Source organism: Desulfuromusa kysingii (assembly GCF_900107645.1).
GTDB classification, from domain to species: domain Bacteria; phylum Desulfobacterota; class Desulfuromonadia; order Desulfuromonadales; family Geopsychrobacteraceae; genus Desulfuromusa; species Desulfuromusa kysingii.
The window spans coordinates 346,029-403,699 of sequence record NZ_FNQN01000002.1; the positions used below are offsets into that span (position 1 = coordinate 346,029).

Below are 57,671 nucleotides of genomic sequence, written 5' to 3' on the forward strand. Positions count from 1 at the left end.
CTATCCTACCGGGGCCACGGTTTCTGAACAGACCATCATTGCTCAAGGGAGTCGTACTGCAACGCTACAATTGCCGCATGTTGCCATCCCGGAATCTTTACAACTTGCGCTACCTCAGACAACCGGACCAAGGATCACCGGGATAGAGTTCACCTCGATTCTCCCCGACGCCTCTGACTTCAAAGAGCTTGAAACGCTGATTTCCCGCCTTGAGGGAGAAATTGCCAACCTGGATGACCAGATCCAATCACGCACCTTGGCACTCGATTATTGGAAAAATCAGCAGGAGCTTCCACTTAAAACCCTTGCGGATACGCGGGAGATGGGCAAAATCATTCGCGCTGAAAGCCTCACCCTGCTGCAAGAGGCAAGCAAATTTCGGCAGCAGAAAAGCGAACGTCAGGCACAGCTTGACGAGGCGCGCAAGCAATTACAACAAAAAACCGGTGACAATCAACGCAACTGGCAGGTTCAGATCAGCTTTTCCCAACCACCAACAACGGATCTGGGACTTAGCTATTCCTACCGCATTCGCCGTGCAGGTTGGCAGTCCAGTTACAGCTTAAATGCCCTGCCCGAGCAGAAAAAAATTCAGTGGGTGTGGACCGCAACCATCAGCCAACAGACAGGGATCGACTGGACCGACGTGAAACTGACAATCGCCACCGCCGAACCGGTTTTCACCCTGACACCTCCGGGAAATGCCCCTTGGAATATCCGGGAGCAACAGATAGTAAGAGCACGCAACAGCATGAAAACCATGGCCATGGCAGTGCCACAAGAAGCACTCATGGACGCTGGAACAGAAATGGAGACCCAACCGCTGCCGGAAAGAGTCACCGGCCAACTGTTCGACAGCTACGATCTGGGACAGATCAACATTGCTTCAGGCCAGGAGTCCCGAATGCAAATCAGAGAAGGGATCTGGAACGCCGCCTTTACCTATCTGGCGCGGCCTCTATTATCCGAACAGGTTTTCCTGCAAGCCAATCTTGGGTTAAACGAGGACTTCCTCCCCCTGCCAACCGGTGTCGCTTCCATCCAGGTCGATGGTGTGCATATCGGTCAGCGAAATTTTTCCTTGTATGAAAAAAACAATGTCAACATCAGTTTTGGCAGCGACCCAGGTATTGCCGTCGATGTGCAAACCAACCATGTTGCCGGGGAAAAAGGGTTGTTAGCGCGAAAAAATACCTACAATTGGAACTGGAACATCAGCCTGACGAATCATAAAAATTTCACGATTGATCTCAGAGTGGAAGATTCATATCCCCATTCCGGACATGAGAAAATTGAACTGCAAGAGTTGTTCTCTCCACCGCTACCGCTTCGGGAAGAAGATCAGTTGGTCTGGAATCTATCCATCCCACCACAGCAAGAGCAGCAGATCAATTACGGCTACCAAGTGACCTACCCTGAAGACATGCCGGTCTCGTTAGGACGATAAAACCGAAACGCAAAAAGGGCAGCCGACGGGCTGCCCTTTTTATTAAACGGAGGATTATCTGTGCTTTAGTTCTTAGCAGAAACAGTTTTCCGGCCACTTTTCTTGACGGCTTCTTTGGTCATACCGAACAGGGTCAATACCGCGGGAACCAGTTGGGCGACGATGAGCAAGGCACAAAATCCGACAAACAGTAGAACCAGGATGCCACTGTTATAGGTCTGGGTGGTGTCCACAGCGAAGGCAGGGACGGCGAACAGGATCAGGCTCAGGGTGGCGATAATAGCTTTCATGATGGTCTCCTTTAAATTGTTGGGTAAATTATGTTTCTATATTTGTTGCGTTTATTGTTTTAGTGATTTGTCACTTGTTTGCGATCACGGCCAAACAATCCTTTGAGGGTCCCGACCAACATGATCGTCGCAGGGACCAGTTGGCAGATAATGATCAGAGCAAAGAAGCCGACAAACAAAGAGATGAGTAATCCAGCACTACCGCCAGTGGTGTTTCCTGCCGCAAAAGCCGAAGAAGAAAAAGTGATCAGGGCGATTAAGGTATTGCGTAATGTGTTTTTCATGGCGTCCTCCATCTCTTATGTTTGGTTGCTTTTTGTTTTGCTAATGACCAGATATAAAGCAGTGAACGTGCCAAGTTTAAAAAAATAAACACTAAAGATAGGTAAAATACTGAAAATAAAGGGAGTTTTATTTATGAAACTGGCAAGAAACCGTGGAGGTTGCTGATTCAGCTGTATATAGAAGACATACAACTAAACGGATTGAACGATTGAAAAACATCCCGCTAAAAACTGTAACTAGCTAAAATTATTAATTTCTAAGCAAGTATATAATTTGTATATTTTTTTATTTTTTAAAAATATTTTATTTATGCAGAGCAAAAAACGCATCAAAGAACAGTCGTTGAGAGGATGTCAACGGCGACAACGTTGATCTCCGCTGACAAAATCAGTAATATCGCAACCTCACTCCTGTTGCCATGAGATGATAAAAATGGATAAAACCAAACCAATCAACCCGATTGCATATCAGCCCGGTTTAAAAAAAATCCGCAAACGCCGTTGGTTTCTGTGGGCGGTTATCTGTGCCTACCTGCCAGCGATGATGATCGCCCTTGATTCTCCCGATTACAGGAATCGCGCGACCGTTGTTTTTTGCGTCTGGATTGCTTTGCTTATTATCGCGGTTGTCTTCGCCTGTATTGTCCGCTGCCCCCGTTGTGGTGAGTGCTTCCATACCCACGGGCCAACCTTTCTCCCCTTGCGCCGCTGTCTTCATTGTGCTCTCCATATCAACGCTGATAAAAGGGGGGCAGAAGCGATCTCGCCCCAAGCAAAACCGCCGAAGAAAAAATAGTTCATTGCCCTTGGCACACAAACCAAGTAATCTTGGCACATTATTGTCGCTAGCTTGCTGCTGTCTGGGAGGTCACAATGGATGAAACAGAAGAGGTCAGCCCTGAAGAATTACAGTCCGGTCTCAAGAAAATCCGTCGCCGCCGTTGGTTTTTCTGGATCCTCATTATGGCTTACTTACCAGCGATGTTGCTTGCGCTGCGGAGTGCACAGCCAAACCAAGCCGTGGGCATCGTCTTTCTCGTCTGGATTATCCTGTTGATTATTTCTGTCACCCTCCTCGCTCTGGTAAGGTGTCCACAATGTGGAAACTGTTTTCATATGAACGGCTTCCTGTTCCGTCCGGTCAGACGATGCTTTCATTGCAAGTTACATGTCACCGCTGATAAGCAGAAATCGAAGCAATAACACATTATTGACAACAAAAAAGGCCGTCCCTGCTGGAACGGCCTTGCATATATTATGGTAATGATTCTTTATTCTGCCTTGGGAATCATCCCTTCCAAGGTTCCTTCTATCATCTCTGCAAATTGCTTCAGATTTGCCGCAGCAGAGTCTTCCAGGTCATTCCACGCCACCCGGATACTATCATCTTCAGCCTCTCCTCTTTTTAAATAGAAATGGGAATCGAGTTCAATTTCTACGGTAACGTTATCGGTCTGAATCCTAAGCATCGTCAATCTCCATCGTTAAAATATCAAATCTTGCGCTGACGTTAACAGGGCAAATGATCACCCTTACTTGTTGCGGCTCGCTTTTTCATCAATCCCCGAGACCCCAAAACGGCGACGCAGCTCGGCGTAAACTTTCTCTGGTGGCAAATCGTAATATCCCAGCAATATCAGCACGTGAAAAAACAGATCGGCGGCTTCATAAACAATCTCGTCCGGGTTGCCCCCTTTACCTGCGACGGCGGTTTCAGTCGCCTCTTCACCAATTTTGCTGAGAATTTTATCCAAACCTTTATCAAATAAAGATTTGACGTAAGATTTTTCCCCGTCAGCCATCTGCTTGCGTTGGAGAACAATCTGGTAGACCGCTTCGAGAATATCCTGCTCTTGGTTGTTTTCTTCAGACATGATGATCTTCCCTATTATCGATTAAATTCTGGCCGGAACACCGCGCTGCTGCAGATATTCCTTACATTCAGCGATGGTGTATTCCTTAAAGTGAAAGATAGAGGCTGCAAGTGCGGCACTGGCGCCCCCTTCAACCAACCCTTCGCGAATATGCTCCAGATTGCCAACCCCACCTGAGGCGATCACCGGAATCTCAACGGCGTCACTCACAGCTCGGGTGAGGGCGATATCATAGCCATCTTTGGTGCCATCACAATCCATCGAGGTCAGGAGAATTTCACCACAACCCAAACGTTCCATCTGTTGCGCCCAGGCAATAGCATCGATACCGGTCTCTTTACGTCCGCCATGGGTGTAGACCTCCCAAGCTTGCGGCTGGGAGCAGGGCACTCGACGGGCGTCAATAGCGACAACAATGCACTGACTGCCAAAACGCTCTGCTGCTTTGCGTACAAATTCAGGATTTTGCACCGCTGCAGTGTTAATGGAAACCTTGTCAGCCCCGGCATTGAGGAGGTTACGGATATCGGCGATTTCCCGCACACCACCGCCGACAGTCAGCGGCATGAACACCCGCTCTGCAGTTTTAGCCACAACATCGAGAATAATGCCACGATTATCACTACTGGCAGTGATATCCAGAAAAGTCAGTTCGTCAGCACCTTGATCACTATAGGCTTCTGCCGCTTCAACCGGATCTCCGGCGTCGCGTAAACCGACAAAATTGACCCCTTTGACGACGCGACCGTCTTTGACATCAAGACAGGGTATAATCCGTTTCGTCAACATCAGCATCCCCCTTTTGTCAGCGCAACCGCTTCGCGCAAATCAATGGCGCCAGAGTAGATCGCTTTGCCGGTAATCACCCCAGTGACCCCGGAGGATTCAATCTGCAAGAGTTTACGGATATCGTCCAAAGTTGACAGTCCGCCGGAAGCTATGACCGGGATAATGATCGCTTCAGCTAATGCTCGGGTCGCCTCAATGTTTGGCCCCTGCATCATGCCATCACGGGAGATGTCGGTATAGATGATGGCCTCAACCCCAAAACCTTCCATCTCTTTGGCCATCTCCGTGGCTTTTTTCTCGGTCACATCGGCCCAACCACGGACAGCCACCAAACCATCTTTGGCGTCAATTCCAACGACAATCTGTCCGGGAAACTTGCGACAGGCTTCCTTGACCAGAGCAGGATTTTCTTTGGCGACGGTGCCGAGAATCACCCGGGTTATCCCCAGATCCAGATAAGCCTCGATGGTTTCCAGATCACGGATGCCACCACCCAATTCAGAGGGAATATTTATGGCGTTGACAATCGACTGTATTGCAGATTTATTTTTTGGCACCCCGGCAAAAGCGCCATCAAGGTCAACAATGTGGAGAAATTCTCCCCCCTGCTGCTGCCAGAGGAGGGCCTGAGCGGCAGGATCATCATTGTAGACCGTATCTTTATCCATCAGACCCTGCTCCAAACGGACGCAGTGTCCCCCTTTAAGATCTATTGCAGGTAGAATAATCACCTTATAATTCTCCAAAATTTTTAAATATGTTCAGTCCAACGGCTTGACTTTTTTCAGGATGAAACTGGGTTGCCATTATATTATCGCGCCACAGGGATGCACAAAAATCGATATCACCATAACGGCAACTGGCTGCAATATCACTGTGATTTTCTGCGTCACAATAATAGGAGTGGACAAAATAAACGAAACTTTGATCCTCCGTTCCAACAAAAAGGGGGGACTGTTGTTGAATGTTGATATTATTCCACCCCATGTGCGGCACCTTGAGACGTTCATTGTTCTCCACCATCCCCGAAGGAAAGCGGACAACTTTCCCAGGAATCAGTCCTAACCCCTGATGGCGACCGAACTCTTCACTCTCGTCAAACAGCATCTGCATGCCGACACAGATCCCCAGCAAGGGTTTTCCCGCATCAATATGTGCCAGCAACGGCTCAACGAAACCGCCATCGCGAAAATGATGAATACAGTCCCGGAACGCTCCTACGCCAGGCAAAACAACCTTATCTGCGGTCTCGATATCTTTAGGATCAGCGCTCACACGCACCTCGAATCCAAGGCGTTCAAAAGCCTTTTCAACGCTGCGCAGATTGCCCATTTCATAGTCAATAACATTAATCATCGTGCTATTTACTCCAGCAGGTGGGAAAATTTCCAACAAAGAGGCGCAGAGAAAGGAGATACAATCGTCACAAATAAACTCTGCGTCTCTCCCTCTCAGTGTCTGTGCGTTAAAGATTGTCCCGCTTCATTATTCCAGTTTCCCTTTTGTCGACAACACTCCATGAATCCGAGGATCGAGCCCGGTCGCTTCATCCAGTGCGCGGCCAAAAGCCTTGAAAATCCCTTCAATGATATGGTGCAGATTATCGCCATAAGCCAGATTGACATGGATATTGGCCCCTGAATGGTTACAGAAGGCGACAAAAAATTCCGCGACCAGTTCGGTATCAAAATCGCCAACCTTCGCTTTGGGCAGATCGACATTAAACACCAGAAAAGGTCGGCCGGAAAAATCGATAACCACCGAAGATAGAGCCTCATGCATGGGCATCGTCGAACGTCCAAAGCGGCGGACTCCAGACTTGTCTCCCAAGGCTTTCTTGAACGTCTCCCCGAGGACAATGCCAAGATCTTCAACCGTATGGTGGGCATCAATTTCCGTGTCGCCGGTCGCCTGAACGGTCAAATCAAAAAATCCGTGCCGCGCGACGGCGGAGAGCATGTGGTTAAAAAATGGGACCGGACTCTCAATATGGTGCTGCCCTGAGCCATCCAGATTCAGTTCAATACTGATGTTGGTCTCTTTGGTTTCACGACTGATTTTTGCTGTACGGATCATATATTTTCTCCTGTACGGACAACCCCGTGTCTGTCCGGCGGCTATTTCTTCAAGCGGATAGAAACCGACTTGGCGTGTGCTTCCAGCCCTTCCAGTTCAGCAATCTGAATAATCTCTTGACTGAGCCGTTGCAATCCACCTTCAGTAAATGAGAGGATGCTCGATTTTTTAACAAAATCATCCAGAGACAGCGGTGAAAAGAATCGGGCCGTTCCGCCAGTTGGCAAGGTGTGATTGGGTCCGGCGAGGTAATCCCCGGCAGCTTCCGGAGTGTGATGCCCCATAAAAATAGCACCAGCGTGGCGGATCGCGGAGAGAATCGCAAATGGGTTATCAACTGCCAGTTCAAGATGCTCGGGGGCGATCCTATTTGAAAATTCAATCGCTTCAGACAAATCTTCAGCGAGGATAATGGCCCCGAAATCATCAATCGATTGGCGGGCAATGGTTTCCCGACTCAGCTGTTGCAGTTGTTTTTCAACTTCGTCCTGAACCGCGATCGCCATCGTCTCGGAACTGGTCACCAGAATTGCCGAAGCTAACTCATCGTGTTCAGCCTGAGATAACAAGTCCGCAGCAATATGAGCGGCATTCCCGCTCCCATCGTTAATCACCAGAATCTCACTGGGTCCGGCGATCATATCGATATCAACCTGCCCGAAGACCAGTTTTTTGGCGATCGCGACATAGATATTCCCCGGTCCAGTAATCTTGTCGACCCGGGGTACGGATGCTGTTCCGTAAGCCAGCGCGGCAACAGCTTGAGCACCACCCAGCTTGAAGATTCGATCGACACCGGCAATCTTGGCCGCAGCCAGAACATGGGGATTCACTTCCCCCCCCGGCATCGGAACCACCATAATCACTTCGGCAACTCCGGCTACTTTGGCAGGGACAGCATTCATCAACACCGAAGAAGGGTAAGCCGCTTTCCCACCGGGGACATAGATACCAACCCGATCCAATGGCCGCACCATCTGCCCGAGGAGGACATCATCTTCATCAGTGGACAGCCAGGTTTCCTGCTTCTGTTTCGCGTGATAGGCTGCAATCCTGTCAGCAGCCAGTTGTAACCCTGCCATTGATTCGTCACTAACGGCAGCCAATGCTGTGTCAATTTCAGCAGCACTGACCTCAATCGTTTCAACCGTCAGATCAATCCGGTCAAATTTGGCGCTCAGTTCAAACAACGCGACATCGCCGCGCTTTCTGACATCGGCAATAATGGTCTTGACCGTTTCCTCAATGACGTCGGGAACCTCATCCGCCCGCTGTTCAATCCGTTGCAACTGTGCAGAGAAATCGGGATCACTAAATTTTAAAATTCGCATCATACGGAACTCCACAACCTATAAAGATATTTTAACCTCATCGCCAATAACCTTTTCCAGACCATCAATGATTTTGCTGATGCGCTCATGTTTGGTTTTTAGACTGGCGCGATTGACAATCAATCGACTGGTGACCTCAGCGATGGTTTCCACTTCAACCATATTATTGGCCTTAAGCGTGCCGCCAGTTGATACCAGGTCAACGATTCGTTCCGACAACCCCACCAATGGCGCGAGTTCAATAGAACCATATAGTTTAATCAACTCGACCTGCACCCCTTTGGCAGCGAAATACTTCTCGGTGATATTCGGATACTTGGTCGCAACCCGGATATTTGACCAGTTGAGGGGATTGTCTGATTGCTGCATCGACTTGGGTTCAGCAACCACCAAGCGGCAATAGCCAAACTTCAGATCCAGGGGTTCGTAGAGATTCTTCCCTTGTTCCAGCAGTGTATCCTTACCGACAACCCCGATATCGGCACAACCGTACTCGACATAGGTGGGGACATCCGTTGCCCGAACCGCCATAAAACGCAATTTAAGGTCCGCGTTTTCAAAAACCAACTTCCGGCTTTTTTCGCTCATCTCCGGGCAGGTAATGCCGATTTGAGCAAATAGCTCCATCGAATCCTGCATAATTCGCCCTTTTGGCAAGGCGAAGGTAATCCAATCATTCATTATTCATACCTTTTTCTCTCTCAAATAACTGCAAAGAGGGTTAAGCAAATATTTCTTCTGGAAGATATGACTTCTATCCAGGGTAAAGCGCAGACACCATCCTGAGTGTCAAAAATCACAATAATACCGCAGCACAGATTTTTTTACGATACCTTCGCTATTCCTGCTCTCGACTGACCTTAGCACCCAATGCGGCCAGTTTTGTTTCAATCTTCTCGTAGCCGCGATCAAGGTGGTAAATCCGCGAAACCTCCGTGGTGTTATCAGCAGCGAGACCGGCCAGAATCAACGAAGCACTGGCACGGAGATCGGTTGCCATCACCGGAGCACCCGTGATCTGATCAACCCCTCGGATAATCGCACTGTGCCCTTCAATCTGAATATCAGCACCCATCCGTTGCAGCTCGCAGACGTGCATAAAACGGTTTTCAAAGACCGTCTCCGAAATCCTGCTTGAGCCTGCAGCCTTGATCATCAAGGCCATGAACTGAGCTTGCATATCGGTTGGAAATCCTGGAAAGACGCTGGTACGGATATCAACAGAGGTCAGTTTTTGCGGGCCGATGACTCTTAAGCCATCGGCTTCTGGAATGATTTGCACCCCAGCTTCAATCAACTTGCTGATCAAGGCCTCTTGATCCGCTCGCACCGCACCATGCACCAGGACATTCCCTGCCGTGATCGCCGCAGCGATCATAAACGTCCCCGCCTCAATCCGATCAGGAATCACCTGACAGTTGAGCGGTTGCAGTTGACTCACTCCCTGAACTCGGATAATGGCCGTTCCGGCCCCTTCGATTTTTGCGCCCATACTCTTCAGAGCATCGGCTAACTGAACAATTTCTGGCTCACGCGCCGCATTTTCAAGGACAGTTTCACCTTCGGCCAGAGCGGCTGCCATCAACAGATTCTCGGTTCCACCCACCGTCGGCATATCGAATGATATTTTTGCCCCACGCAGCTTATCTGCGCGTGCTTCGACATAACCGTGATCCAGCTCTATCTTGGCTCCAAGGGCTTCAAGCCCTTTGAGATGCAGATTGATCGGTCGCGCACCAATCGCACAACCTCCGGGAAGACTGACGCGAGCCTGCCCGAAGCGGGCCAACAAAGGACCAAGAACCAGCACCGAAGCGCGCATGGTTTTGACCAGATCATAGGGGGCTTCAATACTCTGCACCAACTTGGTATTAACCCGGCAGCAATGATTCTCCATGGAGACTTCAGCTCCAAGTTCACGCAGTAATTTACTTGCCGTATTGATATCCCGCAGATTGGGAACATTGCCGATTTCACTGTTACCATCGGCCAATAGGGTCGCAAACAGCAAGGGGAGAGCTGAGTTTTTAGCGCCACTCACCTGAACTTCACCATTCAGAGGATGACCGCCTTTGATCACTATTTTTTCCAAAAATATCCTGCTTTCTTAGTATAAACAACCACCAACAACACGTGGTTGACCGGAATAGTCTTTTCGGACAAAGACATCTTTAAACCCCGCAGCTAAAAACAGGCTTTTGACTGCTTCTGCTTGCTGGTAACCAATCTCAACCAACAACCAACCATGGGCGTTTAATCGGGTCTGCGCCTGAGTCACAAGTTGCTGATAACACTCCAAACCGTCATTATCTGCCAATAAAGCCAACTGCGGTTCGAAACAACGCACTTCTGGCATCAGCTCATCCCACTCCTGCCTGGAAATATAAGGGGGATTGGAGACAATTAAATCATATTGTCGCTGTGGCAACTCGGCAAGATCTCCTTGCAGCAGTTCGATTCTCTTCTCGAGTTGATGTCTTGCAACATTTTTCTGCGCGACTGCCAACGCCGGTGAAGAGATATCCAAACCGGTCATCTGCCAAGTGGGTCGTTCGCTTGCCAGACTGATAACGATGGCTCCACTGCCAGTTCCAACATCTAACAATTGCCCCTCTGGGCCAGTGTGATTCAAGGCTTCTTCTACGAGGATTTCGGTATCGGCCCGCGGGATCAAAACCGCTGGGGTGACGACAAATTCAAGAGACCAGAACTCAGTCGTTCCAAGCAGATATTGCAGTGGTTCGCGCTGACCGCGTCGCTTGACAAGTGGTCGAATTTTATCCAGTTCAGCAGCAAGCAAAGGGCGATCATAGTTCAGATAGAGGCCGACCCGGTCAAGTTGCAGTGTATGCGCTAGCAACAACTCAGCGTCCAGACGCGGACTGTCGATCCCTTTTTCGGTAAAGTAGGTGGTGACCCAACGTAACAGCCGGAGCAAAGTCCAGAGATCATTGTTCTCCTGCTCTACCGGCACTGTCAAAGAATTTTGCGTCATAACGGTTGGTGCCAACAAACAGGAATACAGACACCAACAACGCGATCCGCAGTCGACAAAGTATGAGAGACAGCCCAGCAGGGTAAAGTTGACAGATCAGCAGATGGCACGATGACTAGCTCCCTTGTTGGCTCATCTGTGATGCTTGTTGGTCCGTAATCAAAGCATCAAGGATTTCATCGACATCCCCCTGCATGATGGCGTCAAGTTTATAGAGAGTCAATCCAATCCGGTGGTCGGTACAGCGCCCTTGGGGATAATTATAGGTGCGGATGCGCTCACTGCGATCACCACTCCCGACTTGAGTTTTCCGATCAGCGGCCATTTCAGCTTGCTGTTCCGCTTGCATCTGATCAAAAATCCGTGATTTGAGGACTTTCATAGCTTGCGCTTTATTCTTATGTTGTGATTTTCCATCCTGACAGGAGACGACAACGCCCGTCGGGATATGGGTCAGACGCACGGCCGATTCGGTTTTGTTGACATGCTGACCACCGGCACCGGAAGAACGGTAGAGATCAATCCGCAGATCGGCAGGATTAATCTGGATATCGACATCCTCAACTTCAGGAAGCACCGCCACAGTACAGGCAGAAGTATGGATGCGCCCTTGTGTTTCGGTATCAGGAACCCGCTGCACACGATGCGTGCCACTCTCAAACTTCAGTCGCGAATAAACCCGTTCGCCACTGATCAAGGCAACCACCTCTTTGAAACCACCCCCATCAGTTTCCGAAGTATTCATCATCTCAACCTTCCAACGGTTGCGATCAGCATAACGGGTATACATACGGAACAGATCAGCCGCAAACAGGGCAGCTTCGTCACCACCAGTCCCTGCACGAATTTCCAGAATAATATTTTTTTCGTCGTTCGGATCTTTAGGGATGAGCAACAGCCGTAATTGTTCTTCCAATTCAGCCTGCTGCCGCTCCAATTCAGGAAGTTCTGCCTTGGCAAGTTCTTTCATTTCGGGGTCATTGTCCTGCAACAACTCCCGGTTTCCTTCTATATCATTGCAAACGTGCCGATACTGGCCATAAACACTGACCACTTCGGTGAGATCAGCGTGTTCTTTTGCCAACTCGCGGTAGCGCTTCTGATCCGAAATGATAGCAGGGTCCGAGAGGAGCCCTTCAACTTCACGGAAACGATCAACAACATCTTCCAAATTTGCAAACATAGGGATCTTTCATATCGTAAGCAAAAAAAAAGCGGCCCCATCGGGCCGCTTTTTTAAATTCTACCCGATTATTTCTGGGCGTACTTTTTGCGGAAGCGCTCAATCCGACCAGCGGTATCAATCAGCTTCTGCTTGCCCGTATAAAACGGATGGCATGCAGAACAAATTTCAGTATGGATCTCTTTGTTAAGCGTTGATCTGGTTTCAAAAGTGTTCCCGCAGTCACAGCGAACGGAACAGACATTATAGTCAGGATGGATGCCGTCTTTCATCTTCTTTGTCTCCTTAGCGGCCTGGCTTTTGTACAGACCTTATGTATTTTTATTTCAAACAAACCATTTAAATATCACTTTTGTCTATCTGGAGCAAGAGAAATTATCCAACCAGCTTGCCCCGCAGATGTTACAACGACAAAGAGACAGACAAAACTAACATTGACGAAAACGAGGCCACCGTTAGAAGGGGCAAACTTCGCATCCCATTATTGATTCATCGAATCCAAAAATTCTTGATTTGTCTTAGTTTCAGACATCTTCTCCAGTAAAAATTCCATACTATCGACGGTATTCATCGATGAGAGAACCCGGCGCAGTAACCAGATGCGCTGCAACTGAGCGGCGGTGAGCAGCAAATCTTCTTTCCGGGTGCCAGAACGATTAATATCCATGGCAGGATATGTTCGCTTATCCGCCAAACGTCGATCAAGATGAAGTTCCATGTTCCCTGTCCCTTTGAATTCCTCAAAGATAACCTCATCCATCTTGCTACCCGTGTCGATCAACGCCGTAGCAATAATAGTCAAACTCCCCCCCTCTTCAATATTCCGAGCCGCACCAAAGAAGCGCTTAGGCTTATGTAAAGCATGAGCATCGACACCACCTGAGAGGATCTTGCCACTGGAAGGGACAATGGTATTGTAGGCACGAGCAAGACGGGTCAGCGAATCAAGGAGAATCACAACATCGCGTTTATGTTCTACCAGCCGCCGAGCTTTTTCAATAACCATTTCAGCGACCTGGACATGACGATTGGCCGGTTCATCGAACGTTGACGAGATAACCTCGCCATTGACGTTACGCAGCATGTCGGTCACTTCTTCAGGACGCTCATCAATCAACAAGACTATCAGGTAAACCTCTGGATGGTTCACAGAGATGGCATTAGCGATATTCTGTAGCAGAACAGTTTTACCTGTCCGTGGTGGCGCGACAATAATCCCACGCTGACCTTTACCGATCGGAGCGGCCAGATCAATCACTCGCGTTGCCTGATTGTCAGGGGTGGTTTCAAGGATCAGTCGTTCGTCAGGAAATAAGGGGGTCAAATTGTCAAAGAAGGTTTTGTCACGCATTTTCGCCGGGTCTTCAAAGTTGACTTCTGCAACCTTGAGTAAGGCAAAATAACGCTCACCTTCTTTTGGCGGTCTGATCTGCCCTGCGACGGTGTCGCCGGTACGCAGAGCAAAACGTCGAATCTGGGAGGGAGAAATATAAATATCATCGGGGCCCGGCAGATAGTTGGCATCCGGGGCGCGCAGAAAACCAAACCCATCGGGCAGTATTTCCAATACACCTTCGCCAAAAATAGCTTTTTTCTGAGCAGCAGTCGCCTTCAGGATTGAATAAATCAGATCCTGTCTGCGCATACCACCAATTTCTTCCAATTTCAGCTCTTTACCCAGGGCAATAAGCTCAGCTATTTTTGTCTTTTTTAAATCTTTCAGGTTCATAAAAGGTTCTCCAGCCCTTTACTAAAGGGCATATGCAGAAAGTTGTTTTGGTCTCTGCAGATAAAAAGAAAGTTGAAACAATTAAAAGTAACAATGATCAAATGACTGCATTCCTACGTGCGAATAAGTATCGTATCAAGCAGAGACCGATTTAATTTGGGGCAGGTATAATATTTTCGTTATCGTAGAACTCTTTTTCCGGTAACAATTTTATTTTATATATAAGAATGGCTTTATCAGAATTTATTTTGTTTTGAGGAATTATATCTTCAAACCTGTCATCAGCAGGAAATAGAGCGGGTAGGCGCTTTAAGTATTTTCGTTAGCTCCGCTTTTACCCGCTTTATCTCCCGATGTCAACCGTGAACGACCGTGAAGCATAAATTATTTTTCACATTCAAACCCGATTATCGCAAAGAATCGAATAAATTCGGGCTGATTCCAGAAGCGATATCTGAAAATAGATTCTGATACATGCGTGGTAACGTCGCCACCCCATTTTTGTCCGGGGTCTCAGCAAGAAATCTTTCGACTCCAGACAGATCAACATTTTTCACTCGCACGAGGTTGGTTTTATTGTAATACGCCTCATCAAAATCTGCATACTGAAGCACCAGCGCCTGAAAACTATCTGGCCCCGCCAGCTCCCATAGGACTTGACCTTGACGATCAACCACTGCTGCGGTTGCCCTGATATCGCTGAACTGAGTGGTTAATGTTTCTAACTTGGTTCGGGAACGTCTTGTTTCTTCAATCTGCTCACCTGAGAAGACGACGACAAGGACAGCATCAAGAACATTTGTTCGGGCTATTTCCGCAACCGTTGTCGCATCAAAAGCATACCCTAGCGGGTGTCCTGATTCGTCATGTGGACTTCCGGCACTCAACAGTGAAAGGGCGGTTAGCTCTGGACTGACCGACAGAGAGCGCACATCAAAGTAACCCTTTTTCTCTTTCAAAGCTTCGACCAGATACTCATGTTTTCCCTCTGCCGAACGGGTCAAAATGGCAAACAGGTTATCTCTTTGTGGATATTTCAAATTACTATTCGTGTCAACCAACAAGGGAAGAACCCCTAAAACCTGGACACGCGACTGGTATTCCTGTTTAGGCACCTGAAACGTGCCACTTCCACATCCCGCAAGAAAAATAATCAACAGACCAGCGTACAACATTCTTTTCATCTTAAACCTCCTGAATCCTTTTCAATTGGAAGGGGGAAACTGTTTCAAAAAGAGGTTAACAGAAGAACTCATCGGATGAAAGCTCAGCTCGCAGAAAATCTTATTTTGCTACTTTTTGCGGGAATGGCAGAGGCTTGAAAATTATCCAGCCCCCACTGAAGAACCTCTCTGGTTGACAGATAAAGTAATGCTTCCGGAGGGGCTTGACCAAGAAACTCCAGCGCCTGACAAAGCATGAATACACCGTTTTCCTCTGAGACCAGCCCCACATCACCATGACGTTTGCTCAACTTTTTACCATTATCAGCAAGCGCCAACGGTAAATGAAAATAGTCAGGGATGGCAGCATGCAAACAACGATACAGATGGATCTGTCGTGGCGTAGATGAGAGCAAATCAGCACCACGGACAACCTGCGTCACCCCGGTATCAATATCATCGACGACGACTGCCAGTTGGTAGGCGAACAAACCATCGGCCCGGTGGAGAATAAAATCACCGACGTCAGTTTCCAGATTTTGCTGTTGTCTCCCATAGACGCCATCGTCAAAATGGATGTTTTCATTGCTCACCCGTAATCGCACTGCCCGGCCAACGCGACCTACGGGGAGCCCCTCCCTACAAGTCCCTGGATAAACAGGGGCCTCTTCCTCTGGATGGGGAGCACTTGCGAGAATTTCCCGCCGCGTACAGCAACAATCAAAAACCTGACCCTGATCACGTAACTGCGCGAGGACTTGTCGATAGCGCTCATAGCGTTGACTCTGATAGAGAATCTTACCGTCCCACTCAAAACCCAGCGATTCTATGAGCCGGATCATCCGCTCAGCAGCCCCAGGAACAACCCGAGGGGGATCGAGATCCTCAATTCGCAGTAACCAGCTCCCGCCGGAACATTTTGCCAGCAAATAACTCCCTAAAGCAGCTAAAAGTGTTCCAAAATGTAAGGGGCCAGTCGGGCTCGGCGCGAAGCGACCGATAACAGGTTTAAACCTTTGATTCAATTGCAATATTTTCTCCATACCAAGGAGATGATGCCGAGAGCTGAAGCAACAGTCAAGCACTCTGCACGCCTGACAAGAATAAAACTGATCATTGACAACAATCCATCTTCGGTGTATTCATCACCTATAGGGTTATCTTTAGGAGGTGAGAAGTGGTCATAACAAGAGCTACCGAATATGCAGTAAGAACAGTCCTTTATCTGGCTCAACAGCCAACAAATGAGATCGTACTGAAGAAAGATATTTGTCGCACTCAGGACGTCACTCCGGCCTTCCTGACGAAGATCTTACAGCCATTGATTAAAGCCGGCATCGTCAGTTCCCAGCGAGGTGTCGGCGGTGGTTTTTTATTGGCTAAAGACCCGAATGAAATTACTATGCTTGATATCCTTCAGGCTGAAGAAGGTCAATTAAAATTAAATCATTGCCTTGTTGATACCGAATTCTGTCATCGTGATGGCTATTGTTCAGCGCATGAAGTCTGGCAGATCACCCAATTAAAAATGGCTGAGATTCTAAATGATCACACAATTGCAGACCTTGTTCGCAGAGAAAAAGAGAAAATAAAAATTTTAAAAGATCGAAACATCTAACCTGTTATTCGCAAAATTCAATCCGATTGAATCAACAGGGGCAGGACAAAGCTGTTGCCTCTGTTGCTATCTATCCTCAACAGACAACTTCGACTCATATGGCAAAAAAAACCTTGAAGTCCAAGAGGGGGTAGGACTTCAAGGAAAAGCAGAAGACCGCCACAGTCTTCTGTAAGATAACCGTTTCTTATTGTCATTTTACTATGAGAAACACCCCTGTCAAAGGGTCTGGAAAATTAATTTTACTTGATCCCTCCCCCTCGTCTCCATGCTGACATTGTGGAATAATTGACAAACCTCATACGGGTAAGATAGAGTCAGTTTTCAAAAGAAAATGAACAACGTCTTTATCCAGAGTGGTGGAGGGAGAAGGCCCTTTGAAGCCACGGCAACCGACATTTCTTGGTAAAAGAGAGGGTTGGTGCCAATTCCTGCCCTGTACACATTACGCGTCGGGGACAGATGGGGACTGTGCCTGAGATACGCTTAATCATTGTATCTGAACGGCCCTTTCCTGATACCGGAAAGGGCCGTTTTTTATTGGCAATTGTTGCAGGGGATGGAACTTGAATAACAGTGTTGGCATTGTAACCACAAAATATGCAGAATTCGATGTCGAACTCCGGCTTGAGAGTGGGCGTCTCCTCGGCCCTCTGACGCTAGCCTATGAAACCTACGGTGAACTCAACGCTGATGCCTCCAATGTCATTTTGGTGACCCACGCCTGGACAGGCAATGCTCACGCAGCAGGGCGTCATTCCGAAGAAGATCGGAAGCCCGGTTGGTGGGATAACATGATCGGTCCAGGAAAAGTTCTCGACACCAATCGTTACTTTATCCTCTCCAGCAATACTATCGGCTCCTGTAAAGGGTCAACAGGCCCGACCAGCATCAATCCCCGGACCCGGAAACCTTATCGGCTGAGTTTCCCCGTTATCATGATCCGGGATATGGTCCGCGCACAAAAGCTGCTCCTTGACCATCTGGGGATCACCTCACTGGCCGCAATCGTTGGTGGCTCCATGGGGGCAATGCAAGCGATTGAGTGGGCCATCCACTACCCGGACATGGTTCGCGCTATTGTCCCTATTGCCGGGACCGGCAAGACGGCACCCATGGCCATTGCTCTGAACGCTCTGGCTCGACAAGCCATTTTTAACGACCCGCTCTGGAAGAAGGGAAACTACCAACCGGAGCATCCCCCGGCTGACGGCTTCTCACTCGCACGGGCAGTCGGCCATATCTCTTTCTTGTCTGATATTTCCATGCAGTTAAAATTCGAGCGACGTTTTTCCGTGCGTGACGGGATGTTTGATTTTTTCGGTAAGTTTGAAGTTGAACGCTACCTGGACTATAACGGTAAGAACTTTGTCGACCAGTTTGATCCGAACTCATTTCTCTATCTGGCAAAAGCCCTTGATCTCTATGATGTTGCCTGGAACTTTGATTCACTGAGTGAAGCGCTGGAACGAGTCCAGTGTCCATCCATCTGGTTTGCATTTAATTCCGACTGGCTTTACCCTGCTCAACAAACAGAAGAGCTGGTTGAAGAGTTACAACGGTTAAACAAGACGGTTGACTACCATCTCATTGATTCCGATTACGGTCACGACTCATTTCTGGTTGAACCAGAAAAATATATCCCCCTATTAAAAGAATTTCTCGATCAGCTAAATTAACCTCCCTACTCGTCCTCCGACTTCTTATCAAACAAATCCAGCTGCTTGAATTTCAACTCTTCCGACTTGAACGGACGGGGTTGAAACCGAGGACAATCAAGCATAACCATGCTATCGGGCTGCTTACATTGTCGGATACAACGGCGACAAAGTTTGTTGATCCCAAAGTGTTTTTTTTCCGTCATAGGCCCTCCCTACGGACAGCTCAAGCTGAGCAGATTTTCTAAACAATTGTTGTCTACAGCTCAGTTAAAATGCTACTTTACATCATTAATCGCAGCGTTCATACCTTCTGGATGATATCAAAATGCAGGCAGATACCCTCAAAATAACCGTTCTCGGTTCGGGAACCAGTACCGGAGTTCCAGTGATTGGCTGCCATTGTGCGGTCTGCACTTCCAATCATCCTTACAATCAGCGGACCCGCTGTAGTGCACTGCTCAGTTATGGAAAATACAACATTCTGATTGATACCTCAACCGATCTGCGACAACAGGCATTACGTGAAAATATCTGTCATATTGAAGCGGTCTTCTATACCCACTGTCACGCTGACCATGTTCATGGAATAGATGATCTGCGCAGCTTCAATCCGCGCTCAAAAATACCTATTCCACTTTACGGATCGGAACAGACGCTGACAACGGTCAGAAACAGCTTCAGCTACATATTCAATCAATCTGAACCCCTTAGTTATATCCCGCACCTGGAGCTCCACCCGATTCATCAGGCGGTTGAACTGTTCGGCCTGAAGATTGTCCCTATCCCGATGCGACATGGGCAGATGGAAACCTTTGGCTATCGTTGTGGCCCGGTTGCTTATCTAACCGATTGCAACGCTATCCCCCAAAATTCTCTTGAAATGTTGCAAGGACTGGAGTTGCTGATTCTCGATGGACTCCGCTTTTCGCCTCACAATACTCATTTCAATATTCCCCAGGCCATCGAAATGGCACAGCAGATCAATGCAAAACAAACCCTGCTGACTCACCTCAGCCATGAAGTGAATCATTGCGTTCATGATCAGGAACTGCCGAGCGGCATCAATCTGGCTCATGATGGTCAACAATGCAGCTTTCATCTTGAGCTTACAAAATGAAACCAAGAACCCTATGAGCACAGAACTCCGTTTACACGGGCAGATCAATAAACAGATTGAATATTTCGCAACCGCTGCCGGGTGCCGAACAGCGCACCACCATTTCTTTCAGGCCGTCGACCAGAATCTCCGTTTTTTCGCCCCTGGTAGCGAAATCATCCTCAGCCCGACAGGGATTCAGCAGACAGGAACAGGGGGAACCTTTTGCGAATACATGTTTGGGGTCGACCAACCGGTCTCGGACCTGAGCAAGGAGGGGATCTTCAACCGCTTGATCCTCCTTGGTGCCGGATATAATCAAACCGGACAGCTGGAGATTAACGAACAGAACCACAGTGAACAGAGTTACAAGGATGTCTTTCTCAAAGGACATGCCATTAATAATTATTTCTTTTTTATCAGCGGACTGAAACAGCCAACACACCGTCAAATTCAGGAAAAAATTCTTCGCTGTCTGGGTAGGATTCTCAAGAGAACCGCCAACCTTAACCGCCGTGATGACTCTAATCTGGCAGAGTTGCTGCTGGCTCAACTGCCGGAAAACTGTACCATCTACCTGGTGCGATTATCGCAGACCAACCACCACCATTTCCAAAAAGAATTTCAGACCCTCTATTATCGCAATCGATCGATCTCCAAAAATACTCATGCTGCGCTCCAAGGGCTTGCCGACAACCTGGGACTTGATCCTTACCAGCAAGAGCGCATCTGCGTTGATGTTATGTATCAGCACCGCGATAACTACCAGATCATTGATGATTACAAGAAGGTCCTGGTGGAATGTTATCAGCAAGGGGATATCAACCGTCAACAGCACGCCCGGTTGACCCGCTTAAAAGCTCTTGCGATGCGCAATGAAATCCCGTCATCTCTCTTGGAAGCGCTTGATAAAAAATTAAAAGCCCAAGTTAAAAGCACCGCCCAGGAACCTGAATACACGGCCATCGCCCGAGATATTCTGCATGACCTGTTGCTACGTCAGGGAATTAGTCACAAAGACACAATCCAGCTATTGTTTGCAAAGCAGCAGGCCCGCCGCAACCATGATCACAGTTTTGAAAAACTCCTGTTGGAAACCGGACAGCTGTTCGACGAACAAATACGGGACGGAGCACAATTATCATTGTTAGAAGACTTTTCCACGATCATCACCCTTTTTGACCGTTACGACAGCACCTCAACAAATATCAGTCAGATTGCCTTCATGGAAAGTTACTGCCCGACAGAAGAACTGCTGCAAAACCTGCTGACCAGTCGACAAGAATTCAACAACCTGGTCCGTGGACTGTTTGACAAACTCTTTTTTGTGGATATCATCCATAATCACTATCTGGGTCGGTTTGGACGTCAGAAACTGGTTTGCCTCAGAAAAGGCCTGGAAGAAGTTGCCGCCGGCATTGTGACAGTTAAAAGGTTAGCCGCCGAATTAAAAGTTATCGATGCCAGAGAAAAACTCTACGGCATCGTCCTCAACCATGCCAAAGACCATATCCGCACCCGTTATTCACGCTACAATACTCATTCTGAACAGGATGAACTTTATGCTGAACTGAATGATGAACTGCTGATACGTGGTATAATCAACAAGCCTCTTGATCCACAACTGTTTCAAACGGTGATCCACGACATCAAGAAAGAGGCGCTCTATTTACGGCAACTGCTCCCTGAGATTATTGCCAACAATAATATTGCCTTACGTCATGACTTTTTCGCTAACAGCGGGTTGGATCACTTTTACATAGAAGAACTGGAACGTGAATACTTTACTCTCAACCAACTTTCTCTGGAGCATTTGCGCAAGCTTCGCGCTGGAGCGATTTAATTTTCAAGAAGGGGAGACTTTTCATGGCACACTCTGACCTTCACAAGGTGCGTAACTTCGGTATCATCTCCCACATTGATGCGGGCAAAACCACGGTCTCAGAACGTATCCTCTTCTATGCTGGAGAAATCCACAAAATGGGAGAAGTTCACGACGGTCTGGCCGTTATGGACTGGATGGAGCAAGAACAGGAGCGGGGGATAACCATTACCGCCACCGCCACAACCTGCCAGTGGCAGGATTACACCTTCAACCTCATCGACACTCCTGGTCACATCGACTTTACCATCGAGGTAGAGCGTTCTCTGCGAGCGCTTGATGGTGCGGTTGCCATCTTCAGCGCCGTAGAAGGGGTTCAACCCCAGAGTGAATCGGTTTGGCGGCAAGCCAGTCGCTACCAGGTTCCCCGTATTTGTCTGATCAATAAAATGGATCGGGTTGGCTCCGACCATCAGCAGGTTCTGGAATCGATGATCAAAAAGCTTGACGCCACCCCGTTGCTGTTACAACTCCCCTTAGGGAGCGAAGAGAACTTTCATGGGGTGATCGATCTGCTTGCCGAAACCACCATTTTATTTGCCGATGATGACCAAGGAAAGACCCTCGTCACCGGTGAAATTCCAGAAGAAATGAGAGAGACGGCCCGGCAACAGCGTGATAAAATCATCGAAGCCGCTGCCGACTTTGATGATTCCATCCTCGATGATTTTCTCAATGGCAAAGAAGTTGCGGCAGAGAGAATTCTTCCCGCGTTACGTAAAGGGGTCATCAACTGTGACATCTTTCCAGTGCTGTTGGGGTCCGCTCTTCGCAATAAAGGGATTCAGCCTTTACTCGACATGATCTGCGCCCTGCTCCCCTCGCCTCTTGAAATACCAGCATCTCCAGCGCTCCGCATTGATAAACAAGAGCGGTGCCAGATCACCACCGATCCGGCAGCAAACCTGTGTGCGCTGGCGTTCAAGGTGATCTCCGATGAAGGGCGAAAGCTCAGCTATCTACGCATCTATTCCGGTAGCCTTGCCCCTGGCGATGTCGTCTATAACAGTCGCACTCTGGAAACCGAAAAAGTCGCCCGCCTGTTCCGCATGCACGCGCACAAACGCCAGAGAATAAGTTCAGCAGCTGCCGGAGATATTGTCACCGCAACGGGTTTAAAAAATGTCCTCACCGGCGACACCATCAGTCTCCCTGACTTCCCTTTGCGATTAGCAGGGCTTGAATATCCAGAACCGGTGGTCTCATTGGCGATTGAAGCAAAAACGGTTGATGACCGTGACAAACTGCCGCTGGCATTAGAAAAGCTACAGTGGGAAGATCCCACCTTCCACGTCACCGAAGATCCAGAAACCGGACAGACACTCTTGACTGGGATGGGAGAGTTGCACTTGGAGGTTGTTGTGCAGCGGTTGAAAGCGGACTTTGGCGTCGCAACTCAAACCGGCCGACCACAGGTCGTTTATCGCGAGACTGTCCGCTGTGCCGCAGAGCAACATGAAGTTTTCGAACGCGAAATTGACGGCAGGATCCACCATGGCGAAGTGACAATCAGGATCAATCCAACCGTCCGAAAAAGTGGGTTGCATATTGATGTCCCGGAACAGATCCTGAGCGATTGGCCTCCTGAGCTTGCCGATCTGATCAGAGATAAGTTGACCATCGCTTGTCAATCCGGACAAATTGCTGGTTATCCTCTGACAGATCTGCAATTGAGCCTGGTTGAAGCCCCCTATAGCAGTAATAAAACCACCGACCTTGGCATTTCAACGGCGATCAATAAAGCCATAAGAGTGGCACTAAAGAGTGCGAAACCGACGCTTCTGGAACCGGTCATGGCGTTGGAATTGGTTTCGCCATCCGATTATACGGGTCGAGTGATGAGCAGTCTAAATCAAAAACGGGGTCAGGTGGAGGGTATCACATCCCGGCCTGGGCAGGATTTCATTCGCGCCACGGTCCCGCTATTAGAGATGTTCGGTTATATGACTGAACTGCGCAGCGCAACCAAGGGACAGGGAAGTTTCACCATGGAATTTTCCCACTTCGATCAAGCACCACCGGAAACGTTAAAAAGATTTGGTGCCACTTAAGCCGCATCGAGGACAAAAATCATGTTGAAAGACCGACGGAAGATTCTGACCAGCTTGATTTTGATTGCTCTGTTTCTGGTGATCGTTCTCGCACCGTTACGATCAGTCGTCTTTGAAAACCCATTATTTAAACAGATTGATAACACCGCAACCACGCAGATCGAAGCTTCACTGACACGGGCGCTGGCTAGCTTTGCTCTGGCACGGGTCACGAACGGGGTGATCTCGGTCATCCAGGAATCGGAAGTGGCGGTTTCTCCCGCAGGGGTTGGTTTAAATCTAGCCTTCGGACAGATTCTTGATCCCCTCAATGATATGGTAGAGCGCTTCTCCTGGGTGATGCTGGTTGCGCTCTCATCACTTGGAGTGCAACGTTTTCTGCTTGAAGCCAGCCCTTGGCTAGGGATTGAAGTCATCGCCAGCAGTGCATTACTGTTGTGGTTGGCAGGCCTTTGGCTGGGCAACTGGATCCGTCTTGATCTCGCCTCTTTAGGTAAACGACTTCTCTTTCTTGCCATCATCGTCCGCTTTGCCGTGCCGTTGACAGCAGCTCTCAACCAGACAACCTATGACTATTTTCTAGCTGAGCGTTATACCGTTGCCAGCCACTCTATCGCCGCGACCAATACGGAGTTACAACAGATTGAAACCACTCCAGACGCTCCCACAACCGAAGGATGGTGGCAACAGTTTACCGCGCACCTTAAGCAGGCCGAACTGGCGATTGATTTTGCACGGATTCAATCCTGGATGACTGAACGCAGTACGCAGATGATCGACAACTTTCTGGACCTGCTTGTCGTCTTCCTCCTCAACACAGTGATCCTGCCGCTGGCTTTTCTCTGGGGCATTTTCCGTTTTTTTAAAGTGCTGACCGGGATGTCACTGCTGCCACAGGTTGAACAGACGCTGGGCAAAAAAATAGCGGGTTCTAAAACCGCACGGTCATAATATGTACGGGACAAAAGGGACGGCCAGAGAAGACCATTCAATGAACAACCCCCGTCTTTTGTAGATAGTATTCATATCCCCCTTCGTAAGGAACCATCTTCCCGTGGTCGATCTCAAACACCCGGTCTACCAGCGAACGAAGAAAATGGCGATCGTGACTCACCAATAGTAATGTTCCGGTAAAACCTCGCAACGCCTGTAACAGAACTTCGCGTGACTGAATATCTAGATGATTGGTTGGTTCATCCAGAATCAAGAGGTTAAGAGGCCGCCCCAGTAGCGTTGCCAGGACCAGTCGTGACTTCTCTCCACCGGAGAGCTTATCGACCCGCTTATCGACATCATCCCCCTGAAACAGAAACGCGGCACAAAGATTCCGTAGCACCCCCACCGTTTGCTGCGGCAAGGCATCCTGAACCGTCTCAAATACGGTTCTCTGGGGATTGAGGACTTCCATCGAGTGCTGGCTGAAATAGCCCGGAAAGATATTGGCGCCTATGGTCACAGACCCTGTTGTCGGTTTCGTTAACCCGGAAAGAGTTTTGAGAAAAGTTGACTTTCCCGCACCATTGACCCCGACCACCGCAATCTTGTCGCCCCGGGACACCATTCCTGAAATCCCGGAAAACACCGATTTTTCACCACCATCATCCTGCGGCCAGGTCTTCCCAAGAGACTGAATTGCGATGACATCATCACCACTACGCGGTGGCGTGGCAAACTCAAATTTGACAACCTTCTGCTCTGGTGGCAGTTCAATCCTTTCGATCTTCTCCAGTTTCTTCACCCGCGACTGAACTTGCGCGGCATGTGAAGCCCGTGCTGCAAACTTGGCGATGAACTCTTCTTCTTTTGCAAGCATATCCTGCTGTCGTTTATGACTGGCGATCAGCTGTTCGCGTCTTATTTCTCGCTCACGCAAGTAGAAATCATAGTTTCCAGCATAACTGGTAATCATGCCATGGCCAACTTCAACGATTTTATCGACCAGACGATTCATAAAATCCCGGTCATGGCTGGTCATCACCAGAGCACCTTGATATTCTTCTACAAGCCAGTTTTCCAGCCAGACAATCGACTCAACATCGAGGTGGTTCGTCGGCTCATCAAGGAGCAGCACATCGGGATTCAAAGTTAAAATCCGCGCCAGCGCAATCCGCATTTTCCACCCCCCGCTGAAACTCTCAACCGCACGATCATAATCCCCTGGCCCCACACCCAGGCCCGTCAGAACCGCCTGAGCGCGAGATTCCAGATCATAGCCACCGCGATGTTCAAACTCTTGCTGGACTTCCCCATAGCGCTCCAATAACTGAGTCATCTCATCCTCGGCTAAAGGATCACACATCTGCGCTTCCATTTTGCGAATCTGTGCGCCAAGAGCGACCGTGACCTCCGAGGCAGCAACCACCTCCTCCAGTGCGCTCCGGCCTGACATATCACCAACATCCTGCGAAAAATATCCGATGACGGTCTTTTTTGCGCACGAAATTTCGCCACCATCCAGAGACTCTTCCCCGGTAATCAAACGAAAGATAGTCGACTTCCCCGCGCCATTTGGACCAACCAGGCCAGTGCGACTGCCGGGTAGGATTTGAAAACCGGCATTTTTGAACAGTATCCGGTTACCGTGCTGTTTTGTTATATCAGTGAGATGAATCATGGGACTCCTTGCAAGCCAAAAATCTTGTTCAGGTAACATGTTGGACACATCCGGGCAAGTAAAAAACCGTCTCGGATCGCCCCTTCTAGTGATAAAAACTTATGGAATTTTAAAATGACAAATGGGGGTCAATAGCGGCCAATCTCAACGATGGGCAAAGGAGAGGGCAAAAACGAAATCCGTGTCTTCTTGTACCTTAAGGTGATTGATCCCATTTTTTTCATGTAATAGGAAACCGAAGCGAGATTAAAAATCATGGCAGCGACCGTTGCAAATGAAACCTGCCTTAACCCCGAAGAGATGTCGGGGGCAACAACCAACGAACTTAATTCCCCCGTTTTGGTAACAAAAACCGATACCCATCATATTGCAAGACCACACCAGCAGAGGTTATCTGCTCGATACTGATATCAGCAGAGACCATATCCTTTTCTCGCATCATTCGATCGTTCAATTGAACCATGCTCGCGGTTGCATCATCGCGATTAAACGCATGTAACGACATGTGCAACTCCGGTATCTGCTGTTGAATGGATAGTGGTAGTTGGTTAAAACGATAAATCTGCTTTTCACTCCGCGGGACATGAAGACCAGTCACTGTTGGGGAGTCTTGGCTCTCATGAGCGGGACTTGGCGGTGCAACCGCAACGGCAGTGGAATTTCTTTGGGGAATCGCAGGGCTCATCTGAACAGAAGCTGATTCTTGAAGCATCTCTTGTTGCTGACCGGGAGCAACAATTAAAGGTTCTGCGGTTGTCGGTGTCAACGGTTTCCAGGGATTAAAAAACCAGACCAGCAACACAATATTAAGCGATAAAACAATCACTATGCCCAAAAACCAGAAACGGGATCTCACTGTATTTTGTGACGTCAGCTCGTGGATGGAAGGCGATGATTGGTTCGCACTTTTCCCTCTGCGTTTGTTTTCTGACTTTTTGATCGCCTCAAGAATAAACGACATTCGGCCCTACTCCATCAGTTCTGCTTCTCGACTTCAGTTTCTACAGGGTTAATTGGCACGACAACATTCTGCTTCTCGATGCTATTTTCCGGGGAAGGTTGTCGGACCAGTACAAACAGAAAATAGATTCCCACGACCAGGAGCGCACTCAACACAGCAACCCAAAACCACTGCCAGAAGTTATCGCCCGCTGACTTCTTCCCTCTTTTTGGCCCAAACACTTCATTGGCCGCCTCGGTAAGGAGGGCCGGACTGACAATATTGACGCTCCTGACGTAAGCACCAAGTAAGCCACGATCACAGAGAAGATTTATCAATCGCGGCACTCCACCGGTCAGCTTGTAAAGTTTAGCAACTGTCGCTGCGGGGAAAAGGGGGCGTTCGACCCCGGCGATTGCCAAACGGTGATTCAGATAAGCACCTATCTCATTTTTTGATAGGGGTTCCAGATGATAACGTGCTGTGACCCGCTGGGCCAATTGTCGCAGCTCCTGGCGTTCCAGCATGTGGTTGAGTTCCGGTTGTCCAAGCATGATGACTTGCAAGAGTTTACGCTTGTCTGTTTCCAAATTAGTCAACAAGCGAATCTGTTCCAGCACATCGACACTTAAATTCTGGGCCTCATCAATAATCAGAACAGTCTGTTTTTCCTGACTGTGCGCATCAAGAAGATAACGATTAATCAGGTCGATAAACACCTTAACGCTCGAATTTTCCTGGGGATAAACAATTGCCAACTCATCACAAATGGTCGCCAACAACTCGACCACACTTAGCTTAGGATTAAGAATAAAAGCTATTTCTGAATTTTCCGGGACCTGTCCCAGCAAACACCGACAAACGGTCGTTTTCCCAGTCCCCACTTCACCAGTTAATAACACAAAACCGCTATCTGACTTCATCCCATAGATCAAATGCGCCAGGGCTTCACGATGGCGAGCACTCATATAAAGAAATTGAGGATCGGGAGCTATAGAGAATGGATCTTCTTTGAGACCAAAGTAGTCTTTATACATAAATTGTCTATATCTTCAGATAAGATGTCAGGTTCATATATGGGTCGATATAACATAAACAACGAAACAGGTCAGCTTAAACCTGAGGTTCAGGGACAATTCCGGTCACTGTAAACCAGGCACTCGCAACCAGGATTGCAACGAACAAAAATACCGGGGGGTAGCCAACCCACAGGATTAAAGCACCTGCGACCAGTGGAAACAGTGCAGTGGTCAAGCTGGTCGCACCGACGATCCCTTTATACAGGGCTCGATTTGTATTGGTAGTAATTTCAATGAGGAGCCCCTCAAAAGCAATTTTCCTGGCAGATATCGCAACGCCCATCAGAAAAAATACCGTCAGAAATAATGGCAGGGGTTTTCCCGACAGGATCAGCACCAGCAGAGGCAACACGGTCCCACAACCAATACACCCCCGCACAACTCCACGAAAACCAAACTTTTTAATCGCTTTTCCCCAGACCAGATTAGACAGAATCATACCAACAATCTGCACCATCAGATAGTTACCGATTTGTTCACCCGTTAACCCGTAGTGTTTGCTGGCATACGCGACGTAAAAAGGCATCAGAGTCAAGCCGAATCCAGACATATTAACGAGAAAAATATACTTTCGCAAAGACGGGCTCGCACGCAAATGCCGTGGGATCGCCCGCAATACCTGCAAAAAAGAGTGTGCTTCGCGCGATGGTTGGACCTCTGGTTCATCAATGGCCCAGAACCCCCAAAAGGCAATAAACAACAATCCAGCAGCAAGGCCAAACATCCACACATAATTGAGCGGGTAGACAAAATACCCCAAGACCCAGCGGGACAGAGGTGCAGAGATCAAAAAGGCCACACTGGTAAAAATCTGACGATTGACAAAAAAACGACTACGTTGCTCGACAGCTAATGACTTACCCAGGATATCGGTATATGAAACACCCGAAAATGTTCCGGAAAGAGAGAAGATAAACATCAGGAGAAAAACCAGACTGATCAAGGTCGTGGGCACGAACGATTCGGCAGCTAGCAACACCAGAGCAACGCTCGCCAATGCCGCTATCCGCAAACCGACACCTAGCAGTAAAAAAAATCGCTTGCGCGGTTGCAAATGCAAGTAACTGGCAAAAAAGAGCTGACCGACAATGGGTGTTCCAACCATAATCGCAGTTAAAAAACCGATTTGAACTGTCCCCCCACCAACCTTGACAACCAGTGAGGGCAACACGGTATTGATTTCCGTAAAAGTGGCGGTGAGAGCAAAAAATGTTGCGTGCCAAAGAAAAGCATAATAATTACGAGTTGCGGTATTCATATGTCATTACTTTTCCCAAACCAGCGGGTTGAAACAAAGTGAAGTTAAGTATACATCGGGAAAGGATAATCTTACAGGACAAAAAAAGCCCCGCGACCAGGAGGGGGATCGCGGGGCAACATTTTGAGAGGTTTCTCGAAAGATATTTATTTAAGGTATCAACTCCTTGCCTGCCACAACAATTTGTTGATGATTCATTTATAACCAATCGTGTCATCTTTGTCAACAACAAAATATAACTTTTTTTGTTATCTTTATTAAGATCAAGAAATCAAAGTAATAGTTTCGTAAAACTAGAGCCCTCACCACCCACTACCGCTACGTTCATGACATAATCAACAACATCAATTAAATCATAGCTAAATCCAGCAGGAGCGTTATTTATGGCTGAATGGACAGACACATCTCACTATACGGTTGGTGAAGAGATCGCCAACAGTGTGACTCACGGCATTGGGGCCCTACTTTCAATTGGTGGATTAGCCGTTTTGGTTGGTTTTGCCAGCCTCCGTGGAAATGCTTGGCACATCACCAGTTGCAGCATTTTCGGCGCAACCTTGATTCTCTTGTATGTTGCATCAACTCTCTATCACAGCATTCCTGTGGCAAACATCAAGGGAATCCTCCGCCAGATTGACCATTCGGCAATCTACTTGTTGATCGCCGGAACCTACACCCCGTTTACGCTGGTCAACTTACGTGGTCCGTGGGGATGGTCTCTATTCGGTGCCATCTGGGGAATTGCCCTGTTAGGGATAATCCTGAAGTCAACCTCCTTCGGCAGGCGACCAGGGATATCTCTTGGCCTCTACCTATCTATGAGCTGGATTGTTGTTATCGCCCTGAAACCAATGCTTGCGGTGCTTGACAGAGGCGGCTTGGTATTATTGCTCCTCGGAGGACTGACTTATAGCGTTGGTGTTGTTTTTTATACATGGAAAAAACTCCCGTACAGCCATGCGATCTGGCACCTGTTTGTCATGGCAGGCAGCTGTCTCCATTTTTTTGCGATCTTATTCTACGTAATCCCCAGTTGATGATCGACAAAGTTGCAACGGCTTTAAAACAAAACCTCGGCAGGTTTCTGTATATGCAGGAACCTGTACCGAGGGGAAAAAATCATTGACCTCATCCGTCACTCATCCATCAACCGGAATCGCCTAGTCCGTTGCAAATCCCAGAATCGTAAAACCAAGTTTTTAATCATTGTGTTACTGGCGCTATCCTCAAATCACCAAGACTCGTTTTAAGGGAGAGCCCCACCCACCGCCCGTCTGCTTTTGACTTGACCACCATCGATTCACTTTTTGGATCACAATCACATACCCCATCGGTAATACAGATTGGACATGGAGATCATGTTTATTTAATATCCACATGTTTCACAGTACTTTCAACTTAAGACAACCTATCCCCATATCAACAGCACGATCAAACCATTATTTCTGGCACTTGAATTGTTCAATTGCCTTTTTATTAACAAGATCAGAGGGAGAACACATGATGAAGACAGGAAAAATGAGCGCCTTTATTGTTGGTACGGTCCTGCTGCTCTGGGCATCACTCGCCGGAGCGACAGATCATGCTTTCATTAAAGGACCGATCAACAGTGGTCCCGAAGCCACAAAAGTCTGCCTTAAATGTCATGCAGATGCAGCCACACAAATCATGCACACAAGCCATTGGACCTGGGATGTCGAGCAGGTTATCGACGGCAAAAAGGTCAAACGCGGCAAAGCTGATTCTATCAACAATTTCTGTGTTGCGGTCCGCTCCAATGAACCCCGCTGTACAAGCTGTCACATCGGTTACGGTTGGAAAGACGGTAATTTTGACTTCAGCAATGAAGGTAACGTCGACTGCCTGGTCTGCCACGACACCACAGGCACTTACAAAAAAGCACCAACTGCTGCCGGATTCCCTGCTGAAGAAGTTGATCTGACTTACGTCGCTCGTAATGTCGGTGAGAGTTCACGTCAATCTTGCGGTAGCTGCCATTTCTTCGGTGGCGGTGGTGACGCCGTCAAACATGGCGATCTCGATTCCAGCCTTGATTATCCAAGCGCAAACATTGACGTACACATGGACGCCGACGGCAATGACTTCACCTGCGCCAGCTGCCATGAAACGGAAGATCACAATATTCTCGGACACGCGATGGTCGTGACTCCAAAAGGTGAGCAACACATCGGTTGTATTGGATGTCATGGCGATGATGTTCACGGCGAGTGGGTTCTTGACATGCACGCAAACACTGTTGCCTGCCAGACCTGTCATATCCCTGCGTTCGCCAAGGAAGTGCCAACCAAAACATCATGGGATTGGTCAACCGCCGGGCAAGACATCAAAGGTGAAAAAGATGCCTACGGCAAACCCACCTATGCCAAGAAAAAAGGGACCTTCACCTGGGGAAAAAATATCATCCCTGAATACACTTGGTATAATGGTTCTGCTGGAGCCTACCAATTGGGAGATAAGCTCAACCCCGATGAGGTGACACTGCTGAATTACCCTCTTGGTAATATCAAAGATAAAACCGCCAAAATTTACCCCTTCAAAGTGCACACAGGGAAACAAATCTACGATACTAAAAATATGTACCTGATCACGCCACAAGTCTTCGGCGGAAAAGGTGACAAAAACGCCTACTGGAAAACCTTTGACTGGGAAAAAGCATCTATTTCAGGGATGAAGGCGAGTGGTCTTGATTACAGCGGTGAGTATGGCTTCGCCCCGACCAAAATGTACTGGCGGATTAACCACATGGTCGCGCCAAAAGATCAAGCCCTCGGCTGCCTGGATTGTCACAGCAGCAATGGCCGTCTCGACTGGAAAGCTCTCGGCTATAAAGGTGATCCGCTTAAAAACCCGAAGTATTCGAGAAACTAAGCAACGATCAGTAATACGTAACAGGGGGAGAACTATTTATAATTTTCCCTCGGCATAATGACCGGCAGCAAAAGAAACCTCAGAACCTCGGGGTAACTCTTTTGCTGCCGGTTTGCTTTCCGACGCAAAAAAATAGCTCCAGTTACAATTGACTCTGCACCCATTGGATGATCCCAGCGCTGGTCATCGCACCAGACTGACGTGCTTTTTCCACCCCGTTCAGGAACAGAACCATCGTCGGGATCGAGCGGATCTGCAGCTGCGCACCAAGATTTTGTTCCACTTCGGTGTTCACCTTGCCCAACCGCAACCGAGGCTCTAACTGTAGTGCCGCATCCGCAAAGGCTGGTCCCATCATTTTGCATGGGCCACACCAAGGCGCCCAAAAATCGATCAAAAGAGGAATTTCATTTTTCTGCAAATGCTTCTGAAAAGTGGACTGCGAAAGGTCAACGGGTTTACCCGTGAAGAGTTGCCGGCTACACTTCCCACACTTAGGTTCAGCAGCCAGACGCTCTGCAGGGATACGGTTCACAGCTGAACAGTGGGGACAAACAACATGTAAAGAACTCATAATCGATCCTTTCTGTTTATGACTTCAGAACTTGGGATTTTACCCCAATATTCTTGGCTTTTCCAATAACACACGGTTAGCAACAATTTATCCATTGTCATGCAAACGAGATCTTTAACTGTAGGCATAAATTCTATCACGACTTGTTCGTCACGCATAAAAAATCCCCGCCAAGGAAAAAATCCTGACGGGGCAAGTCACGTGGAGAGAGAGTCGCACGTGGAAATCTATTTTTTAAAATCCAACCTCTTTTTCAGTGCCTCAGCCAGAAGTTCAATAGTGTGCTGAGCTCGGACAGGGACTCCGGCCTTTTCTAGCCCACCACGAATCTGCATCATACAGCCAGGGCAATCCATTGCGACGCAAGTGGCACCTGATGCCTGGATATCGGCTACCTTATCCTGAAGGATTTTTTTAGAGATATCAGGATGACTTGTCAACGAATAAGAGCCACCAAAGCCACAGCAGCGATCAGCATGATTCATCTCCACCAACTGATAGCCGGCATCCTTGATCAACGTTCGTGGCTCTTCCCAGACGCCAACGCCACGTTTCAAATGGCAAGAATCATGGTAGGTGATTTTTTCATCTGTAGCTAAGCCAGCAAATTTTGCTGCTCCATCTAACTGATTCAAGGCAAAACTGGCGGCATCTACGGTGATATGCGACAGCCGTTCTGCCCGCTCGGCCCAGGCCGGATTATCTTTCAGAGCCTCAACAAAGTTGTGCTTCAAAGCCATAGCACAGGTGGGACAGGTGGTGAGGACATAATCAGGATGATCCTCCAGCATCGCCTCAATATTCTGCTTTGCCAGTTCTACAGCCGTTTGTTTATCACCGGAATAGATCGCCGGAATACCACAACAATTTTGTTGCTGTGGATAAAAGACCTCGACGTCCAGAGCATTCATAACCTCGATCAGATCAAGACCAAGCTCAGGGTAAAGAAAATCATTGGCACACCCCCCAAACAAAGCCACCCGATAACGCGGTTTATCAACATGTTGTGGTTTCTGGTTGAAAGAATCCCGCAAGGCTTTGTCTGCAATTGCAGGGAGAGTTCGCCATTCTGTCAACGGGGAAAAGAATAAAGGGAGATGACGAATTGTTTTTTCCCCCTTAGTCACAGGCTTTTGCAACAAACTGGCAGCTTTGATCAAAGAGTGGAAAAGCTTACGATTCTGCATCACTTTGCGAAAAACCAGTGACTTACCGGCACCGATCCCCTCTTCATCACCGACAGTTTCACGCAGATGGAGGATAATCTCTTCCAGATCAATCTGGCTGGGACAGACAGCAACACAAGAACGGCAACCAATACAAGCCTTGACCAATTCTGCCGCGTTATCCAAGCCATGATAAAAAGCGGTGAGGATGATACCAATCGCGCCAATATAAACATGGCCGAAAACATGCCCACCAACTGTCTGATAGACCGGACAAACATTGGCGCAAGCTCCGCAACGGATACAGTTAAGAGCATCACGGCATTGGGGAGACTCTGTCAATGAACTCCGACCATTATCCAGGAGAACAATGTGCAACTCTTTCTCTTCGCCATCACAGGGAACCGCACCGCGAATCCAGGTCACATAGGAGGTCAGTAATTGCCCTGTGGCATTTTTAGGGAGAATCTGAATAATCGCAGCGGCATCTTCCAAGGTGGCGACGAGCTTCTCAATCCCCACCAAAACGACATGAACCTTTGGCAACGTTGAAACCAACCGGGCATTCCCCTCATTGGTCACCAGAGCGATCCCACCGGTCTCAGCGATAGCGATATTCGCCCCGGTAATACCGATTTCGGCATCCAGATAACTCTGCCGTAATTGGTTGCGGGCGACTTCGACCAGATGCTCAATCTCAGCAGGTTCCTGTTCTCCAGTCTCCTTGCTAAACAGTTCGGCAACCTCTTCCTTGAACATATGGATCGCCGGCATCACCATGTGACTGGGGCGCTGTCCTGCAAGCTGGACAATCCACTCACCCAAATCGGTTTCCAATGCCTGGGTCCCAGCCTGTTCCAATGCGACGCTCAGGTGGGTTTCCTCACTGACCATACTTTTGCTTTTAACAGCCAACGTGGCATTTTTCTGTTTTGCTAACTCAATGATATAACGGTTGGCATCTGCAGCTGTCTTCGCCTGATAGATGATGCTACCGGCAGCTTCAGCATTCGCGATAAACTGTTGCAGCAACTGCGCATGGTTTTGACGCACTTTCGATTTCAGCGTAGCAATATTGCCACGCAATGCTTCAAAATCATGTCCGGTGAATGCTTTTTCCCGAGCAAGCAAAAATGCATCCCCAAATTGGTGCAAAGCATCCTGCAATTTAGGTGTTGCCAATGCGGTGTCAATCCGCTCACGATAATCTTTACTGCGCTGCTTAGACATCGTTGTCTGCCTCCTCACATTTCCAAATAATCGTTGGAGAAGCCCGGCACCAGCAAAATGAACAACTGTTTCGGTCCATGCGCGCCAATCGTTAATACTCTTTCGATATCGGCGGTACGACTCGGTCCGGTAACGTAGGCAATATAATTGCGAGGATTCCGTTGGTGTAACTGCCGTAATGGCTTCACGGCCTGCAAGCCATCAGCAACTATTTTTTCTGGGTCAAGAAGAGCAAACTGTTTTGGCGGTAACGTTGTTGCCAACCGGACATCCTCATGAGTACTCTCCAGAACCAAAGTTCCAGTATCTGCAATAGCAAAGTTGACACCCGTAATTCCGGCCTCCGCCTGAATAGCAGCCGTACGAAAATTGTCCACCTCAATGGAGATTCCAGTTTTTTTCAACGCTGATTTCAATTTAAAACGCCCAGCCGTCAAAAACGGTGGGACCAGCAATACACCTGTTATTTGCGTAGCAATATATTCAGCAGCATCGCCAATAGACTTAACCGCAATGACCTCTGCTCCAGAATTTATAGCAGCCTGAGTGAATTGACTTACAAGCTGAGTGGGCAACATCGCACCTCCAATTTCCAATCAACTGGTATGACCATTTACCCTACATAGACATATTTTATATGTCAATTCATAAAACAATTCTACTTTGAACAAAGACAAGGAACGCTGTATCCATAAATGAATCATCCGATTCATTTATGGATCGAACGATTATTGTTTATTTCCTTGCTGTTATCCTTATATTTTTCTTTATTGATTCACATTTGCATCAAAACAACAAATAAGGATAACATACCAATACACCGATTATAGAACGTTTTTATAATATGGAACGGTCCTTGCTATTAGTTGATAGTATAATTTCTCACAACAGGAGCCTCTTATGATGAAAAACGCTTTTATTGTTTCTGCACTTCGCACCCCTTTTGGTTCTTTCGGTGGCGCCTTTACCGACATCTCTGCGCCTGATTTTGCTGCTCAAGTTATCAGTGAACTCATCCAGCGCAATTCCATACCAAAGGAAGAGGTGGATGAGGTCATTATCGGCCAAGTCCTCCAGGGGGGATCGTCTCAAGCCCCAGCTCGGCAAGCAATGCGCAAGGCAGGACTGCCTGACAGTACGCATGCCATGACAATCAATAAAGTTTGTGGTAGCGGACTCAAAGCCATCATGCTTGCCGCCGATTCTATTCGTCTGGGAGATACCCAGATTGCCATAGCTGGAGGAATGGAAAACATGTCCCAAGCTCCCTATGCCACGCATAAAACACGATTTGGCCAGCGACTTGGAAATGGTGAAATGATCGACTTGATTATTCAGGACGGTCTCCTGGATCCCTATTCTCAAAGGCATATGGGAGACATCACTGAAGACTGGGTCGAGAATCACGGCCTGACACGGGAAGATCAGGACAATTACGCGATCCACTCCTACCAACTGTCACAGAAAGCGATCAAGAATGGTACATTCGCAGACGAATTAGTTCCTGTCAGAATCAAAACCCGCAAAGGTGAAATCATTGTCAGCGAGGATGAAGAGCCCCTGCGCGGCAACATTGACAAGCTGCCCGGTCTACGTCCAGCCTTTCGTAAAAACGGCACCATCACAGCAGGCAATGCTTCATCTATCAACGATGGAGCCGGTCTCGCTCTACTCGCTAGTGAAGAAGCAGTTAAAAAACATCACCTCACCCCGATTGCCAGAATCGTTGCCAGCAGCACCAACAGTCTCCATCCTGAGCTCTTCGCTGAGGCTCCTGTTGATGCGATACGAAAATGTTGTGCGAAAGCCGGATTGCAGATCAGTGATATCGGACTATTTGAAATCAATGAAGCATTTTCGTCTGTCCCTCTAGTTGCAATAAAAGAGCTTGGTCTCGACCCTGAAAAGGTCAACGTCAATGGAGGAGCAGTGTCCATCGGTCACCCGATTGGAGCCAGCGGCGGCCGCTTAGTAGCCACTTTATTACGTGAGATGAAGGTACGTAACGTAAAATATGGGTTAGCAACCCTCTGTATTGGCGGTGGTGAAGCTGTTGCTGCCATCTTTGAGCTTGTTTAAATCACACAGGAGAAAATGATGAAACCGATTTTTACCGACCCTGCCAAAGCACTGGAAGGACTGACAACCGACAATATGACTATTGCAGCAGGTGGCTTTGGTCTTTGTGGCCTTCCAGAAAATCTCATTATTGCATTGCGTGACAGTGGCGCCAAAGGTCTTACCGCAGTCAGCAATAATGCCGGTGTAGATGAGTTCGGACTGGGACTGCTGCTACAGACCAAACAGATTAAAAAGATGATTTCTTCCTACGTCGGCGAAAACGCCATCTTCGAAAAACAATTTTTGAATGGTGAACTGGAACTGGAACTCACTCCGCAGGGAACTTTAGCAGAGAAGTTGCGCGCTGGTGGTGCTGGCATCCCGGCTTTTTTTACCCGCACAGGATTCGGTACGCTGCTGGCAGAAAACAAACCAACCCAGACCTTTAATGATCAGGAATATGTCCTTGAAGAGAGCATCACGACTGATCTTGCCCTTGTTAAGGCCTGGAAAGCAGACAAAGCAGGCAATCTGATCTTCCGCTTCACTGCCAACAACTTCAATGCTGCATGCGCAAAAGCAGGACGCATAACCGTTGTCGAAGTCGAAGAAATCGTTGAAATCGGTGAACTTGATCCACATCAGATCCACATTCCGGGCAACTATGTCGACCGGATTGTGGTCTGCGAAAACTTTGAGAAACCCATCGAACAACGGACGATCGCCGGCAAATTAACCCTCAAAGGATTCACGCCAGCCCGTGAGTGGCAAGCCAAACGGATCAGCAAAGAATTTAAAAATGGGATGTATGCCAACCTTGGGATCGGCATGCCGACCCTGGTCGCAAACTATATTCCAGAAGAGATCACCGTCACCCTGCACGCCGAAAACGGCTTACTTGGTGTTGGTCCTTTCCCTGATGAAGACAGTATCGATGCCGATTTAATTAATGCCGGAAAACAGACTATCACCTGGTTACCGGGTGCCGCATTTTTCGATAGCTCAGAATCTTTTGCTATGGTCCGTGGTGGTCACATCGATTTGTCAGTTCTTGGTGCCATGCAAGTATCCCAATTCGGAGATCTGGCCAACTGGATGATTCCCGGATCGATGGTTAAGGGTCCAGGGGGAGCAATGGATCTGGTCTCCGGAGTGAAGAAAATCATCATCATGATGGATCACTGCGCTAAAGATGGAACCTCTAAATTAATGGAGCAATGCACCCTGCCACTAACCGGCAAGAATGTTGTCGATATGGTTGTCACAGACCTTGCTGTTTTCAAAGTTGACGCAGAAAAAGGGCTAACTTTGACCGAGTTGGCCCCAGGTTCAACTCTGGAGATGGTTAAAGAAAAAACAGGGTGTCCGTTCAATGTTACTGACGATCTTAAATAATCAACCAATGAAGGAGAATCACTATGTCGAAACGTATTGCGGTCGTCACAGGTGCGGCAAGTGGTATCGGTCTAGCTGTCGCTAAAGCCTTAGCAGCCAATGGTAACAAAGTCGTTCTGGCTGACGTCAATCAAGAAGCAGGAAACCGTGAAGCTGAACATATAGATGGCATGTTTATCAATGCCGATCTAAGTACCAGGCAGGGGTGTCGGGGCTTGGCTGATGCGGTACTAAAAGAATTCGGGCGCTGTGATATTCTGGTGAACAATGCAGGAATTCAGCATGTTGCTCCCATTGAGGAATTTCCAGAAGAAAAATGGGAATTCATCATCAACTTGATGCTAACTGCTCCCTTCTTACTCAGTAAGTACTTCTGGCCATCGATGAAACAAAACGGCTGGGGGCGAATTATCAACCTGAATTCTGTCCATGGCCTCCGCGCCTCAGAATTCAAATCAGCCTATGTCTCTGCAAAACACGGGATGATGGGTCTCACCAAAACAGCGGCTCTGGAAGGAGCTCCACTTGGAATTACAGTGAACAGTATCTGTCCAGGATATGTGCGGACCCCTTTGGTTGACGGTCAAATCGCAGATCAAGCCAAAACGCATGGAATTAGCCGCGAGGAAGTTCTTGAAAAAGTCATGCTTAAAAAACAAGCGATAAAACAGATGGTTGAACCTTCAGAATTAGGAGATGCGGTTGTGTATCTCTGCTCTGACTCGGCACGTTGCATGACTGGCACTGCCTTGACAATCGATTGTGGCTGGTCTGCCAGCTAAAACCATCCTTAGCTCTCCTGACTTTTGGCAAGAGAGCTGGGGAACATTTTAAAGTACTGGATCTTATGGATAAAAAACTTCTAGAAATAGTTTTTGACAACCTCTACAACGGCATTTATGTCGTTGATGGTAAGGGTGTGACCATTGGTGTCAACAAAACCTTCGAAGAAATGTCAGGTTTTAGTAATGCGGAACTGACAGGTCGAAATCTGCGTGATTTGGTCGGTGAAGACAACTATTTTTCAGGATCCGCCAGCCTGTTAGTGCTGGAACGTAAATGTCCGGTGACCGCAACCTATTCGACCAGTACCAATCGTAAATTCCTGGTAAAAGGGCGCCCGATATTCAACCATCAAGGAAAGATCGAATATATCATCAACACAATCTGGGATCTAACCGTTGTTCACTATAACCACCAGATCGACGCTGATACAGCAAGAAGCCAGATTTTAAGCGATGATGATTTCATAACCTGCAGTGAAAAGATGTCATCGGTCATCGATTTAGCCCTGCGAGTTGCTGAAACAGATTCAACAATTCTTCTTACAGGGGAGTCAGGAGTCGGAAAAAGCCTTCTTGCCAAAACTATCCATCGCTCCAGCGAGCGCAAACAAAAAGTTTTGATGAAGATTAATTGTGCAGCGATACCGGAATCATTAATCGAATCGGAGCTATTTGGCTATGAAGGAGGTGCATTCACCGGTGCTGATAATAAAGGAAAGGCTGGTTTACTGGAAATAGCTAAAGGGGGCACGGTTTTTCTCGATGAGATATCAGAACTGCCCCTACATTTACAATCGAAACTTCTTGGCGTCATTCAGGATAAGGAATTTTACCGAGTCGGTGGCCGAGAAGCACAAAGAACCGATATTCGTCTGATCGCTGCAACCAATAAGGATCTGGTAACACTCGTTAGTGAAGGACAATTCCGGGAAGACCTTTACTATCGCTTGAATGTTGTCCCCATCGCGATTCCACCGCTGAGAGAGCGTAGAGAAGACATTCCTACTCTGATTCAGCACTTTACAGAAAAATATAATCGTAAATATAACAGTTATAAAAAACTCTCTGAAAACCTGATCAACCAGATGGTCAGCATGCCCTGGAAAGGGAATATCCGCGAGCTCGAGAATGTTGTTGAGCGCAGCATTGTTACGACTCTAGGAGATTTTATCAGTTGGGAAAAAGTACAGATTCCCGGAATCGAAAACATTATCCCGAAGGACATTGGTCTGAAAGAGATGCTGGCAGAGCAAGAGAAAGAAATTCTGTTACAAGCACAGAAAAAATATAAGACCACACGCAGAATTGCTGCAGCACTGGGCATCAGTCAAGCGACCACCGCAAGAAAATTAAAAGCAATAAACGATACCCTTTTGGATCAAACAGAAACAAATAACGACATTTCACCCCATCTGCCGGAGTAAATGGTGTTGCCATTGAACGGCACTGAGACATTGGTACCTGAGTTTATACCGCTAGTGGACAAGCCATCTAGCAACCTTTAACCACGTTGATCAAGGAGGAAAAATGAAAAAAATTAAATTATTCATCGGCTTAATTTTAATTCTAACTTTGGCTTTGGCACCAAACGCCTTTGCAGCAAAACGAGAAAAGTTCGGCGCCGACAAAAGACATGGTGAAGTCAAAAAAGAGTTGCGAACCATTAAGACTTCTAGTGAAAAGTTTAAGTGGAAAATGGTGATGCCATGGTCTAAAGGTCTGTTGTTTTATGATGTAGCCCAACATTTTGCTGATTCGGTCAAACTGGCTTCAGGCGGTCGCCTCGACATTAAACTTTTTTCCGCTGGTGAGCTTGTAGGCGCAATGGAAAGCTTTGACGCTGTCAGCAAAGGTCAAGCTGATATCGGTCATGATTGGCCGGGCTACTGGAAAGGCAAGAATGAAGCTTTTGTTGCATTCGCTTCTGTTCCAATGGGATTGGATGCTGAAGGTTATAACATCTGGCTGTTTGAACGTGGCGGGCTGGAAATGATGCAAGAAATGTACGGACGCTACAATTTATTCGCACTTCCTGGTGGCAACGTTGGTCAGGAGCTAGGTTTATTTTCCAATAAAAAAGCGTCAAAAATCGAAGATTTCAAAGGGATGCGTGTTAGAACTGCAGGCTGGTATATGGACATCCTGACCAACTTGGGTGCCAGTGTTACCCCACTTCCTGGAGGTGAAGTTTATCTGGCTCTTGAACGTGGTGTCATTGATGCTGCCGAATTCAGTACCCCAGCAATGAACTATCCAATGGGTTTTGATGACATCACCAAGTACGTAATCCAACCTGGTGTCCATCAGCCATCATGTCAAAGTGCATTCTTCATCAACCAGGACTCTTACAACAAACTCCCTGATGACTTGAAATGGATCCTTGATATTGCCGCAAAAGAGACACAATTATGGTCAAATGCCTGGGCAGAGGATCTCAATGCTAAAGCCGTCAAACTGTTCAAAGAAAAAGTTGAATTTGTGCGTATGGATGAAGCATCAATCACTGCTTTTGCCAAAGCCTCCCATGAATATTTAGAAGGGTTAAAAGCAAAATATCCTGATGTTAAAAAAGTTATGGATTCTCAAGACCAGTTCAAAGCTGATTTTGCAGACTGGCGTGAAGAGCGTGGTGGCATCGCCCCATGGCCTTATGCTGATTTTGCTGGTGGAAAACATAAACAGTAATTTTAGAACTGCAATGCTGTGGAGATCTACAGGTCTCCACAGCATTATGTGACAATTCAACAATTTATTTCGGATTAAGAGGTTCCTATGCCTATGTTTGATAGTACAATTGATACCCTCAACGAAAAGGTTGGCTTTTATTCGTCGTATCTGGTATTGCCCCTGATTCTCGTGGTGGCGTGGGAAGTTATAATGCGTTACGGCTTTAATTCTCCAACGTCCTGGGCTTTTGAATTGACAGTTTTTCTTTATGGGATACATTTCAGCTTCGCTCTTGCTTACGCCCACAAACACAATACCCATGTTGCTATCGATGTTTTTGAGTCACGATTAGCCCCTAAATCACGTCTCCTCTTACGGATAACGACCAACATCGTGCTGTTTATCCCGACGATTGGTCTCTTAACATTTTATATGTGCGTCATGGCGGTTAACTCATGGCAGCAATGGGAGCATGCTTCAAGCTCCTGGGCCCCAGCAATATATCCGCTGAAAACACTCATGGCGATAGGGTTTATCCTCTTCTTCCTACAAGGTGTCGCCAAACTGACCCAGGATATTCGTTCCTTAAAAAAGTCTGACTAAATTTGCTTGAGTCTGGAGAAAAATACCAATGAGCGTAGAAGTCTTAACCATACTTATGTTCTTGACCCTGATGGCTTCCATCGCCATGGGTCATCCCCTAGCAATAACTCTTGCTGCAGTTGCAACTTTCTATGGTTTAGTTGATAACGGCTTTAACCTTCCAGCCTTACTGGGTCTATTTGCCAACAACGCCTGGGGAATATTTCTCAACTACACCTTGGTCGCTATTCCACTATTTATTTTTATGGCGCAGATCCTTGATCGCTCCAAGGTCTCTGAAGGCCTTTTTGATGCCCTGTATACCGTACTTGGTGGCCTGCGCGGTGGTCTGGGGATGGCTGTTATCGTTGTTTCAACAGTCTTTGCCGCCACAACTGGAATTGTTGGAGCATCAGTCGTCGCCATGGGATTAATGGCCGGCCCAGCACTATTACGACGTGGATACGACAAAGCCCTCTCTGCCGGGATTATCTGCTCATCGGGTACTTTGGGAATTCTGATTCCCCCATCCATCATGCTCGTTGTCTATGGTGGATTGACCGGACAAAAGGAAACATCTGTCGGTAATCTTTTTGCGGCAGCTATCTTACCGGGATTACTGCTTTCCGGGATGTACCTGCTTTATGTTGGGATACGTTGCTATTTGAACCCCAAACTCGGTCCTCCTATTCCGGCTGCAGACCGCACTGCTAGTGGTATGCAAAAGTTTTCCATGACCATGAAAAACTTTGTTCCTCCTTTCGGCTTAATTCTCACCGTCATGGGAACAATCTTAGCGGGAATCGCCACCCCAACCGAAGCTGCCGCTCTTGGCTGTGTCGGAGCGCTGCTGCTGGCTCTTGTAACCCGAAAATTAAACTGGAACGTTATCACTCAAGCTTGCGTTTCAACGGCGCGAACCACCGCCATGATTATGGCACTGTTCATTGGAGGAAAATTTTTCTCTGTTGTCTTCCTAAGCATGGGTGGTGGCGATGTTGTCGCAGATGTTTTATTGGGAATGGACGTTAACCCCTATGTTGTTTTCGCCATTATGATGGCAGTAGTTTTCTTCATGGGAATGTTCATTGACTGGGCTGCCATTTTGCTCGTTGTTGTGCCAATTTTTACTCCGATAGCAATGGATCTTGAGTTCAACCCACTCTGGTTTGCCATGATGATTTGTATCAACCTACAGACATCATTCTTGACTCCTCCGTTTGGTTATTCACTTTTCTACTTTAAAGGTGTGGCCCCACCAGAATATAGTATGGGAGATGTTTATCGGGGAATTCTTCCTTTTGTTATGATTCAGATTGTTGCCTTGGCGACGATGATATTTTTTCCGCAAATTATTACCTATCTTCCCGATCTGTTCTTTGGTCGTTAACGGCCGGAAAGGAAACAAATTATGCTTCCTAAAGTTAAGACGATTCTGTATGCCACTGGAATGGGTGCTGGGGCTCCACATGTTTTTCGTTATGCCTTGATGATGGCGAAACAACATGATGCCAAGATCATCGCGGTCTCAGTACTGGAAACTTTGTCTGAGATGGTCCAGAACATTGTCGCGCAATACGTCCCCCCAGAACAAAGGGAACAGATTCATCATGCAGCTCAACAAAGCTCGAGAGACAAGCTTCGGGAACGCATCAACCAGCTGTGCACCAAAGAATGTGAAAATGATCAGGACTCTGCCCAACGTCTTGTAGACATTCGAATCGAAGATGGCATGCCAGCTCAAGCCATACTGAAAGTCGCGGAGGAAATCAATCCTGACATCATTATCATGGGTTCACATCGACACACCGCTATTGGAGACGCAATCTTGGGCGCAACGACACGTAAAGTGTTACATAGTGCCACGACACCGGTCTTAGTCGTTCGTATCCCTGACGGCTTTCACGAAGAGGGTTTCTGATTAAATTTAAACCGTTTCCTTGTCCTCATTGCAACATGACATAGAAGGCTAATATGATTTCAAAGGCAGTTATTCAAGAACTTATAAACGAACTGGGTAAAGATAATGTCATCTCTACTCCCGAAGATTTACTGGTCTTGGGATATGATGCGACCCCGGGATTACATCACCGTCCCGACATTGTTGTATATCCCACAAGCACTGAAAAGGTTCAAGCAGCATTACAGATAGCCCGCAAACAAGGATTTCCAGTAACTCCTCGTGGCAGTGGGAGTGGTTTATCCGGTGGCAGCATTCCGGTTAAAGGGGGGATGGTTCTCTGTTTGAACCGAATGAATAACATTCTAGAGATCGACGAGGAAAACCTCACGGTAACCGCTCAGGCAGGCGTAATTACTTTGGACCTAGCCAACGCCGTCTTAGCAAAAGGTCTCTTTTATCCCCCAGACCCAGCCTCCCAGAAAATTTCTACCATCGGTGGCAACGTTATGGAAGATGCGGGTGGCTTGCGCTGTCTTAAATATGGAGTCACAGGGGATTACGTCATGGCGCTGAAATGTGTCTTGCCAGATGGCAGCACCATTACCACCGGCGGAAAAAGTGTTAAAGATGTTGCCGGCTACTCCTTCAAAGATTTATTGATCAGCAGTGAAGGGACTCTTGCAATCATCACCGAGATTACATTGCGACTTATCCCTCCACCGCAGACGAATCAGACCATGTTGGCTTATTTTGACAATATTGAAACTGCGGGCAAGGCTGTATCCGAGATCATCGCTGCAAAAATCATCCCCTCAACCATGGAAATTATGGACAAAACGACCATCAACTGTGTCGAAGATTATGTCAAGATTGGCTTACCTCGTGAAATAGCAGCACTGTTATTGATTGAGGTTGATGGCCATCCAGCTGTTGTCGCTGAAGAAAGTGCCGGTGTACAAAAAGTTCTCAAACAAGTCAAAGCTACAGAAATCCATATTGCCGCCAATAAAGAAGAGGCGTTAGGACTCGCCACAGCACGCCGTATGGCTCTTTCTGCAATGGCCCGGGTCTCCCCTTCAACCCTTATGGAGGACGCCACCGTTCCCCGTTCCTACATGGCTCAGACATTTGCTGAAATTGAACATTTAGCTGCAAAATACAATCTTATCGTTGGTACATTTGGTCACGCTGGGGATGGGAACTTGCATCCAACAGTTCTTTGTGACGAACGTGACACTGATCAGATGAAACGGGCACACGCATTTTTTGATGACCTCTACACAAAAGTCCTGGAGTGGGGCGGCACAGTTTCAGGAGAACATGGCATTGGTATTGCTAAAAGAGAATATCTGGCTCGCCAAGTGGGTTCCGGTGGAGTGGCGGTTATGAAGCGGATCAAAACAGCCTTTGACCCGGATGGAATCCTCAATCCTGGCAAAATATTTTTTGATGACCAGGAGTTCTGAAATGATAGAGCAGGAGAAATTTGGCAATTTCACCCACCAAGATGCGCCCAAATATGAAGATATTCTACAATGTATGCGTTGCGGATTCTGTCTACCTACTTGTCCGACATTTTCTCTGACGGGAAGAGAGCGTTCCAGTCCTCGTGGTCGTGTAGCATTAGCTCGTGCTGTCGGCGAAGGCAAAATGGAATTTAATCAAGCGATGAAAGAGGAGGCCTTCTTCTGCCTTGATTGCCGCGCGTGCACGACAGCCTGTCCATCAGGGGTACAAGCAGGAAGTCTCATGGAGATGTGCCGTGCCCAAGTCAGTCAACAGCACCCTTTACCCAAATGGCAGACAGGTTTCCGTAATTTTGTCCTAACAAAAATGTTGCCAAACCCGGATTTAATGGAGACATCAATGCTCCCGGCACGGCTGTACCAACAATTGGGGATTCAATGGCTGGTGCGCTACAGTAAACTGCTGAAACTAGGGCCCAAATGGATTGACAAAGCAGAGGGGATGATGCCGGAGCTTCATCAACCCCTGCGCCAGAATATTCCACAATTCAGCCCCGCCACAGGAGAAAAACGTGGCACAGTTGGTTTCTTTCTAGGCTGTGTCATGACCTTGATGTATGCCGAAGTATCTCGTCAAACCATCAAAGTTCTCAACCATCAAGGGTTTGATATCATTACCCCTAAAGCGCAGAAATGCTGTGGCGCTCCACATATGACCGAAGGAGATCGGGAAACCACTCGACAACTGGCCCAACATAACTTGGACTTGTTTATGGATTTGGATGTCGACGCTATTGTTACTGACTGCGCCGGTTGTGGTGCAGCATTAAAAGAGTATGAGGAACTTCTGGCCGAACGTGAAGATCACACACGATTACAACAGTTTCATAGTAAGATAAAAGACATCAGTGAATTTCTTGTCGAGGTCGGTGTCCGCGCGGAGAATCTTATACCAGTCAACAAGGTGGTCACTTATCATGAACCATGCCACCTCTGCCATGCTCAGGGAGTCAGCAAGCAACCGCGAGATCTCATTCGGGCCATTCCCGGTGTCGAGTTTCGCGAGATGAAGGAAGCCAGTTGGTGCTGTGGCTCAGCAGCAACCTTCAGTTTAAAGTTTACAGAGGCCAGTCAGAAAATTCTCGATCGTAAGCTCCACCATGTTGCCGAGACAAAAGCTGATTATCTGATAACCGCCAATCCGGGCTGTCATTTACAATTAGCCTGGGGACTGCGTGAAGCGGATATGCCACAACCGGTTCTGCACCTGATTGAGCTTCTAGGTGAAGCCACACCGGACCATTAAATTTATTAGAAAACCACAACAAGAATATAAGGATAAAAGCTCCAGCTCATTTCTGAGTTGGAGCTTTTCATTAGATATAGAACAAAGATTCCCGCACCATAAATCATGATCAATTTATGATCCAACCAAAAGGACACCACTCAGCTTCAGCTCTGTACGAAAAAATCACCCCATTCATAGTCGAGAGTCGCGGGAGCGGCATCTGCAAACAACGCCGACTCAGCTAGTTTTCAGACTACAGACGGTTGTAGCCGTTCAAAGCTGCAACACGATAGGCCTCAGCCATAGTGGGATAGTTAAAGGTCGTGTTAATAAAATATTTAACGTTATTGTATGGCTTCGGTTGGGACATAATTGCCTGGCCGATATGGAGAATCTCAGCCGCATTATGGCCAAAACAATGGATTCCAAGAATTTCCAGAGTCTCCCGATGAAACAGCAGCTTTAACATCCCGACAGTATGAGTGGTAATCTGGCCACGAGCCAAGTGTCGGAAAAATGAGTGTCCTACCTCATAGGGAACGCTCTGCTCGGTCAACTCCTGTTCGGTCCGACCAAGGCAACTGATTTCCGGGGACGTATAGATTCCGGTCGGGATATCACTCACCAAACGCTCTTCACAACAACCTTCAGCGATATGAGTCCCGGCAAAGCGACCTTGGTCATAAGCTGCACTCGCAAGATTCGGGAATCCAACAATATCGCCGACCGCATAGATGTGGGGGATAACTGTCTGATAGGTTTCATTAACATCAATATTGCCACGATGATCGGTCTCAATTCCAATCTCTTCAAGACCCATTCCCGAGGAGTTACCACTGCGACCATTCGCCCACAGTAACATTTCAGACTTGATCACCTTACCGGTCTTCAGATGCAGAATAACTTCATCATCCTTGACCTCGACCCGCTCATACTCTTCATTCTGACGCACCAGAATCCCCTTTTCATCACGCATGTGATAACTCAGGGCATTGCTGATTTCTTCGTCCAGAAATTCAAGCAGGCGCTTGCGGGTGTTCACCAGATTGACCCTGACACCGATATCTTTAAACGCTGAAGCATATTCACAGCCAATAACACCAGCACCATAGACCGTTATCGTCGCTGGCAGTTCACTCATCTGCAGAATGGTGTCGCTATCGACAACTCGTGGGTTGTTGAAGTCGATATCATCAGGACGATAGGGGTGTGATCCTGTCGCAATCACAAAGTGATCTGCAGTATAAAGACGTGGAGTGCCCGATTGGTCCATAATTTCGACGCTATGTGGATCAACAAAGCGGGCGTGCCCCTCAATAATCTCAACGCCATTACGCTCGTAGAACCCTTCACGTTCACGAACTTGACGATCAATCACACCATTCACACCAGTAAGCAGGTCCGCAGATGTCACCTTGAGAAGATGACGACCCCGGTCAAGGAAATGACTCGTTCTGATTTCGGTTGTTTGCCGGACAATTTCGATAAAAGCTTTGCTTGGAATGGTACCGAAGTGGGTGCAACCTCCCCCGACTTGATAACTTTTTTCAACAACGGCGACAGATTTGCCCGCCTTAGCAAGTTGGATTGAAGCCCCTTCCCCACCGGGTCCACTGCCAATAACAAGGGTGTCAAAGTGTGTTTTTAATGTATCCATTTTGATCTCTCTGCTCTGTGTTTCCTGAAAAATAATAGGTTATCAACACTCACAATCCGTGGTCAGGCCCTCTTCACCCCGATTGATTCATATAGATTCCTGACAATCCTATCACACTTTCTTTCCCCTTGAAGACAACGAGCGCCGTTGCGGGGTTAAATCTTTGAAGTTCTAACTTTTTTTATAAAAAAAGCCTCTGGCTTGCGCAACAGCCTGAACTTTCCCTTCAGCATCTAAAACATCAAGATATTTATTAATTTCACTTCGATGCATGCCCAGAATCTGCACCAGATCATCTAGAGTACAGGGTCTTCTGGCAATGGTTTCTAAAATGGCTGTTTCGGCATCACGGCGATAGGATTTTATATTTTTTCGTTGTGGCGCGGCAGCAATAATCTCGGCATTATCCAGTTGTAAAAGATCAAGAACTCTGCGCAATTCAGCCTTTGTCGCACCATGAAGGTCGGTTTCTGTCCCCGGACGATCGAGAGTATTAATTTGCACCGAATCCGGCTTAATCTGTTGGATTATTTTTCTTAACTCCTGGAGTTCTTGTTCACTGTCATTGTAGCCAGGGAGGATAAGAACTTCCAACCAGATTTTTCCGCTAAATTCTTTTCTAAACGCGATCAAGCCCTGTAGATGGTGCTCTAATGTCAGGGTTTCAGGCGGGCGATTGATTTTATTAAAAACAGCAACCGTTGCGGCATCCAAAGAAGGGAGGACAAGATCAGCTGACTTGAGCTCTAACCGAACCTGCTTATCGTAAAGCAAGGTTCCATTAGTTAAAACTGCTATAGGGATCCCGGGCTTGGTCTGTTTAATAAACGCAATTACATCACCGATGCGACTATTCAGTGTTGGCTCTCCTGAGCCAGAGAAGGTGATATAATCAGGATCAGGATTATTCGCAAAATAATTGCTTAACTCAGCGACAATCTTGGCATAAGGAACATACTCTTGTCTCTCAAGCGTTAACTTTGTTGTCTTACCAACCTCACAATAAACACAATCAAGAGAACAAACTTTTTTAGGGACTAAATCAACCCCCAGAGACATCCCCAGCCGCCTTGATGGGACGGGGCCAAATAAATATTTATACATAACCAATCCTCTTTAATTCTCGTACGACTCAAACAGCCCGACCTAACCATTGACGACCGTTTAAACAAAGATACAATGGTGCTTTCAAAAACTCCATCAGGATGCAGACAAAACCTGATTTATAGCCTCCAGAATCAAATCAACCTCTTCACGCTTGATCACCAGCGGTGGAGCAAAGCGAATGATATTTTCGTGGGTGTCTTTCGCCAGAATCCCCTGTTCTTTCAGTTTGTAACAATATCCTCGCGCCCCCCCAACCTCGGGATGAAATTCAATGGCAAGCATGAGTCCACGACCCCGCACCTCTTTAATATGAGGATGGGAGATTTTTTTCAATTCATTGAGGAAATACTCCCCCTGCTCATAGGAATTTTCGATCAGATTCTCTTCGAAAAGAACCTTCAATGCCGCTCTTGCAACCGCACAGGCCAGGGGATTACCACCGAAGGTACTGCCGTGTTCACCAGGCTGCAAAACATCCATCACTTCAGTATTTGATAACACCGCAGAGACCGGATAGAAGCCACCCGAAAGAGCCTTACCAATCAGGGTTAAATCTGCCTCAATTCCTGCGTATTCCTCAGTTAATAATTTTCCGGTACGTCCTAGCCCAGTCTGAATCTCATCCAGAATCAAAACCACATTGTGACGATCAGAAATTTCTCTGACCTGTTTCAAATAGTCATCTGGCGGAATTATCACTCCGGCTTCGCCCTGGATTGGTTCCACCAAAAACGCGACTGTATTTGCGGTGATTGCCGTTTCAAAAGCAGCTGCATCGCCGAAAGGGATACATTTAAATCCCGGCGTAAAAGGGCCAAACCCCGCGCGTGCATTTTCATCGGTGCTGAAACTGACGATACTGATTGTGCGACCATGAAAGTTATTCGCACAGACAATAATTTCAGCCTTATCCTGCGGCACCCCTTTCACCAGATAGCCCCACTTGCGCACCGTTTTGATCGCCGTCTCTACCGCCTCAGCCCCACTGTTCATCGGCAGGACCTTGTGTGAATGGGTCAACTCACAAAGCTCTTGATAAAATGGACCTAGCTGATCATTGCGAAAAGCCCGCGACGTCAACGTCAATTTTTCCGCCTGTGTCACCATCGCCTGCATAATTTTAGGATGACAGTGGCCCTGATTGACCGCTGAATAAGCAGCCAGACAGTCGAGATATTTGTTGCCATCAACATCCCAGACCCAAACACCTTTGCCACGCGTCAAGACGACATCAAGAGGTTTATAATTATGGGCTCCATATTGATCTTCCAGGCCAATAAATTCACTCTGTTGCATGCTCGACTCCTGTCTTCAAAAATATAAGTAGGATTCAGACTGTTAATATTGTCATAACATAGGAGAGAGCTTCTCGTCTGTTATTTTTAAACCGCTTTGAGGTTAATGTGGCAGGGTAAAGTGGGGGCCTTGAGCTGGACAATTTTGCAGCAAGGTCATCGTCTCTTGAGCTGAAATGGCTTTGCTATAGAGATAGCCCTGAACTTCATGGCATCCCAGATTGCGTAAGTAATCAAGTTGAAAAAGGTTTTCCACTCCGGCACCAACAACATTCAGCTTCAATCCCTTGGCCATCATCGCGATACCGTCTGCAATACAAGTCTGGTCGCACCTTTCCTCAATTTCGCGGACAAAGGAGCGATCGATTTTTATGGTATTGACTGGTAAATTTTGCAGATAACTGAAAGATGAATAACCACGGCCAAAATCATCAATGGTCACAGAGATCCCAAAATCACGCAATATCCGCAGCTGTTTTACAACCTCAGCGTCCCCCTTACTTAATCCCTGCTCCGTTATTTCAACTTCGAAAAACTTAGCAGCAAGCTTGAATTCCTGCAACGTATGGATAAAGAGCTCTGCAAAATCGGCCTCTTTCAGTTGCACAAGAGAAACATTCAATGACACCTTAACAGGAGGAATACCTTGTTTGCGCCAACGAACAACCTCTTCGCAGACTCGACGTAAAACCCAGAGCCCTAGAGGCACCATCAACTTTGAAGACTCGGCAGCCGCAAGAAAGTCTTCAGGATAGAGAAGTCCTCGCTGGGGATGTTGCCAACGCAACAACGCCTCCATACCGACAATGGCATGATAACTCGGATCAACTTTGGGCTGGAAAAAGACCTGAAACTGTTTTTTTTCCATGGCATGGGAGAGATCACGTTCTGTGGTCAGAAAATTTGAGTCCGAGTGGAGAGTTTTGCAATAAAAACAGTAGCCGTCCTTGCCGTTTTCTTTCACGTGATACATTGCCATATCAGCACTACGCAGCAAAGTTTCCTCGGTCTCCCCCGCATCAGGATAGATCGCAATACCGACGCTCATACTCAGGTAAAGTTCATGATTATTGATACTAAAGGGCTGTCTCACTGCCTTGAGGATCTTCTCTGCAACGGCCGCGACACTTTCTCGATGGGGAATATTGGGTAACAAGAGACAAAATTCATCGCCACCAAACCGTGCCAGAGTATCCTCGGCCCGCAGATATTCAAGAATCCGCTCAGAGACTCGCTGCAAAACCAGATCACCCATAACATGCCCTAGAGTATCATTAATTAATTTAAAGCGATCCAGATCCATAAACAGTAAAGCAAATTTCTGTCGGTTCCGCTTTGCATGTGCAAAGGCCTGATTCAGCCTGTCATTAAATAAACCCCGGTTAGGCAATTGAGTTAACAAGTCATGATAGGCTTGAAAACTAATCCGCTCTTCTGTCCGTTTCCGCGCTGAAATATCTCTGACACTTCCCAAGGTGCCAATGAAGACCTTCTCCCCGACCCCATTCTGTTCATAGACTCCGGTTGCATTCAATTCAACGATCAATTCATAGTTATCAAAGGATCGCACACACTCATTTGCCTGATTCACGAGCAGACGCATCTCTGCATTCCGGGTCGCTCGCTCTCCTGCTCGTCGCTCTCGAAATAGCTGTGAGCTCGTTGCCGCGTTATGCGGATGGATGATCGATGAAAAATGTTTGCCAAGTAATTCATTCCGCTTATACCCAAGTAAATTTTCCACCCTATCATTGACATAAGTGAAAACACCCTGAGCATCAAGCATATAGATAAAATCAGGTGAACTGTTGACGATATAGCGATGCAACTGTTCTGACCGGTCCAAAGATTTTTCAATTGTCAGAGTCTCCCGCTCCCGATGATAACACTCAAGAGCTCGACTCACGGCTGCCAACAACTCTTCAGGGTTATAGGGTTTACGGATAAAATCATAGGCTCCAAGACGCATGGAATCTTTGATTGAAGCAAAAGAGGTGTCACCACTGACAACCACAGTTTCCAAATTCAACTCAGCTTGACGGACAAAATCAAGGACCTCAAACCCAGTCATTCCGGGCATTTTCAAGTCAAGAAGCAGCAGCTGGTAATCATGATCTTGTAACTTTGTGATCGCTTCGCTACCGCTTCTAGCCAGATCAACACGGTAACCATTGATGCGTAATAGAGCTTGTAGACTCTGCAATAAAGACAACTGGTCATCAACAATCAAGATCTGTGATTGCCTGGCCTCTTCTTTCGTTGCAATATGGTTAGAACTCACTCTTTGCACAACACCCCCTAAGCCTTAAGTTGGCGAACAATTCTGCAAGGAATCTGCAGATGAAAGCTCGTACCAGACTCCCTTGAACTATGGCAGCTGATCCTCCCACCAAGATCATCCACCATCCCCTTGATAACACTCAAACCAGTCTCCTTCTCATGACCAACAACGGGCTGAAACAGCTGCTCCTGTTGTTCGGTGGAGAGCCCAGGTCCATTATCTGCAACAATGACTTCAATATGTCTGCCATTATCGGAAGAATAACCAGCACGCGTCAGCAACTGAATAATCCCTTTCTCACTGACAGCTGCTGCTGCATTCTTGAGCAGATTGACGAGAATCTGTTTCACCAGCACCGGATTGGTCGCCACGTTTTCGAGCTTATCTTGCAGATCAAGTCGGATTTCAACCTGCCGTGATTGCAATTCACCATCGTCGACAGCATCAATCGTATCGAGCACCAGTTGATTCAGGTCAATACTCGGCTCAGGGAATCCAGGAATCTCCTGCTGGTTCAAATAATAATTAAGGATATCATCAATCCTGCGAACTTCTTTTTGAATTGACTGGGTCAGCTCCTGATTGTCAGTGCCCGCCAGAGAGTGATTTAAAACTTCCGTATAGTTGCCAATAATGGTCAAAGGGTTCTTGACTTCATGACTGACTCGGCGCAGCAAACTTCCCCCTTCGGTGACATAATTCTGAGCATCTACAGACATCTTCATCATCGCAGCACTGACAACGGGGACAAACATTTTGATCGGCAACGACTCGAGTCGCTGGAGATCATGGGTTGAATCAATACCAAGGACAACGACCCCCAGAGCCCGCCCATCGAAGAGGAAAGGTTGGCAACTGATTCCAGCCCCCTTCGCTAACCTTATCAGCACATGATCATCAACCGTCAGTGGTTGCAAGGGGTGAAACGAGTCGGTCACCTTCCCGCTCTGTAATGCCGCAGCAAGCAGGTTCGATTGCGCCTCCATCGAGACCTTCAATTCGCCAATCAATCTTGGCTGGCTGTCACTCAGAATCCCAGTCAGCTGAAAATGTTGCTGATCCAGTAACAGGAAGATGGCTTCATTTGCCGGACTATTTTCCAGGTAGAGTTGTCGCGCTATCGAGACCAGCTCTTTCGGATTCTGGGCCAGACCAAGGCGAGAACGGATTGCCTCCTGAGTGGCAAGGACAAAGGAAAGCTCCGTCAGTCGCTCACACGCTGCTGCCATCTCCTTTTGCAGCGTTTCAAGATCATTTAAAGCATCTCCATAGTGAGGATATAACCCCTTCGCCCACGCTGAAAGATAATCAATTTCGTTCTTGGTCAATCCGAACAGATGTTCTGCCAACTCTTCTGTTTCAGGGAATAACCGTTTAGGGCTTTGGCAAAATTGTTGCGTCAGGCGAGCAATTTTAAGTAATGGATGGCCGCCCTCAATCTGCGAAAGATCCGCATACAAGAAACGAATCGTATCGACTAAAAAGGAATCCAGATTCCATGGCCCAACCAGCTTAGCTGCAACCTGAAGGTGGTCAACCTGATATTCAGCCTCCTCCAGTTGACATTGAACCGCGCTGCTCCACGGGTGGACATCCAAGCGCACATAATTGTCACCCGCCCTGAAAAACATGGCATAAATTCCGAGGTTCTGCAGTAAACCACACAACTGCGCCTCTTCAATATGCGGGTAATTGACTGAAGGTGCCAGACAACGGGCAACGATTCCAGAGACTTGAGATGAAAACCACAGTCCATACTGAAAAGATAACTGCTGAGGCGTAAAGTCATGCTGGATAACTTGCCGAGCTGACTGCAAAGCAATACCGGTTATCACTGCAACGCCTAGCTGCTTAACCGCTGAGGAGACGGGCTCAAAGGGATCAAGAGGTTGCGAATTGGACTTGCTGGCCGCAAGAATTATCCGAGCAGACAGGACCGCATCATGAAGCACAATATCAGTCAAAGACTGTTCATCACTGCCGCTTAAACAAGCTTCGATCAAGTCGATCAACACCTGTGGCATACAGAGCAGATCCATGACATCTTGTTCAGACAATATTTCGAAAGATGCTTTCATACCCTCAGTGAATATCCCTCCATATGCGAGAAACAATAGTTATATGATCCAATATGGAAACTTAATCTGTTATATTATCAGCTAAATCTGTTGTTACGGCAAGCTGATTATCGAAAAAACCTCTTGATATTCAGTAAGTTATATACTTGTTCTTGTTTTTATTCCTTAATAAACATCGGCTAAAGAAAAAAAATCAAAACTGTCACAATCGCATCACGGGTCGATAACATGCTGAATATATAGAAAATAAAGACATTTACTGCAAACTGCTTGAGGAAAAGAGAGGTAGAGCCGATTATTGGCAGAGTCAAATAAACTGAGGCAAAACTGGTAACTACCTAGAATTAAAGGTTTTTCTATATTGCCATTTTAAAGAGGTTTTGACACTGTTGCCGTGACTACACATGGTCAAACAGGACGAAGAGATCCTCCTTAGCAAACAAGGTGGGCAGACATCAAGGTCTCAGCAACGAAACGGACAAGTTGTTATGTCAATTGGGAGTGTTACAATACGTTCAAGAAGAGCGGGAAAGTTCTGAGTTTTCGATGATCTGAGTAACTTTAGCACGATCATCCTCAGTCCAAGGGCCAACAACGACCAACCTCATCCTCTCCGCGGAGAATATGCTCTTTGCCACTCGCTGTAAATATTCCGGGGTTAATTGCTGCAATTCCCGGCAATCCTGCTCCAGCGTCCGCAGATAACCAGCCTGCAATCCCCAACCATAACGAACCGCCATCGCCTCACTTTGGTCGCGGGAAAATTCGAGATCAAAGAGATAACTTCTGGTGACGGCAGTCAATTCGTCGCCAGGAATGGGTTGATCACGCAGTTGCGCCAGAATCTTGAATAGCTCAGTGACGGTAGGTTGTAAATTTTCTGCGGCGACTGATAAATCGATGGCCAGATAGCCAGTATCATCTAACAGTGAACAATTAGCTTCGACTGAATAGGTCAACCCCAGCTCTTCACGTAAACGCAACGACAACCGTGCACCACCGCCCCAGGACAAAATTCGCCGCAACATGCGGACGGCCAGAGTTCCTTCGTCCTGTCGCCCCGGCAACAGAAATGCTAACTGCAAACTGATCTGCGAATCAGAATCCTGGACCCAGAGACTCTGCGGTTGAGGATGGAATTTATCCGGGGCAGGGGGAAAGGGTAAGCTCTCTTTTGCCGGCCAATCGCCAAACTCACGTTCAACACTCTGGAGAAAGGTCTCTCTTGTCACCGGGCCACAAGCGCAGATCACCAGATTTTGAGGAATATACCAGGAACGATAGTAATCAACCAGCTTGGAGCGATCAATTCCATGTAATGTTTCTGTCGAACCGATCAACGACTCGCCTAAAGGATGATCTGGCCAGAGAAGACCCACCATCAAGTTATCGGGATTCACCTGAACGCCATCTTCGTTAAAATCCTCACGGGCTTCTTCGAGGATGATACGCCGTTCGATATCGATATTGTTAAATACAGGTCGCCTGAGCATCGAAGCAAACAGGGCTACCCCTTCAGCCAGAAAGTCTGGATGGAGCGGTGAATGAAAACAGGTCGTCTCCATATCCGTTGCTGCATTCACAGAACCACCGATCCCCTCAAAGGCTCGCTCCAGATCAGTGCTGGTGGCATACTCAGCAGTCCCGCGGAAAATCATATGTTCGAGAAAATGGGAGATACCGGCAAGCTCGGTTGGCTCACAGCGACCGCCGACAGCCATAGAACACACCAGCTCCGCTGAATGGAGGTGAGGCATAGGGACCGTGACCAGGCGAATGCCGTTGGCTAATCTGTCAGTATAGTATTCAGACATGCAAAAGATACAAAGGGCTATCATTTTCTGATAGCCCTTTTACTCCATTCATATGCAGATAAAACTTCAAGCG

The 57,671-nt window shown here is 47.5% G+C and carries 53 protein-coding genes and 1 riboswitch (2 of these 54 cut by a window edge); of the genes, 21 read left to right on the top strand and 32 right to left on the bottom strand.

Annotated elements, in window-relative coordinates; genetic code table 11:
- Positions 1 to 1,447 carry the 3' portion of a mucoidy inhibitor MuiA family protein gene (locus tag BLU87_RS04725; RefSeq protein WP_092345214.1) on the top strand. The gene continues 80 nt to the left of window position 1, outside the view, so only the last 1,447 of its 1,527 coding nucleotides appear in the window; its start codon lies beyond the left edge, outside the window; the stop codon is at positions 1,445 to 1,447.
- Positions 1,448 to 1,512: 65 nt separating this feature from the next.
- Here BLU87_RS04725 and BLU87_RS04730 read toward each other — a convergent pair whose 3' ends face one another.
- Complete coding sequence (locus BLU87_RS04730) at positions 1,513 to 1,737, bottom strand: hypothetical protein (RefSeq protein WP_092345216.1); 225 nt, start codon at positions 1,735 to 1,737, stop codon at positions 1,513 to 1,515.
- Between the two features lie 59 nt (positions 1,738 to 1,796).
- A complete protein-coding gene (locus tag BLU87_RS04735; RefSeq protein WP_092345219.1) occupies positions 1,797 to 2,021 on the bottom strand; it encodes a hypothetical protein in 225 nt (74 codons plus the stop codon).
- A 433-nt stretch (positions 2,022 to 2,454) separates the two neighbouring features.
- Here BLU87_RS04735 and BLU87_RS04740 point away from each other — a divergent pair, with 433 nt between their 5' ends.
- Together BLU87_RS04740 and BLU87_RS04745 are read left to right on the top strand one after the other, a co-directional pair.
- The gene (locus tag BLU87_RS04740) at positions 2,455 to 2,817 is read left to right on the top strand and encodes a hypothetical protein (RefSeq protein ID WP_092345221.1); all 363 of its coding nucleotides are present in this window, start codon (positions 2,455 to 2,457) and stop codon (positions 2,815 to 2,817) included.
- A gap of 77 nt (positions 2,818 to 2,894) precedes the next feature.
- Positions 2,895 to 3,224, top strand: a complete 330-nt coding sequence (locus BLU87_RS04745) for a hypothetical protein (protein ID WP_092345223.1) — start codon at positions 2,895 to 2,897, stop codon at positions 3,222 to 3,224.
- Between the two features lie 68 nt (positions 3,225 to 3,292).
- Here the strand turns inward: BLU87_RS04745 and BLU87_RS04750 are convergent, their stop codons facing one another.
- From BLU87_RS04750 to gluQRS, 15 genes are all read right to left on the bottom strand, one after another.
- Positions 3,293 to 3,490 carry a hypothetical protein gene (locus BLU87_RS04750; protein WP_092345225.1) on the bottom strand — a complete coding sequence of 66 codons (198 nt, stop codon included), beginning with the start codon at positions 3,488 to 3,490 and terminating at the stop codon, positions 3,293 to 3,295.
- A 63-nt stretch (positions 3,491 to 3,553) separates the two neighbouring features.
- Positions 3,554 to 3,895: a phosphoribosyl-ATP diphosphatase gene (locus BLU87_RS04755; RefSeq protein ID WP_092345227.1), complete on the bottom strand. Its 342-nt coding sequence runs from the start codon at positions 3,893 to 3,895 to the stop codon at positions 3,554 to 3,556.
- A 21-nt stretch (positions 3,896 to 3,916) separates the two neighbouring features.
- Positions 3,917 to 4,684 (bottom strand): imidazole glycerol phosphate synthase subunit HisF, encoded by a 768-nt coding sequence (gene hisF / locus BLU87_RS04760; protein ID WP_092345229.1) that lies wholly within the window; start codon positions 4,682 to 4,684, stop codon positions 3,917 to 3,919.
- Positions 4,684 to 5,415 carry a 1-(5-phosphoribosyl)-5-[(5-phosphoribosylamino)methylideneamino]imidazole-4-carboxamide isomerase gene (gene hisA / locus BLU87_RS04765; protein WP_092345231.1) on the bottom strand — a complete coding sequence of 244 codons (732 nt, stop codon included), beginning with the start codon at positions 5,413 to 5,415 and terminating at the stop codon, positions 4,684 to 4,686. The genes hisF and hisA overlap by 1 nt, the downstream gene beginning before the upstream one ends.
- Position 5,416: 1 nt before the next feature.
- A complete protein-coding gene (hisH, locus tag BLU87_RS04770; protein WP_092345233.1) occupies positions 5,417 to 6,040 on the bottom strand; it encodes an imidazole glycerol phosphate synthase subunit HisH in 624 nt (207 codons plus the stop codon).
- Positions 6,041 to 6,169: 129 nt separating this feature from the next.
- Positions 6,170 to 6,760, bottom strand: a complete 591-nt coding sequence (hisB, locus tag BLU87_RS04775) for an imidazoleglycerol-phosphate dehydratase HisB (RefSeq protein ID WP_092345235.1) — start codon at positions 6,758 to 6,760, stop codon at positions 6,170 to 6,172.
- A 41-nt stretch (positions 6,761 to 6,801) separates the two neighbouring features.
- On the bottom strand, positions 6,802 to 8,091 hold the full coding sequence (gene hisD, locus BLU87_RS04780) for a histidinol dehydrogenase (RefSeq protein WP_175498276.1): 1,290 nt from the start codon (positions 8,089 to 8,091) through the stop codon (positions 6,802 to 6,804).
- 18 nt (positions 8,092 to 8,109) lie between these two features.
- Complete coding sequence (gene hisG, locus BLU87_RS04785; RefSeq protein ID WP_092345239.1) at positions 8,110 to 8,772, bottom strand: ATP phosphoribosyltransferase; 663 nt, start codon at positions 8,770 to 8,772, stop codon at positions 8,110 to 8,112.
- Between the two features lie 157 nt (positions 8,773 to 8,929).
- A complete protein-coding gene (gene murA, locus BLU87_RS04790; protein WP_092345241.1) occupies positions 8,930 to 10,183 on the bottom strand; it encodes a UDP-N-acetylglucosamine 1-carboxyvinyltransferase in 1,254 nt (417 codons plus the stop codon).
- Positions 10,184 to 10,198: 15 nt separating this feature from the next.
- Positions 10,199 to 11,086 carry a peptide chain release factor N(5)-glutamine methyltransferase gene (prmC, locus tag BLU87_RS04795; RefSeq protein WP_092345243.1) on the bottom strand — a complete coding sequence of 296 codons (888 nt, stop codon included), beginning with the start codon at positions 11,084 to 11,086 and terminating at the stop codon, positions 10,199 to 10,201.
- A 115-nt stretch (positions 11,087 to 11,201) separates the two neighbouring features.
- Entirely contained in the window at positions 11,202 to 12,269 is a 1,068-nt protein-coding gene (prfA, locus tag BLU87_RS04800; protein WP_092345245.1) for a peptide chain release factor 1, read from the bottom strand.
- A gap of 68 nt (positions 12,270 to 12,337) precedes the next feature.
- Positions 12,338 to 12,541: a 50S ribosomal protein L31 gene (gene rpmE, locus BLU87_RS04805; protein ID WP_092345247.1), complete on the bottom strand. Its 204-nt coding sequence runs from the start codon at positions 12,539 to 12,541 to the stop codon at positions 12,338 to 12,340.
- Between the two features lie 209 nt (positions 12,542 to 12,750).
- Positions 12,751 to 13,998, bottom strand: a complete 1,248-nt coding sequence (gene rho, locus BLU87_RS04810; protein ID WP_092345249.1) for a transcription termination factor Rho — start codon at positions 13,996 to 13,998, stop codon at positions 12,751 to 12,753.
- A 407-nt stretch (positions 13,999 to 14,405) separates the two neighbouring features.
- Positions 14,406 to 15,182: a hypothetical protein gene (locus tag BLU87_RS04815; protein ID WP_092345251.1), complete on the bottom strand. Its 777-nt coding sequence runs from the start codon at positions 15,180 to 15,182 to the stop codon at positions 14,406 to 14,408.
- Positions 15,183 to 15,265: 83 nt separating this feature from the next.
- A complete protein-coding gene (gluQRS, locus tag BLU87_RS04820) occupies positions 15,266 to 16,192 on the bottom strand; it encodes a tRNA glutamyl-Q(34) synthetase GluQRS (RefSeq protein ID WP_245706372.1) in 927 nt (308 codons plus the stop codon).
- A 146-nt stretch (positions 16,193 to 16,338) separates the two neighbouring features.
- On the opposite strand from gluQRS, the gene BLU87_RS04825 reads away from it, so the two are divergent.
- Complete coding sequence (locus tag BLU87_RS04825; protein ID WP_092345253.1) at positions 16,339 to 16,779, top strand: RrF2 family transcriptional regulator; 441 nt, start codon at positions 16,339 to 16,341, stop codon at positions 16,777 to 16,779.
- Between the two features lie 344 nt (positions 16,780 to 17,123).
- Positions 17,124 to 17,248: riboswitch (SAM riboswitch) on the top strand.
- A gap of 97 nt (positions 17,249 to 17,345) precedes the next feature.
- Positions 17,346 to 18,458: a homoserine O-acetyltransferase MetX gene (metX, locus tag BLU87_RS04830; RefSeq protein WP_092345255.1), complete on the top strand. Its 1,113-nt coding sequence runs from the start codon at positions 17,346 to 17,348 to the stop codon at positions 18,456 to 18,458.
- A gap of 5 nt (positions 18,459 to 18,463) precedes the next feature.
- Here metX and BLU87_RS04835 read toward each other — a convergent pair whose 3' ends face one another.
- A complete protein-coding gene (locus BLU87_RS04835) occupies positions 18,464 to 18,643 on the bottom strand; it encodes a hypothetical protein (protein WP_092345257.1) in 180 nt (59 codons plus the stop codon).
- 122 nt (positions 18,644 to 18,765) lie between these two features.
- Here BLU87_RS04835 and BLU87_RS04840 point away from each other — a divergent pair, with 122 nt between their 5' ends.
- The 4 genes from BLU87_RS04840 to BLU87_RS04855 are packed head-to-tail and all read left to right on the top strand — an operon-like array spanning position 18,766 to position 24,420.
- Entirely contained in the window at positions 18,766 to 19,557 is a 792-nt protein-coding gene (locus BLU87_RS04840; protein ID WP_092345259.1) for a GPMC system MBL fold metallohydrolase, read from the top strand.
- Positions 19,558 to 19,570: 13 nt separating this feature from the next.
- On the top strand, positions 19,571 to 21,379 hold the full coding sequence (locus BLU87_RS04845; RefSeq protein ID WP_175498265.1) for a TIGR04442 family protein: 1,809 nt from the start codon (positions 19,571 to 19,573) through the stop codon (positions 21,377 to 21,379).
- A 23-nt stretch (positions 21,380 to 21,402) separates the two neighbouring features.
- On the top strand, positions 21,403 to 23,469 hold the full coding sequence (fusA, locus tag BLU87_RS04850) for an elongation factor G (protein ID WP_092345263.1): 2,067 nt from the start codon (positions 21,403 to 21,405) through the stop codon (positions 23,467 to 23,469).
- Between the two features lie 21 nt (positions 23,470 to 23,490).
- Positions 23,491 to 24,420 (top strand): hypothetical protein, encoded by a 930-nt coding sequence (locus tag BLU87_RS04855; RefSeq protein ID WP_092345265.1) that lies wholly within the window; start codon positions 23,491 to 23,493, stop codon positions 24,418 to 24,420.
- Positions 24,421 to 24,457: 37 nt separating this feature from the next.
- Here BLU87_RS04855 and BLU87_RS04860 read toward each other — a convergent pair whose 3' ends face one another.
- The 4 genes from BLU87_RS04860 to BLU87_RS04875 form a co-directional block, all read right to left on the bottom strand.
- Positions 24,458 to 26,083: an ABC-F family ATP-binding cassette domain-containing protein gene (locus tag BLU87_RS04860; RefSeq protein WP_092345267.1), complete on the bottom strand. Its 1,626-nt coding sequence runs from the start codon at positions 26,081 to 26,083 to the stop codon at positions 24,458 to 24,460.
- Between the two features lie 325 nt (positions 26,084 to 26,408).
- The gene (locus BLU87_RS04865; protein WP_092345269.1) at positions 26,409 to 27,044 is read right to left on the bottom strand and encodes a general secretion pathway protein GspB; all 636 of its coding nucleotides are present in this window, start codon (positions 27,042 to 27,044) and stop codon (positions 26,409 to 26,411) included.
- Between the two features lie 14 nt (positions 27,045 to 27,058).
- Complete coding sequence (locus tag BLU87_RS04870; RefSeq protein WP_092345271.1) at positions 27,059 to 28,060, bottom strand: ExeA family protein; 1,002 nt, start codon at positions 28,058 to 28,060, stop codon at positions 27,059 to 27,061.
- Between the two features lie 76 nt (positions 28,061 to 28,136).
- Positions 28,137 to 29,360: an MFS transporter gene (locus BLU87_RS04875; RefSeq protein ID WP_092345273.1), complete on the bottom strand. Its 1,224-nt coding sequence runs from the start codon at positions 29,358 to 29,360 to the stop codon at positions 28,137 to 28,139.
- Between the two features lie 383 nt (positions 29,361 to 29,743).
- Here BLU87_RS04875 and trhA point away from each other — a divergent pair, with 383 nt between their 5' ends.
- Both trhA and BLU87_RS04885 read left to right on the top strand, forming a co-directional pair.
- Complete coding sequence (gene trhA / locus BLU87_RS04880) at positions 29,744 to 30,397, top strand: PAQR family membrane homeostasis protein TrhA (RefSeq protein ID WP_092345275.1); 654 nt, start codon at positions 29,744 to 29,746, stop codon at positions 30,395 to 30,397.
- 466 nt (positions 30,398 to 30,863) lie between these two features.
- A complete protein-coding gene (locus tag BLU87_RS04885) occupies positions 30,864 to 32,249 on the top strand; it encodes a tetrathionate reductase family octaheme c-type cytochrome (protein WP_092345490.1) in 1,386 nt (461 codons plus the stop codon).
- Between the two features lie 142 nt (positions 32,250 to 32,391).
- Here the strand turns inward: BLU87_RS04885 and trxC are convergent, their stop codons facing one another.
- The 3 genes from trxC to BLU87_RS04900 form a co-directional block, all read right to left on the bottom strand.
- Positions 32,392 to 32,826 carry a thioredoxin TrxC gene (trxC, locus tag BLU87_RS04890; RefSeq protein ID WP_092345277.1) on the bottom strand — a complete coding sequence of 145 codons (435 nt, stop codon included), beginning with the start codon at positions 32,824 to 32,826 and terminating at the stop codon, positions 32,392 to 32,394.
- A 224-nt stretch (positions 32,827 to 33,050) separates the two neighbouring features.
- Positions 33,051 to 35,219, bottom strand: coding sequence for an L-lactate dehydrogenase (quinone) large subunit LdhH (gene ldhH, locus BLU87_RS04895; RefSeq protein WP_092345279.1), 2,169 nt, complete (start codon positions 35,217 to 35,219; stop codon positions 33,051 to 33,053).
- 14 nt (positions 35,220 to 35,233) lie between these two features.
- Positions 35,234 to 35,797 carry a lactate utilization protein gene (locus BLU87_RS04900; protein ID WP_092345281.1) on the bottom strand — a complete coding sequence of 188 codons (564 nt, stop codon included), beginning with the start codon at positions 35,795 to 35,797 and terminating at the stop codon, positions 35,234 to 35,236.
- Positions 35,798 to 36,122: 325 nt separating this feature from the next.
- On the opposite strand from BLU87_RS04900, the gene BLU87_RS04905 reads away from it, so the two are divergent.
- The 10 genes from BLU87_RS04905 to BLU87_RS04950 all read left to right on the top strand — a co-directional run bounded on the left by BLU87_RS04905 (position 36,123) and on the right by BLU87_RS04950 (position 47,384).
- A complete protein-coding gene (locus BLU87_RS04905; protein WP_092345492.1) occupies positions 36,123 to 37,298 on the top strand; it encodes a thiolase family protein in 1,176 nt (391 codons plus the stop codon).
- Between the two features lie 18 nt (positions 37,299 to 37,316).
- A complete protein-coding gene (locus tag BLU87_RS17770; RefSeq protein WP_092345283.1) occupies positions 37,317 to 38,675 on the top strand; it encodes a 3-oxoacid CoA-transferase subunit B in 1,359 nt (452 codons plus the stop codon).
- A gap of 23 nt (positions 38,676 to 38,698) precedes the next feature.
- Positions 38,699 to 39,457: a 3-hydroxybutyrate dehydrogenase gene (locus BLU87_RS04915; RefSeq protein ID WP_092345285.1), complete on the top strand. Its 759-nt coding sequence runs from the start codon at positions 38,699 to 38,701 to the stop codon at positions 39,455 to 39,457.
- Positions 39,458 to 39,522: 65 nt separating this feature from the next.
- A complete protein-coding gene (locus BLU87_RS04920; protein ID WP_217637436.1) occupies positions 39,523 to 40,884 on the top strand; it encodes a sigma-54 interaction domain-containing protein in 1,362 nt (453 codons plus the stop codon).
- Between the two features lie 103 nt (positions 40,885 to 40,987).
- Positions 40,988 to 42,145 (top strand): TRAP transporter substrate-binding protein, encoded by a 1,158-nt coding sequence (locus BLU87_RS04925; protein WP_092345287.1) that lies wholly within the window; start codon positions 40,988 to 40,990, stop codon positions 42,143 to 42,145.
- An 87-nt stretch (positions 42,146 to 42,232) separates the two neighbouring features.
- Complete coding sequence (locus BLU87_RS04930; protein ID WP_092345289.1) at positions 42,233 to 42,730, top strand: TRAP transporter small permease subunit; 498 nt, start codon at positions 42,233 to 42,235, stop codon at positions 42,728 to 42,730.
- 28 nt (positions 42,731 to 42,758) lie between these two features.
- Positions 42,759 to 44,099: a TRAP transporter large permease gene (locus BLU87_RS04935; protein ID WP_092345291.1), complete on the top strand. Its 1,341-nt coding sequence runs from the start codon at positions 42,759 to 42,761 to the stop codon at positions 44,097 to 44,099.
- A gap of 21 nt (positions 44,100 to 44,120) precedes the next feature.
- The gene (locus tag BLU87_RS04940; protein WP_092345293.1) at positions 44,121 to 44,630 is read left to right on the top strand and encodes a universal stress protein; all 510 of its coding nucleotides are present in this window, start codon (positions 44,121 to 44,123) and stop codon (positions 44,628 to 44,630) included.
- A gap of 53 nt (positions 44,631 to 44,683) precedes the next feature.
- A complete protein-coding gene (locus BLU87_RS04945; protein ID WP_092345295.1) occupies positions 44,684 to 46,078 on the top strand; it encodes an FAD-binding oxidoreductase in 1,395 nt (464 codons plus the stop codon).
- Position 46,079: 1 nt separating this feature from the next.
- Positions 46,080 to 47,384 carry a (Fe-S)-binding protein gene (locus BLU87_RS04950; protein WP_175498266.1) on the top strand — a complete coding sequence of 435 codons (1,305 nt, stop codon included), beginning with the start codon at positions 46,080 to 46,082 and terminating at the stop codon, positions 47,382 to 47,384.
- A 235-nt stretch (positions 47,385 to 47,619) separates the two neighbouring features.
- On the opposite strand, the gene sthA is transcribed toward BLU87_RS04950, so the two are convergent.
- The 7 genes from sthA to hemB all read right to left on the bottom strand — a co-directional run.
- Positions 47,620 to 49,023 carry a Si-specific NAD(P)(+) transhydrogenase gene (sthA, locus tag BLU87_RS04955; RefSeq protein ID WP_092345299.1) on the bottom strand — a complete coding sequence of 468 codons (1,404 nt, stop codon included), beginning with the start codon at positions 49,021 to 49,023 and terminating at the stop codon, positions 47,620 to 47,622.
- Positions 49,024 to 49,194: 171 nt separating this feature from the next.
- Positions 49,195 to 50,127, bottom strand: a complete 933-nt coding sequence (locus tag BLU87_RS04960) for a radical SAM protein (protein WP_092345301.1) — start codon at positions 50,125 to 50,127, stop codon at positions 49,195 to 49,197.
- Positions 50,128 to 50,223: 96 nt separating this feature from the next.
- The gene (gene rocD / locus BLU87_RS04965) at positions 50,224 to 51,426 is read right to left on the bottom strand and encodes an ornithine--oxo-acid transaminase (protein ID WP_092345303.1); all 1,203 of its coding nucleotides are present in this window, start codon (positions 51,424 to 51,426) and stop codon (positions 50,224 to 50,226) included.
- A 102-nt stretch (positions 51,427 to 51,528) separates the two neighbouring features.
- Positions 51,529 to 53,715 carry an EAL domain-containing protein gene (locus BLU87_RS04970; protein ID WP_092345305.1) on the bottom strand — a complete coding sequence of 729 codons (2,187 nt, stop codon included), beginning with the start codon at positions 53,713 to 53,715 and terminating at the stop codon, positions 51,529 to 51,531.
- 8 nt (positions 53,716 to 53,723) lie between these two features.
- Positions 53,724 to 55,784, bottom strand: a complete 2,061-nt coding sequence (locus tag BLU87_RS04975) for an HDOD domain-containing protein (protein ID WP_092345307.1) — start codon at positions 55,782 to 55,784, stop codon at positions 53,724 to 53,726.
- A gap of 515 nt (positions 55,785 to 56,299) precedes the next feature.
- Positions 56,300 to 57,598 (bottom strand): M16 family metallopeptidase, encoded by a 1,299-nt coding sequence (locus tag BLU87_RS04980; RefSeq protein WP_175498267.1) that lies wholly within the window; start codon positions 57,596 to 57,598, stop codon positions 56,300 to 56,302.
- Between the two features lie 66 nt (positions 57,599 to 57,664).
- Positions 57,665 to 57,671, bottom strand: partial view of a porphobilinogen synthase gene (gene hemB / locus BLU87_RS04985; RefSeq protein WP_092345311.1) — the 3' portion only. It continues 968 nt past the right edge of the window; the window shows 7 of its 975 coding nt (coding positions 969–975); its start codon lies beyond the right edge, outside the window — the gene reads right to left on this strand; the stop codon is at positions 57,665 to 57,667.

Excerpts from the sequence above, each read along its gene's own strand:
- BLU87_RS04730 (WP_092345216.1), bottom strand. The coding sequence starts at position 1,737 with ATGAAAGCTATTATCGCCACCCTGAGCCTGATCCTGTTCGCCGTCCCT.
- BLU87_RS04735 (WP_092345219.1), bottom strand. The coding sequence starts at position 2,021 with ATGAAAAACACATTACGCAATACCTTAATCGCCCTGATCACTTTTTCT.
- BLU87_RS04740 (WP_092345221.1), top strand. The coding sequence starts at position 2,455 with ATGGATAAAACCAAACCAATCAACCCGATTGCATATCAGCCCGGTTTA.
- BLU87_RS04745 (WP_092345223.1), top strand. The coding sequence starts at position 2,895 with ATGGATGAAACAGAAGAGGTCAGCCCTGAAGAATTACAGTCCGGTCTC.
- BLU87_RS04750 (WP_092345225.1), bottom strand. The coding sequence starts at position 3,490 with ATGCTTAGGATTCAGACCGATAACGTTACCGTAGAAATTGAACTCGAT.
- BLU87_RS04755 (WP_092345227.1), bottom strand. The coding sequence starts at position 3,895 with ATGTCTGAAGAAAACAACCAAGAGCAGGATATTCTCGAAGCGGTCTAC.
- hisF (WP_092345229.1), bottom strand. The coding sequence starts at position 4,684 with ATGTTGACGAAACGGATTATACCCTGTCTTGATGTCAAAGACGGTCGC.
- hisH (WP_092345233.1), bottom strand. The coding sequence starts at position 6,040 with ATGATTAATGTTATTGACTATGAAATGGGCAATCTGCGCAGCGTTGAA.
- hisB (WP_092345235.1), bottom strand. The coding sequence starts at position 6,760 with ATGATCCGTACAGCAAAAATCAGTCGTGAAACCAAAGAGACCAACATC.
- hisD (WP_175498276.1), bottom strand. The coding sequence starts at position 8,091 with ATGCGAATTTTAAAATTTAGTGATCCCGATTTCTCTGCACAGTTGCAA.
- hisG (WP_092345239.1), bottom strand. The coding sequence starts at position 8,772 with ATGAATGATTGGATTACCTTCGCCTTGCCAAAAGGGCGAATTATGCAG.
- prmC (WP_092345243.1), bottom strand. The coding sequence starts at position 11,086 with ATGACGCAAAATTCTTTGACAGTGCCGGTAGAGCAGGAGAACAATGAT.
- prfA (WP_092345245.1), bottom strand. The coding sequence starts at position 12,269 with ATGTTTGCAAATTTGGAAGATGTTGTTGATCGTTTCCGTGAAGTTGAA.
- rpmE (WP_092345247.1), bottom strand. The coding sequence starts at position 12,541 with ATGAAAGACGGCATCCATCCTGACTATAATGTCTGTTCCGTTCGCTGT.
- rho (WP_092345249.1), bottom strand. The coding sequence starts at position 13,998 with ATGAACCTGAAAGATTTAAAAAAGACAAAAATAGCTGAGCTTATTGCC.
- BLU87_RS04815 (WP_092345251.1), bottom strand. The coding sequence starts at position 15,182 with ATGAAAAGAATGTTGTACGCTGGTCTGTTGATTATTTTTCTTGCGGGA.
- BLU87_RS04835 (WP_092345257.1), bottom strand. The coding sequence starts at position 18,643 with ATGACGGAAAAAAAACACTTTGGGATCAACAAACTTTGTCGCCGTTGT.
- BLU87_RS04840 (WP_092345259.1), top strand. The coding sequence starts at position 18,766 with ATGCAGGCAGATACCCTCAAAATAACCGTTCTCGGTTCGGGAACCAGT.
- BLU87_RS04845 (WP_175498265.1), top strand. The coding sequence starts at position 19,571 with ATGAGCACAGAACTCCGTTTACACGGGCAGATCAATAAACAGATTGAA.
- fusA (WP_092345263.1), top strand. The coding sequence starts at position 21,403 with ATGGCACACTCTGACCTTCACAAGGTGCGTAACTTCGGTATCATCTCC.
- BLU87_RS04855 (WP_092345265.1), top strand. The coding sequence starts at position 23,491 with ATGTTGAAAGACCGACGGAAGATTCTGACCAGCTTGATTTTGATTGCT.
- BLU87_RS04860 (WP_092345267.1), bottom strand. The coding sequence starts at position 26,083 with ATGATTCATCTCACTGATATAACAAAACAGCACGGTAACCGGATACTG.
- BLU87_RS04865 (WP_092345269.1), bottom strand. The coding sequence starts at position 27,044 with ATGTCGTTTATTCTTGAGGCGATCAAAAAGTCAGAAAACAAACGCAGA.
- BLU87_RS04870 (WP_092345271.1), bottom strand. The coding sequence starts at position 28,060 with ATGTATAAAGACTACTTTGGTCTCAAAGAAGATCCATTCTCTATAGCT.
- BLU87_RS04875 (WP_092345273.1), bottom strand. The coding sequence starts at position 29,360 with ATGAATACCGCAACTCGTAATTATTATGCTTTTCTTTGGCACGCAACA.
- trhA (WP_092345275.1), top strand. The coding sequence starts at position 29,744 with ATGGCTGAATGGACAGACACATCTCACTATACGGTTGGTGAAGAGATC.
- BLU87_RS04885 (WP_092345490.1), top strand. The coding sequence starts at position 30,864 with ATGAAGACAGGAAAAATGAGCGCCTTTATTGTTGGTACGGTCCTGCTG.
- ldhH (WP_092345279.1), bottom strand. The coding sequence starts at position 35,219 with ATGTCTAAGCAGCGCAGTAAAGATTATCGTGAGCGGATTGACACCGCA.
- BLU87_RS04900 (WP_092345281.1), bottom strand. The coding sequence starts at position 35,797 with ATGTTGCCCACTCAGCTTGTAAGTCAATTCACTCAGGCTGCTATAAAT.
- BLU87_RS04905 (WP_092345492.1), top strand. The coding sequence starts at position 36,123 with ATGAAAAACGCTTTTATTGTTTCTGCACTTCGCACCCCTTTTGGTTCT.
- BLU87_RS17770 (WP_092345283.1), top strand. The coding sequence starts at position 37,317 with ATGAAACCGATTTTTACCGACCCTGCCAAAGCACTGGAAGGACTGACA.
- BLU87_RS04915 (WP_092345285.1), top strand. The coding sequence starts at position 38,699 with ATGTCGAAACGTATTGCGGTCGTCACAGGTGCGGCAAGTGGTATCGGT.
- BLU87_RS04920 (WP_217637436.1), top strand. The coding sequence starts at position 39,523 with ATGGATAAAAAACTTCTAGAAATAGTTTTTGACAACCTCTACAACGGC.
- BLU87_RS04925 (WP_092345287.1), top strand. The coding sequence starts at position 40,988 with ATGAAAAAAATTAAATTATTCATCGGCTTAATTTTAATTCTAACTTTG.
- BLU87_RS04930 (WP_092345289.1), top strand. The coding sequence starts at position 42,233 with ATGCCTATGTTTGATAGTACAATTGATACCCTCAACGAAAAGGTTGGC.
- BLU87_RS04935 (WP_092345291.1), top strand. The coding sequence starts at position 42,759 with ATGAGCGTAGAAGTCTTAACCATACTTATGTTCTTGACCCTGATGGCT.
- BLU87_RS04940 (WP_092345293.1), top strand. The coding sequence starts at position 44,121 with ATGCTTCCTAAAGTTAAGACGATTCTGTATGCCACTGGAATGGGTGCT.
- BLU87_RS04945 (WP_092345295.1), top strand. The coding sequence starts at position 44,684 with ATGATTTCAAAGGCAGTTATTCAAGAACTTATAAACGAACTGGGTAAA.
- BLU87_RS04950 (WP_175498266.1), top strand. The coding sequence starts at position 46,080 with ATGATAGAGCAGGAGAAATTTGGCAATTTCACCCACCAAGATGCGCCC.
- sthA (WP_092345299.1), bottom strand. The coding sequence starts at position 49,023 with ATGGATACATTAAAAACACACTTTGACACCCTTGTTATTGGCAGTGGA.
- BLU87_RS04960 (WP_092345301.1), bottom strand. The coding sequence starts at position 50,127 with ATGTATAAATATTTATTTGGCCCCGTCCCATCAAGGCGGCTGGGGATG.
- rocD (WP_092345303.1), bottom strand. The coding sequence starts at position 51,426 with ATGCAACAGAGTGAATTTATTGGCCTGGAAGATCAATATGGAGCCCAT.
- BLU87_RS04975 (WP_092345307.1), bottom strand. The coding sequence starts at position 55,784 with ATGAAAGCATCTTTCGAAATATTGTCTGAACAAGATGTCATGGATCTG.
- BLU87_RS04980 (WP_175498267.1), bottom strand. The coding sequence starts at position 57,598 with ATGTCTGAATACTATACTGACAGATTAGCCAACGGCATTCGCCTGGTC.